The organism is Rhizobium subbaraonis (genome assembly GCF_900220975.1).
GTDB lineage: Bacteria > Pseudomonadota > Alphaproteobacteria > Rhizobiales > Rhizobiaceae > Mycoplana > Mycoplana subbaraonis.
The window spans coordinates 54,410-112,080 of the sequence record NZ_OBQD01000016.1 but is presented as its reverse complement, the minus strand read 5'-3'; the positions used below and the strand labels follow the sequence as shown (position 1 = coordinate 112,080).

Here is a 57,671-nt window from a genome sequence, read left to right as displayed (position 1 = left end):
CGGCAGATCACTCACGGCCGCCCCGTCGTCAGAGACCGCATTGGCACCGAGCAGACTTGCGTCGTCCTGTTGCTCATCGTCGGGAGCCTGCAGGCGCTGTTGCGGCTCTTGGCGCCGTCTTGACGTAAAACGGGCGACGAAATTCCATAAGGATGCCATTGTCATTAACCTCGTGTTCTACCCGCATACACAAAGCGAGCGCGAACCGGGCGGTCGCCGTGACCTCGCCGAGATGACCGTCACGGCTGGCAGAGGATGCCTTCGCCCGTCAAGCGAGATTGAGCCGCTTTCGCAGATCCGCATTTTCGGCCCTCAGCTTTTCGGAAAGCTGCCTGCGCAGGCTGCGGTTTTCGTCTTCGAGCCGCAGGAGCTCCGCCATGTCGTCGATCGCGTCCACCGGGGCGGTCGGTGAAGCAACAGAGGTATTGCTCTCGCTCTTGATAAGCTTGCTCCTTGGAGTTCTTGCAGCCACGATCGTTCCGGCTTTGCGACCGCGCTTGCCCCAGCCCTCTGTCGCATCGGTGCGGCCCGATACGGCCGCCCTTTGCGACTGATCTGCGTCCGCCTTCTTTGTTCGCGGCTTGCGCTGTTTGACCGGCGCAGCAATCGTCACGACGGGCTCCTGCGTATTGGTTTCCGTCGCGGTTTCTATTTCGTCGGGCATATGGATCTCCTCTATCGCCGATGCATTGTTCTGCTGCGGCAGCGCCGGTGTCAACATCGGCTCTATCGATCTGTCCTGCCCGATAGGCTCGTCCACCCGGGAGGCGTCACTATGCTCACGGGCTGAGGAAAATGCCGCTTCGTTTGCCTGCCGAGCCACTGACTTCAAATCGAGGTCTCCCCATATCGAATCCGGTTTGCGCTCCGACCTACGCCGTGCGTTCTTGTACTCGACGGTGAAGCTGCGGTTGATTTTCTTCACAGGATGATGCCTCGATGTCTATCGCTGCTGTACCAGCTATCCATAGGTGATCGCAAGACCGCACGGCGGGCGGGCGTTTACTGGGAAGGCGCGCGCTCCCGTGTTTTTAGCCATTCAAGACTGCGCGACCGGCCCGATGGGATCGGCGCGCGTCAGGTGCCCGATGCGCTTTCGGCCAGATTGATCTGAACCGGAAAACTCCCAATGTTTGGGTGCGGTTCAAAATCCAAACGATGTCCTGCATAGTGAAACGAGAGGGGCGCCCCCTCCCCTACCCTCCATTGGGCAAATGAGCTGTGATCGGTGATGAGATCGACCGAAGCTAATCTTACCTCGTCACTCGGCATCCAACGGCGCCACCCGCGGAAACAGAGATCGGCATGACGCTTGGATATTCTCGCAGCCGCCGCTATGCTCTCTTTTTGTTTCGCTCATCCATGAGAGCACGCCCAAGCGCACGAGGACCGCCTCGCCGATCCGCAAAATCATCTATGTGGATATGGTAGCCTTCTATGCGTCCGTTGAGCAGCGCGATCATCCGTTGCGGTGCGGGCGGCCGCTCCCCGTTGGCGGTTCCGCCGCACGGGGCGTGGTTGCCACGACCAGCAACGAAGCACGTAAATTCGGTATTCATTCTGTGATGGCCTCGATAACTCCCAAGCGAAAATGCCCCGACCTGATTTTTGTGCCCCCACGTTTTGATGTCTACAAATCCGTCTCCAGGCAATTCCACAAGATCTTTGCCGAATACATGCCTCTGATCGAACCGCTCTCTCTCGACGAGACCTATCTCGATGTCACTGAAAACTTGAAGGGGATGAACAGTGCTGCCGACATCGCATTGGAGATCCGGGCCAAGATCAACGCGATGACTGGTTTGAATGCATCAGCCGGCAATTCCTACAACAAACTCCTCAAGCGACTTGAATGAGCCAAATGGCCAGGCTGTCAGTGCCCCAAAACAGGGGCCCGGTTTAATCGAGGGCCTCCCTGACAAGAAGTTCAATGGTGTTCGTCCGGCGACGGGAGAACGCATGAAGAGCCAAGGAATTGATTCGGGAAGTCGGGGCCGAACTTAAACGGCATTGCCCGGGGCATCGACCAACGGCAAGTTCGCCCCGATAGGATTCGGAAATCTGTTGGTGCCGAAAATACGTTCATCGAGGACATAGACGACCTCGGTCTTGCGTCGGCTGAACTGAGGGCCCTCGCCGGAAAAGGTTTGGAGCCATTGCGAGGCAAACCACATTAGCGGCAAGACTGTCATCGTAAATATCAAATATTCGGACTTCACGCAGGCAACTCGCAGTCGCACGGTCGCCCTCCCCATCTTGACGGTAGACGAATTACTCGACGCTTCTTGCGACTGTCCACCCATTCAGGAGACCTTCCCGGCATCTCGAAGTTTCTCTCGCATCGCTGACTGGCGCACGTTCTGGGGAGGTGGACCAATCGCTCCTCGATCTGGACTTGTGAACAGAAGACAGACGAGCGGTCAGCAAGGATTGAGCCATCAGAGTTTTGTGCGTTCGTGTCATTGATTTCGAGACGGGCGGTAACGGATCGACCGATTGCGAGATTGGATGGTAAGACGCGATCTCTCAGCACCGCTTGAATTGGCGCGTCAATGAGGAACGCCGAACCCTCTCTGGAAAGATATTGCACCTGGCGTTCCACGCCCACCCGAAGGCGTCCGATCTGGCAGGCCATCGCGCATTGGATCTGCAGTTGGAATTGCGCTCTCCGAGTATGACCGAACTCCCGAGGTTCTCCAATCAGATGCTTCTGATACCAACGAATGCCGGATGGCCTTGACATGGGTCTGCCAGCCCATCGGGCAATGCCCGATACTATGTCACCGCCGCCACTTGAGTGACCTTTGAACTCCGCGTCGCTTAAGCAACTTCTGGCATGGAGCAGGGGACCATTGTTTCTACCACGCGTGCCGTCGGGCCCCGACAGCGGCAAAAGTTGGAACAGACCCGACGAGAAGCTGCTGGCGGGACCCTTCAGGTTCGAGATGCCGGCGTCCGGTTTAGTGTAACAACACAGCGCACAAGACGCAGTCACCGCCGGCCAAGAAGATCGAGCCGGAGCAGGGCCGCTGATAAGAGCTCCAATTTCTAAGTGCCGCGCGTTGCGGGCACAAAGCGGCATCAAGGCGGCGTATGAGCGGGGAGGGCGTTCAACTGGCGAGGCCTGGTTGATCAAAGCGCCTAGCTCGATGGTTCTAGCCAGCTGTGCCGACGCAATCGGTCCTCCATTGTGACCCGCGCCGAAAAACCTATACAAACCCGTAAGTTATGATTGTTGACCGCGGTCAACGACAATCTTTACCAGGCAAGCCTGCCATCGGAGTTCGCGCCAGATCGGCTTTGTATGACGTTGTAGCTACGGACTGCGTCCGCTGTACCAGGGGTCTGATTTGAACTATCCGATCAAAAGAAAAAGAGACCGAAGGCACAGAGCGAAAACATCGGCACAAAAAAACAATTGATATCAATTAGTTATTGCTGATGACCGCGGTCAACATATCTTCCGCCTCCCCGAACTTATGATATCCGCCACGACCTGGTCTCATGGGCAGGCGCGTGCTCTCAATGCGCCCTGACTGAGGGGCAGCGCGAAACGGCGCAGCATTTCCAGGACAATTCCCCCACTCAACTAGACCCAAAGTGTGGTCAGCTCCTGCATCTTGGCCAAGCTGACTTCGTCATAACAACATTGCAGGGGCGTTCGTCGGTCGGGAAGACCGTCATTTCCTCTTTGGATGAACCTGAGCCCCTTAATGCCAAATTTCTTCTCCACCCAAATTCGAAGCTCTTCCTGGATCACAGGGATACGATTCTTGTTCACAAGCCGCTGCTCCAGCTCCTCAAGAGAAATCCGCAGGCCGCTGTCCGATGCCATCGCAAACTCGAGCGGCGAAAGCCCTTTTCTGGATGCTCTCGTCCCAAGCCATATCGCCGCGATCTCCGTGTCAAATTTCTGTAAAGCTCTCGCACGAAGCTTTTCACCTCGAAGGAGGCCCTTCCCCCTTTCGACGATCTCGGCCCGCGCCGCGTGAGCTGCCATTGCTTCGCTCATCGGAAGACCGAGTGATTCGGAAAGATCGGGCGTGTCCGAATTGAGCGCCTCCTCAATAGTGGCAAGTTGCTGGTTCAACCGCTCCCACCGGTAATTTCCGGTGGCGATAATATCGAGGGGAGTTGAGCGACCCTCCAGGGCGCGCGTCCACCACGCCTCCATGCCGCTTTCAAACTCGTCCCTGTCTGCCGGACAAAGCTTTGCCGCGATCCGCTGAAGACTTGCTTCCAACTTCTCGCGGCGCTTCGCTACGTATTCGCTTCTGGTCGGGCGGGCAGGGACGGGTCCGAACGGGAGCGCTTGCTGGCTGGGAAGTTCCACGAGCAGGCGCCAAATTCCGCCGGGTAGACACACGACAGCTCCGCGCTTTTCAAGGATAGACAAGAAGGTGAACACGCACGCCTCCACCCCGAACGCCGGAAGCCCCGCTTCAGCCGATTCTGACGATGAACAGTCAACACCAGCCAGTTCGGCGTGAAGATGTTCGGCACCTTTGAGCCTCGTGACAATGCGGCTCAACGGAAGGCCGAGACCATTCAGACATTCCAGAAGAACGAAGGCGCGCCAATCATCTGCTGACGTTCGAAAATATCCCTCGAATGATGGGTGTGTGTCGATCAGCCACTGCCAGACGGATGCTTTTTTCGCGGCAAGGGAAGGGGCAGGCACTTTCCGGACTTTGGCCAACCGATCGTAGAGCTCAGCCAGCGCCTTGGATTTCTCCAATGTCAGCTGGCCGCGCGCCCGCACAGCATCAAGGTGGTAGAGAGAGTGAAGTCGATTTTCGAGCCTTTCGTTGTAGATCCAATGTCGAGGGGCTTGGAGCCGGACGTGATTTTCAACGGCTTCAGCGGAAAAATTGCCAGGGACGCAATCCAGCTCAAGGTCGATCTCGAAAGCCTCGATTCTCTGACGCCGGATCAAACCTGCCTTCGCAGCTGGAACCGTATGCGTAACGGCAATCTCCATAAGAAGAGGTTTGCCCGAGGCGGAGAAGATGACGTCAGGCTGGTATCCATCAAATCGCTGCTCGGTTCTGACATCCGTCAATTCGACCTCCATGGGACCGACCACCCGGTGTCCGTCCTGCGATATGGCTGGAAGCTGGACGCGGCCGCCACGGAGAAACAAGTCCCTGGCGAACGTGTGCAAGGCAGTCATCTGGCCGGTTGTTCCGCATCCTTTGGTGCCGCTTCCCACTGCTGTCCGGTGCGCAAAATGCGGTGTCATGTGATTCGTGCGAGCAATAAGGGGCAAGTCACATTCGGGGCAGGTACAGTGGCAATTGTTGCCATTCGCAGCCCGGGAGATATGCAAAAACTCGCCACTCGAATGCTTGCCAAATGCGAGCGTTGGGCCTGGCATGATTTTGATCCTCTTCCTTTAAACCACGTCACGCACATAAGGCAGAAATCAAAACCCCTCCTAAACCCCTCCCGTCGAATTTTAACGACAGTGTCGAACAGGGAAATCACCAACACAGGCGTTGGTGATTTCCCTGGCAATTGCGCCGTTGATGCGACGCGAGAATCGATGTCGGCATTCAATCGCAGAGCGCTACCAAAAGAGGCGATGACCGCCTTGAGATCTTGGTGAAACAGGATCTCTCAGATTTTTAATCAGACCCCAGCGCAAACAGGATCCTGGGTCACGTCGATAGTGTACGTCGGAAGACGGTCTTAGCCGGGATGGACCCCCAAATTATGAGCAAACTGAGTGCCACTCACAGATTGGATGTTTGCTAAGTGTAAGCTCTCAGGAGGTTGTCCATTCGGACTGGACCGGGGAGACTGGAGTTACCAAGCTTCAGTATCCATCGGAGGGTCTGAATGAACATCCATAAGAATGCCCGTCTGACGCCTTTGCGTCGAGAGGAGATGGCGTTGTCGGTGATTGCGGGTCGTCTTTCCCAAGTCCAGGCAGCACGGCTCTTTGGTGTATCGGCGAAGATCGTGGCGCGCTGGGTCGAGCGCTTCAAGGCCCATGGGCGCGCAGGCATGACCGATCCGGTGGTTGCCGCGCGTGTGGTTGCTTTGGGCCGTCAGCGCTGGACCGGCCAGCACATCGCGCTCGAGGTCGGCGTCTCGCCGGCCACCGTCAGCCGGGTGCTCAGGAGTGCCGGGCTGTCGCGCCTGAAGGATATCGCGCCGACCGCGTCGGACACCGCAGCACGGGCGATCCATAAAAGGGCAAGTCGCGTGGCGCCGGCTGGCCCACGTCGCCTTCCTCGGCGCCGCAATCGCCTACTATGCCAGCCTCGGCGTCACCGTCACCCGCGTTATGACCGACAACGGCTCATGCTACCGATCGAAAGCGTTTGGAAAGGCTTGCCGCAAGCTCGGCCTCAGGCATGTCAGAACAAAGCCCTACACGCCCAGGACCATTGGAAAGGCGGAGCGCTTCATCCAGACGGCGCTGCGCGAATGGGCCTACGCTGTCGCCTATCCAACCTCGGAGCGCCGCGCTGCAGAACTGCCAATCTGGCCCCACCGCTACAATTGGCATCGCCCTCACAGCAGCCTAAAGTCCAAAACCCCAATCAGCCGTCTCGGCCTAACCGCGGATAACCTGTTGAGGCTCCACAGCTAAAACAAGCCTCAGGGAAGACGCGTCGCCTTATCCGGCTTTCAGTTGCCCGCCAGCGTTCGACTTCAAAAGCGCCATGATCATCGGACCGAGCGAGAATTCCGACTGCTCGGTGCGTCGTGTAAGGTCGCGCAGATAGCCGCCGGCAGAATTGATCACATTCGACCGTTCGAAGATGCAGGCCATTGCCACCGCTGCATTTTCGGGTCCCATGATTTCACAGGCCTCCTGATAGGCCGAGGGGCTCACGCCGAGCATCGAGCGGATCACCACGGCCGCAGACATGAGATCGCGCCAGTTCCCGATGGCTCCGCCCGGGCCATAATCGGAGATTTGCGGGCAAGCCCTCAGCACAACGGAGAGGGGGAAGACCTTTAGCGGCTCGCTCGGCTTTGCTGGCTTGCTCAACTTTTCGCCCTGCTCTTTTTCAGAGCGAGGTTCAAATACAGTAGTGGAGTTGGAGTTTGAATTCTGTATGTGGCGCTCATTTTGAGCATCATTGGTGCTATTATTTTCTGCTTTTCCGTTTGTTTCCAAGCGATTGAGGATTTCTTCCTTCAGCATTTCCATGCTTTCAAGTACTTTCCTCACCTCAACGAGTGTTGGCGTCCTCGGGAGGTTGCCGATCAGTCCGACGTAGACCTCCTCGATCGCCTGCCAATCACCATCAGCGCCCTCCTCGATGGCAGCCGTTAGGAGCTTGCGGGTGTCTCGTCGGCAAATTGTGAGCTTCTCTTTGGCTTTCCTGAACTCTGCACGCGTCGCGATCACCTGCTGCGCCAGAAGCGCGAGTTCTTCCGCACGGGCGAGCAAAGGAGAGAGATCGAAGCCAAACGCGCTTTCAACATCCCCGTCAGCACCCTTGCGCGCAAAGCGTTTGCCGTTGGCGCTATCCTTGCGGATGATCAGACCGGCATCAACCAGCGCACCCAAATGGCGCCGTAAGGTCGATCCAGGCATGCTGTGCGCTCGCAGTGACAGTTGCATGTTCGACGGGAAAACCACCAACTGCGCATCCCCTCGCAGTTCTTTTTCGGGGAAGAAGCTCAACAGCGCGTCGAGGACAGACAGGCTATTCGACTGCAGCCCCAGCAGTTCCATCGCTGCAGACGCATCGCGGAAGACCCTCCACTTGTCAGCAGATTTGCTTGTCGGTATTTCGCCGGCCGCCTGTTGCCGCCTGACAAGGGCAAGCGTTGCCGGCCGCCGCCCAAAAGGCGTCGTCACACTTTCCGTACGCATCGTTCTTCACCTTCTAACAGGCAAAAGAAATTCGTTCGCCGAAACGGCGCCTAGACTCTTGACGATGAATCCCGGAAATGCGATTCTACTGATGCTTAGACAGATAGGGGCTTCCGAGACGGCGACGTTTTGGGGGCTCTTTTCTTTTGCGGTTATGCTTCCTCTTTTCCAGTGGACTTCGCACGGCGTTCTTCGAAAAGAGCAACCGCGTCATTGAGCAGGAAGGCCGCGAACTCCCCCGCTTCCTTCCTGTCGAGTGTAATTTCGATTTTTGACTTGCTCTGTTTGACGTGGCCCAGTCGCTGACCGGACGACGTCGAGAGAACTTCAGGCAAACCACGAACAACACGGCGGGGCTTTAAGGCGCTAAGAAGCGCCTTAAAGCGATCCTGCGAAGTCATGCTCTGCAACTCGTCCGATCGCGCCAGTTCCAGACGATTCTTGTTTTCGTCCTTATGGATCAAATCCGCCAACTCTTGCCAGCTTCGCCGTCCAACGCCGGGGGCAGGTCCGATAGCATCGATCAGATCGGCGGGAATAGCTTCAACTACGGAAAGCATTCGCGACAACTCGGCCTTGTCGACAGACATCGCCGATGTGATCACTTCGCGGGCAAAACGCTCCTTCAGTCGCTGAGCGAACCGTGCCTTCTCTATGTAGGTGAGGTCCTCGCGTTCGTTGTTTTCTTGCCCTTGGGCGATCACCAGTTCCTCGTCCGTCAAGGCACGGATAACCGCCTTTACCTGCAAGCCGAGTTGTTGGAGCGCGCGCAGACGACGATGACCGAAGGCGACCTGATAATGTCCCGGTTTCTCAGGATGGGGACGTGCCAGGATTGGCACCTGCTGACCCTGCTCGCGAATCGACGAAAGCAGACCATCGATATCGCCAGGCATCCGGTCACGAACGAAAGAGGGCTCGACGAGAGCGGTGTCCAAGTCGATGACAGACTGACCCTCACCAAGCCGCCGCTCGATGTCGTCGGCGCGTGCCTGCCGGGCTTTCTCTTCTCGCATTGTGCTGGCGACTTGCCCGACAAGCTTGTTGTCGGATGTGGCAACCTTTCCGGGCATGTCGGCATCGACCTGGATTAAGTTCAGGAGGTTCTTTCTGCTCATGTCGCTCGTCCCCAAGCTCTCTTGATCAGGGTTTCAATCTCGTCATTGACGCTGTTCATCGACTCAATGGCTCGGTCATAGGTGCTGCGTGTGAACTGGCCGCGTTCGACTTCATAAAGAGTTTGATTCGTAAGCCCCGCATCTGACACGGCGGTCGACTTCAGCATCGGGAAATTCAGCACATGGGCGCCGAAAATAGAACGAAGATAGCCGACCATCTGATTTTGAGGTCCGTCGGACGGCTCAAACCGAGTGATGAGGTAACGCAGCCAGGCAAAATCAACATTGCCGCCGGCGGCGGCGACTTCTCGCAGCAGATCAGCGACCATTGCGAGAAACTGATTCATCGACATGACATCCAGCATTTGCGGATGGACCGTCACGAGAACCGATGTCGCCGCGGTGAGGGCGGAGAGCGTGAGGTAGCCCAACTGAGGAGGGCAATCGATGATGACGACATCGTAGTTATCACTAACATCATCGATTGCACCGCTGAGACGTTGAAAGAACATCACATCGCCCGGCTGCCGCGTCATCAGCGCGCGAGGGGTGTCATGTTCGAACTCCATCAGTTCGAGGTTTCCGGGGACAAGGTCCAGTCCCGGAATGTAGGTTCTCCGGATGATGTCTTTCACCGGCCGACGCCCGTCGTCATACCGTATTGCGCCGTACATCGTGTCGTTCGGGTGCACATCGATTTCGGGCTGATGCCCGAACAAGGCTGACATACTTGCCTGCGGATCAAGATCGATAGCGAGTACGCGATAGCCCTTTAACGCCAGGTATTGGGCGAGGTGAACGGACGTGGTCGTTTTGCCCGAACCACCCTTGAAGTTCATGACGGAAATAACCTGCAGTTCTTCGTCGTCGCGGCGGTGAGGCAAATATCTACGGTCTGCTCTGCCGACCTTGTCGAGATGCCGGCGGATCTTGTCGATATCAACGACGGAATAGGAGCGTCGACCGCCAGGTGTCGTGCTTACCTCTAGATTGTCTATGTCGTTAGAGACCTGACGAAGATAGACTTCCTTCACACCCACGAGTTTCGCAGCTTCTGACGGTTGGAAATGGCGTATTCCCTTTTGCGCCGTCGGCGGGAACGTGCTCACATGATGCGCTTGTAACTGAACAGCAAGAGCCGACGAATGCCGGTCTATAAGGCTTACGAGTGTTTCTCGTGATGATGCCTGCGCGTCAGCTTTGGTTTTCATGCCTAACCCAAAATTCAGTAACAGCGGTTCAACGCGGCAAAACCCTTTTTCAACCGCTGTTGCAATAAGCCTCGATTCTGGCCATTGGGCAAGCTCTTTAAGGTTAACAAACCCTTACCGAAAAACGGAAGCCAAGGGCCTGGCCCCAAAACATACTGGAAATGCAATGGGCTAGCGACTTCCTGTCGAAGGACCTCGTTCGCGCGGTTAGGGAAAATAAGAGTCGAAAACATCCATTAGGGGGTCTAAATTCACGTGCTCGCGATCAATTACGCGAGCCAGACGAATAGAATCGCTCGTTGCTTTTCCCGATTTGAGCAACGGGGGGCAGCTTTCGCGGCGCTTATCGGTTCGACTATGAACCTGATCTTTCGACCCACCTCTCTGGATACGCTTAACTCAACAGCCATCCACCGGCTCGTCCGATGTACGCGTCACGGTCTTTCGCTGGACCGGGGACTTCGATATCCAGTGCACCTAGAAGTGTGCGCATGTTGGATGCAATGAGATCGGCGAGCGGCTTTTGCCCACCCCTACCAAGTCGGTCCAAATGTCCGGCAAGCTTGGCGGCAATCTCTGTGGCGTATCTTTTCGAAAGGCGCTGGCGCGCCGCGGCGCTCGAAATGCCAACAGTCTGGAGGAAGAGATCAAAGTCTTCTCCACTTATCTCGTCCAGGGTCGTGGCATCACCAATTCGGTAAGCGAGTTCATCTGTGAGTGTATCGTCGAGGCGCGTAGGGAGAATGTCGTAACGGGGTGAAGTACGGATCCTCACACCTGGCTCATGGAGAAGCGCGAAGTTCTTTGCGTGGGCATCCACATTGCCGACGAACAAGTCAAAAAGTGTCGCTTGAATGAAGAGTTCTCTTTCTACGGCGGGATCAACTGTTGCATCGAGTATTCGCCGGACCGCATCAACGTCGAAACGCCGGCCGGGAACTCCTCGGCGTTCGTATTTGAGCGCCGACGGCAGGCCAAGGGCCTGCGCGAAATCCTCCTGATGAATTCGCACGATGCGGCCGTCTCTGTCGCGAGCACGATCGAACCGCGTGACCAGAAGGACGTTGACGCCAGCGATTGGGAGGAGCGAGACATCAGCGGTCGAAAACCCTACCTCCTGAGAAAGTCGCATTACCTCATGTTCGAGAGTCCCGTCGTGGATATGGTCCTGGTCAGGAACTTTCAGGATATGCGTCGTCGGCGCGCCAGTACCTGGTATCGGCTCGGCCAGAGAGCCGTCCGGCAGGAGAGTAAGAGCGATTTTGCTCTGCATGCCTGCAAGAGGGGAGGGGTCATCCGTACCCGGAGGCAGCCGCCGTCGCTTGTGGAGCGAGTCAACGATCGCGATCAGTCGGTCGTCGTCGATGCGCTGGTAGTCTTTCTGATAATCGCCGGGCACCTTGGTCGGAGGTGAGCCAGAGGGTAGAACCGAGATGGCACCTGCGCAATCCTTGCCGAGATGAAACAGCAAGCTCGCAATATCGTCACGAGCGATGCCCTCGCGAGCCATAATGTCGGAAAGCGCGCCATCCCGCTCTTGGAGCAGGTTGTCAAAGAAGGGACGGGTCACGGCCTCCTCGAACGGCTCTGGTGTCAAGGGCAGGGACAGCGACAAAGTTATGGCACCAGGTTGCGAGACATAAGATTCGCTATAGGCGAATGCCAGACCGCCGCGTTGATCTCGCACGAGAACTCCCACCGGGTCGGGGGATGTGTCAAGGCGGACATCGAGAGCTAGCACTTCCATTTACAGTGACCGGTCGCGCGCGATAAAGGAAATGCCGGCCGCTCGAGCGACCTGGAGAACTTTTGCAAATTCCAGCGTCGGCTTGCCGTTTTCGAGTTCAGAGATAAACCTGCGTCCCACGCCTGCCAGATCTGCGAATTCCTGCTGCGACTGTTTTCGGCGCTCTCGTAGGCGACGGACCATGCGTCCCAAATCTGCGATGCTGTCGATTTGAAAATCCGCTTGTACAAAAGTCTCTGGACTTGCTTTTGGCATAGCGACCGGGGAAGGCGCAGGCGGGAGAGCTGAAAAATCCGGCAATTGCTTGGGCAAGGACGCCTTTATCGAGGTGGAGATATCAGGAAGGTTTAGATCAATCTTCGGCAACCCTTCCGTCAGCTTGGCCGCCAGATCCGAATGCTGCATCAATCGCCTAGCAATGTCAGAGGCAGACTCGATCGACTTCATAAGATCAGAGTTTACAGTTAATGTCTTGCCGAGATCACGTAAAGTTTTCGCAGGCGCTTCGATCGAAGCCAGAGTCCGAGCCAGATCAATTGCCGGACTAGTTTGTTTGACCAACTTCTGGATGTCGACTAGCGAATCGAGCGGTTTCTTTGGCAATGTCATCATCCTTTGCTCCCGATCGGGAACATATCAATATTAGAGGATCGTTTCAAGCTCTCCTGCACCCTTACGGGAGCAGGGCAGGTGTGATGATCCTGTACAGGATCACCGGGACGACGCCCCCCCTACATTTAGGTCCGCTCGTTACCGTTCGGGAGCAGCGTGCGCCCAGATATTGAGGTGCCGTAACAGGACAGAGGAGGGTGTCTTAAAGACCCGACGCTTTGGTCAGATTCACACGGAACCGATCGCGTCGGCGTTGATATCGCCGGGTCATCTCTGCAGATGCATGACCAAGTTGTTTCTGGACGTACCGCTCATCAACTTCGGCGGACGAGGCCAAGCCAGCACGAAGGGAATGACCGGAGAACTTGAAGGCGCGCTCGATCTCGCTCAGATCGCCCCGGACGCCGGCGGCCATGGCCGTCCGTTTCACAAGCCGAGCGACCTCCTTGTCGTTCAGCCGCTCCGACCCAACAGCTTTCCCTTGCCCGGTCACGCGGCGAAAAAGGGGGCCATGAGCGAGCTTCGCGAACTTCATCCAGGTCTCAATAGCAGCGACGGGGCATGTGGCGTCGGAGGAACCTCGGCCGATTTCCACCTCCCGCCATCCGGTTTTACCGCGCAGGGTAATCAGCATGCCCTTGTCAAGGATCTGGATCCAACCGCGACCGTCTTCCGTCTGGTCCGCCTTGAGGTCGAGGCCAACGACTTCAGATCTGCGCAAGCCGCCGGCATAGCCGATCAGCAGCATGGCGCGGTCACGCATGCCGCGCAGGGTGCCGCGCTCGAGCGTCTCGATCATTGCGATAATGTCTTCCGCCATGACCGCTTCCTTCTGCACCGGGGGGCGGGCGTGGCTGTTGCGGATGCCGGCCATGACGGTGGCGATATGCCTATCCTTGCGATCAAGCGTCAGCCCGCGTTGAGCGTAGTTCCATGAAAGGGAGGAGAGGCGCCGCTCGATCGTCGATACGGAATTCGGCTTGGTGCCGCGCTCGGCCGTGCCGGAAGCGCAGGCGGTGATGTAGAGGCCGACAGTCTGCGGATGCGGCGGAAGGGGGGTAAGACCCGACCGACGGCACCAGGCCCCAAAATGCTTCCAGTCGGAGGCATAGGCTTTTCGCGTATTGGCGGAACTGGCCGCCTCCACGTAGCCCCGGGCACGATCGGCAAGAGTGGCGAGGTGAGCTGATGTCTGGTCCTCGCCGACAAGAGGGGGGAGGGGGCTTCCGTCCGACACCTCCGGCGTGGAAACATCACGCTCCGGCGCCGTGCTGAGAGACGCCGCTGAGTTCTCCTCGACGTGATTTTCGGTGTCAGTTGACCGTTTTTCGCGAGACTGGAGTTCATTTGTTTCCAAGGGATTAGCCGATTCAGATTTCGTGAGACCGTTTCGGTTTCGTTGAGACTGAACTGTCACGCGATTCAGATATGGTGAGATTACCTCGATATGCCAGGCGCGTGAAGGCTATGCGACGTGATCAGCTCAACGAAGTCGAATGGCAGAAAGTGCTGCGGCATGCGGAGGTTCTGCGGCGTCTACCGCAGCGTCCCACGGCCGGGGATGTCGCCGATGCGATGGCAGAGCTTGCAGTCAGCCGTGCGACCCTGTTCCGCTGGCTGAAGCGATTCAGGACTGAGGAGCGTGCCGCGGCGCTCATTCACCGGAAGTCGGGGCGGCGCGGGGGCATCGATGCCTTTGAACCGGCTCTGAAGGCAATTGTTGATCGCAACGTTACGACATTCTATGCCATGCCGGAACGGCCGACGTTAACTCGGCTACGAAAGCACATCGTTGCCGACTGCCGCGCAGAACAGTTGCCGCCACCGTCGATCAGACGCCTGAAGGGCTATCTTGCGACCCTGGATGTGGAAGCCATGACGCGCCGCCGCGAGGGAAAAGCGCGGGCTGATGCGCAGTTCCTGGCGTTACCCGGCGAGTTTTCAGCCCAGCGTCCGTTGCAGGTGGTCCAGATCGATCACACGAAGGTCGACGTAACGGTAGTCGATCCAATTGAACGGCAGCCGATTGGCCGGCCAATTCTGAGCATTGCCATCGATGTTTGCACGCGAATGGTGCTGGGGTTCTATCTTTCCTTAGAGGCGCCGTCGGTGACATCTGTGGCACTTTGCCTGACGCACGCGATCATCGATAAGGCCCGGTGGCTGGAGGATCGCGGGATAGCCCTAGAGTGGCCCACAAGCGGCTTGCCAGAACGCATTCATGTCGACAACGGCGCCGAATTCCATGCGCGCGCGTTCAAGCGGGGCTGCGACGACCATAACATCATCGTCTCCTACCGACCGCCAGGAACGCCCCGGTTTGGCGGACATATCGAACGCCTGATCGGCACGATGATGGGCGCGGTACATCTGCTTCCCGGCACGCATTTCTCCAATGTGCTTGAGCGGGGCGATTACGATCCCGAGGCGCGGGCGGTGATGACAATGCGGGAGCTTGAGGCCTGGCTGGCGTTGGAGATCATCGCCTACCATTCCGACCTGCATCGCGGCATTGGCCGACCGCCAGTCGCGGCCTGGAATGAAGCCATATCCGACTATCCTCGGCGGCAGGTCCTTGACCCGCTCGCTTTCCTGATCGACTTCCTGCCGTTTGAAGCACGTGTGCTGCGGCGAACCGGTATCCACCTCAACAACATCTGCTACTGGTCTGACGGCTTTGCACCTTGGATCGGCCGGTGCGAGGACAAGGTTCTGGTCAAATATGACCCGCGGGATCTCCATCGGGTCTTCGTCAAGCTGGGCGACAACTATCTGATGGTGCCAACGCGTAATCCTGGACGCCCCGCCATCACGCTGTGGGAGCAGAAGGCAGCGATCCGCGTGCAGCGAGCCCGCGGCCGCCACGAGATCGATGAAGAGACGATTTTCCAGACTATCGCTGCGCAACGTGCACTTGTCGATCAGGCGATCCGGGAAACCACCCAAACACGCAGATGGCGTGCGCGGCGTGCTCATCTGCAGGAAAGGCCCGCAATCTCGCCAAGCGTGCCAATGGACGAACCGGTGATTGCCTTACCGCATTTTCCGGTGGAGGTGTGGGAATGACGGCCTGTTCGCACCTTGATCCCGCTGTACAGGCCCATGCCGGCATGCCGGATCGAGAGCGCATCGAGCATATGAGGGTAGACCGGTGGATCGATTATCCGCGTGCCCGACAGGCGCTCGACAAACTTGAGGAACTTCTTTTGTTCCCCAAGCGTGCCCGCATGCCGAACCTGCTGATCTTCGGGGCGTCTGGCATGGGCAAGACAATGATCATTGAGAAGTTCGTCCGCGCGCATCCTCCGAGCTTCGATGAAAGCAGTGGCATCCACCATCGGCCCATCATTGCCGTGCAGATGGTGGCCTCGCCGGACGAGGGTCGCTTCTATCATCGCCTGCTTTCGGTGATCGGCGCCCCGCCGCCGACACGATCCACGATCGGACAGCTTGAAACGCAGGCGCTTCGACTGCTGCAGGAAACCGCGCCGCGCATGCTGGTTATCGACGAGGTCCAGAACCTGATTGCCGGCACCTATCGCGAGCAGCGCCGCATGCTCAATCTGCTGCGCTTCCTCGGCAACGAGTTGCGCATTCCGCTCATCTGCCTCGGCTCTCACGAAGCACGGGATGCGATCCGGGGAGACGCCCATCTCAACAGCCGCTTCGAACCTTATGGCTTGCCACCTTGGCGGCACGACGCCGACTTTCATGGATTGGTAGGAGGCCTTCTGCGGTCGTTGCCACTGCGCTTACCGTCCGAGCTTACGGACAGCGCGCTCAAACGTCTGGCCGAGGTCAATAGCGGCGTCACGGCATCGATATTCCGAATGGTGATTGACCTTGCCGTGCAGGCCGTCCTCACCGGAACCGAGCGGATTACGCCAGCCGCGATCCTCGATCACCGCGTCGCCGTGCCGCCGCCCTTCGTTACGGCCTGAGCCATGAGAGGGGAGGGGAGAACGCCGCTTCCGATCGTACCACCGCCCTTGCCGGAGGAGCGGTTGAGCTCCTGGCTGGAGCGGGTCGCCGACGTCTATCTTGTTTCGTTGGATGAGCTGCAAGCGCATGTCGGCTGGGCACGACCTGCGCTGGAGCTGGAGAGGGAACCCGCGCTTAGTGATGTGGAGTGCATCGCCGCAGCAACAAGCAGCTCGGTAGAACGACTATTCGCGATGACCTTCCATGGTTTGCCATCGCGCTATCGCAATCTCCTCAGGTGGAAAGCAGGGGAGATTTGCCCCGCGTGCTCGCAGGGCATGCAACGACCGCCACGGCTCAAAGCCTGGTCATTTGCATTTTCCTTCTGGTGCGAGCGACATCGTCAACCCCTGTTCAGCCGCGACACCCGCGGGGTCAGTGCCCTCGGCGATTATTGGGCAGCGCGCAGGGGAGGGGCAATACTCAATCGATGGGGAATGGGAAAGGGTGCCGACGGAGTGCCAGTTGAGCCGGCTTTGTCGCTGCTGCTATCGCCGATCCGCAAAGCGGCGCCTCCGGCTCCGTGGGAATTGGCCAGATTGTCGTTGCCGCAACAGCACGAGCCCTCCCTCCAATCGAAACGCTTCCGACGCCCTGCGCTGACAATCGTGGTGCCGGAATTCGTTGTCGCAGTGCCGATCTATGATCAGCAACTGCCTCCGGACATCGCTCAGCTCTCGTCTGCACCATTTGCGGAACGGTATGCGCTTGCCATCGGTGTCGCCCGCTTGCTGAACGATCCGGCGGATATGATCGCCCGCATCGACAAGGCCGCCGATGAGCATTGTCGAAAGAAGATAAAGCGGAACTGCGCGACTGTCGGTTCCCTGGCCATTGGCCAACGCAAGGAACGGCCGGACCGTTCAAAAGATAAGAGGGCGAAATTTTTCGACCCCCACAGTTGGCCGTAGAGCGACTTTTAAGGGTGAGGATGACCACAGAGATGGAAAAATGCCGAAACGCGCCCTGAGTCATTTATGGCCGAAAGCGAGCCGGCCGCATTTTCCCACCGTCGAGGCGTGGCGAGAGGGCGCCAAAAAGGAAGAGGGGCCGCTCTGTTTGGCTGTTTTGATCTGCCCCGGCACGGAATTGCTGAGACTACCACACCTGAGACGGAAATCGTGAGACTACGTGGCAAACCCTTCCGGCCAGTGCATCGAAGAAGGGAACAAGATCAACGGCCTATTGAAGGAGAGGGCGTCTGCAGAAAATGCCGCCTCCAGGAAACCACAGCGGAATCTCATCAATTCCGGTCAGCTGACAATCTACCTTTTCGTCATTATCTACCAAAACTTAAGACGCGCGTCAACAATGTCCGATAATGCAAGATTATCGGACATTCTTTGTTGGCGACAGAGCGTGCGGTTTGTTGCGATTATAGTGGCAAAAAACGCACGCACGATGTAGCTTCACATCCATGGATTCGCTCGCCATCACCCCTGCTCGGACCGCGCTGCCACCGGCCAATTTGCCGGCTTGGGCACTTCCGCGCGGCCGCAAGCTGACGGACACCGACGCCGCCTTTGCCGCCGGTATCGCCCTGAAATCACTGGATGATCTGGTGCGCGCCGAACCCGTCTGGGCCGTCTGCTGGCGCAGCCGGCAGGCCCTGAAATGCGCCGCGGCGGCCGTGCGGCTGATGGGCCGCAACGAGGACGAAAAGGCGCTGCGCGACGCCCTGCTTCTGACCGCAGCGGGCGACGATCCCGGTCCTGCCGGAAAGGTGTTTTCGGCCTACAAAAGGATCGCGACCCGAAAACCTGGCTTTTCCTCGAAGACCGTCGCCGAGCTGGCGGAACTCTTCGGCATTGGCTGGGACGACCAGCTGGCGGCGGCCGTCGATCACGCCGACACGGTCCTCCAGTCCGGCTGCGCGGCGCCCTTTGCCGCGGCGGAGCTGGTGAGCGCAATCCACGCCGGGCGTCCGGATGCCGAGCCGCTGGCGTGGGCGCTCGCCGATGCGCTGATCGCCGCGACGCTGAAATGGAACCACCCCGTGCCGCTGCTGATGGCCGAGCGCTACGGCCCGGCCTTCCGCACGCTCGGGGGCAGGGGGCGCGTCCGTCCCGGCGAGACCGCTTTCCCGCGCGCTGTCTGCCTCGCTCTGGTCGAAGGAGCAGGCAGCGCCCTGCGCTTGGCCAGCGAGATCGCGCGACGGGCCGAGGTCCTTCTGTCCGTGGCGCCGAAGGTGCGGACCAAGGGCGCCGGCTCCGTTATTCAAAGACTGCTCGAGGAGGACGCGGTGCCGGCGTCGGCGCCCGGCAGCCATCTGTCCCGCTGGGCTGCGACGCGGCTGTTCGAACGGCTGGAAGGATTTGGCGCCGTGCGCGAGCTCTCCGGTCGACCTTCGTTCCGGATTTACGGGCTGTGACGATGGCCGGAACGACCACCGCGAAAGCCAGGCGTCGGCAGGACAAGGATCCGCAATACGATGTGTTGTATGACCGGGAACTGGAGGACCTGCCGCCGGAGCTGCGCTGGCGCGAATGGATGCTGCGGGTCGAGGCGGTGATCTTTGCCTCCGCCGAACCGGTGACGCGCGAGACGCTGGCGCGGGTGGTCGGAAAAGACTGCAGCATCGACCTGCTGATCGATGATCTCCAAGAAGAACTGCGCGACCGGCCCTACGAACTGGTGTCGGTCGCCGGCGGCTGGCAGCACCGCACCCGGGTGCGGTTTGCCGACACCATTCGCGCCTCGACCGCGCCGACGCGCGGAGGGGCTGCGGCGCTCTCCGAATTCGAGGCGATGGTGCTGATGGCGGTGGGATATTTCCAGCCGGTCACACGTGGCGAGTTGTCGAAGATTTTTGGCAAGGAGGTGAGTCGGGACGTGATCGCCGCGCTTCGGGGTGCCGGCTTCATTTCATCGGGGCCACGCAGCCCGACGCCCGGCGCGCCCTATACGTATGTGACGACCAAGCACTTCCTTTCCGTCTTCGAGCTGGAGACGCTGCGGGACCTGCCGGACATCGAGGCACTGGAGGATGCGGGATTGCTCAGCTGGAGGGAAATGGTGGTTGAAGTACCTGAGGTTCCGAGCACTGATTTGGACGAAGATGACCTCGTAGATTGAAATTAAACAAAGGGTTGAGGGACAACGCTATTTGCCGTTACCCGTCTGCTGGCTCTAGCTGTTCGGCCGCATTCATGTATCTTTTGCTTCAGCAGCGTTACTTAGGAGAGGAGCGTGTTCTATCTCGCAGAATATCCCGAGGACCCACCAGGCTACGTAAACCTTTCGACGTCCACCGAATGGGAACCGTGGCTCAATGGTGTCATCCCTGCAGCTCTTCATGCCGATGTTAGAGGCCGGCTGAGGTCCAACCTCAAACACATCCTCGTAGGGCTGGAGATGAAGGCCGCCCTGATTGTGCCGCATGCGACGCGGATTTCCGGGCGGTCTGTGCTGTTCGAACCTTATTGTCAGATAATGACGTTCGAGTTCTGTGTCGGGGTATTCTCCGTCTGTGAGGGAATAGGCTCGGCCTTTTGGCTTCGCAACCAGAACGACGACGGCGCGGCCGCGGCACGCATCGCCCCCAACAATTGGATTGGCGCACTGGTGGCGGTGGCTGACCCACACGGAGCGCTCGATCTCGACATCAAAGTGCGGGGTGTCAAAGCCACTCGCGACAAGATTCATCAAGATCAGCTTGGAGCCCGGACGGAAATCGACTGGCACGCGTTCGATTATGGCCAGTCGTTCGTGCCGGCGAAGGATGCGCTTGCCATTCTCCTCCAGGTCAATGCCGGCGACGTACCGGTTGCGACCAACCTGCGGCCGTAGTGGGCGCGCCCATGGGAACGCGATGACTGACGGGAATGGACACACAAATCGCGGAAAGTGGTCGCGGCCGGGTGTGCCGCAAAAGGGATGGCAATGCGTCGGGGTGGACGATCTTGAGGAGCCTTCGCAGGAATGCGAAATGTGCGAGAGCGTCGATATTCGCTACGTCCACTATATGGAACATCCCGCTTATCCCGACACATTGGCCGTAGGCTGTGTATGCGCCGAGCACATGGAAGAAGACTACGTCGGACCGAAGGAGCGCGAGAGCGCCATGCGCCGCGCGGCGCGGCGCCGCAAGGGCTGGGCCGCTAGGGAATGGCGGGTTTCTCGACTCGGCAATCCCTACTTGAATACGGAAGGCTTCAATCTAACGGTTTTCCCAAAAGACGACGGTTATGCGGTCGCGGTCTCTCGCCGTGGCACTGATAGGCGTCAGGTTGGCAAGAAGTGCTATGCCTCGCAACATGCCGCCAAGGCCGCGGCATTGGGGGCCCTGATTTGGGCTAAAGCCCATCTTTGAACAACAGAAACATGAATTTCGTTCGCCACGGGGGCGGCAACAAGTGGGGACATGGCAAATTCCGGATCTCGATGGCTTCGATGGGAACCGCATATTCATGCGCCCGGTACAGTCCTCAACGATCAGTTCAAGGGGACGGACACCAGGGAGGAATATCTATCGAAGATCGAGGCGGCGTCGCCCCAAATCCGCGCCCTGGGCGTCACAGACCATTATCTACTCGACACCTACCAGGAGATCCGCGCGGCGAAATATCGCGACGGCCGCCTACTTGGTGTCGACCTCATCTTCCCGAACGTCGAACTGCGCCTCGCATTCGGAACGGTCAAAGGCAATTGGGTCAATTGCCATCTCCTCGTGAATCCCGAGGATCCCGATCACGTCGATGCGGATGAGATCATTGTCGCTTCCGCAGGGCCGCATAGTCCGGGCGAACTGCCCTCGATAACATATCAATCCGGGGGGGCTGGAGGACGCAGACATGCGAAAGCACGTCTGTGATATTCTGGAGGGCGGCGAAGCGGCATTCAAGGAACGCGCCCGTCGTCTGCGGGTCCGCCTCGAGCGATAGCTCGCTTTTTTTGAACTACGACAGGGCGAGATCGCCACAAGTGCTGAGCGTCAGGTCAGGATGTTTTCTCTCTCAGGGCAGCCGTGAGTCTTCGTGAGAAATCATGGAACTTGAGCACCTGGTCAGCAAAAATTTCTACGAATTCGCCGTTGGGGATAAGGCCCAGATCGGCCTCTTCCGCCGCTTTCATGATCAGTGCAGGCTCGAAATTTTCCCCTGCAGCAAACAGGATTGATGGCACTCTTTCGGCGTGGAATCCCTGCCCGATGGTTCCGCCGTTGCACGAGGAAATCGGTATCGCACCGGCCGCCGAGAGAGCATACACCGCCGTGCCCATTCCTGCATCGAAGCCGGAAAGCTCGCTGTAGTCGGAAAAGTGCCCTTCCAGAATTTCCTCGGCAGCATCTGTCCTCCAGCCGGCATCTGCCAGCTTGGTGAGAAGTTCGAGTTCTTCCTTCTGCACGAGTTCGACGTCTTCCACGTCCCATCCCCGGACATCGAAGTAGGCGAGATTTAGCGCAATTCCGTCTTCCGATCCGGCGCGCTCTTCATCCAAAAGCGGCAGAAGAGACAGGTTGACTGTCCTTCTGATCTCAACATTAACGGTTTCGGGCTGTACGCTCATCTTCATCATGCGGCAGTCCCTTCTCTTGAGGACGGTGGCTTCCGTGACCGGCGCCCCTGCCCCGATCGGCTAGATCGGATTTGGTGAATGTTCCTTCAGCCAGTTCAATATGTCCGACTCGCCCAAAATGGTCAGGTGAGCACGGGCCCGTGACAACGCGACGTAAGCCAGCTCTCGTTCGTCAGCGATTTCCCGAGTGGCGATGAGCAGCGCCGCCTGGCACTCCAAACCTTTGAAATCGCGGATATGTGAGACGGTCAGTCCGTCGAAAGTAGCCAAACGCTTTTGCAGGTGCCCGACAAGTTCCTCGCTTGCGACAAGGACGGTAATGTTGGCAGCAGCAACTTCGCCATCGACCGTAAGACCGCGAAGGACGTCGATAACCTGCTGCTCTCTCGAGCGTGGAGTGCAGGCGACCCAATGGACGGGAAAACCTTCCGGCCCATCGGCGGTGATGGCGCTGCCGCGATAGAATCGTGTCGCTGCGGCGTGGATCGCCTGGGTGTTCCGTAGATTGCGCGAGAGCCTGATCGGGACGATGTTGAACGATGCGAGTTCGCCCGTGAGATCGCCGTAGACGCTCTGGTTTGTGTCGTAGAACGCGTGCAGCGTCGATGTTTTCGAATCGACGAGTATGTCTTCCAGCGCGATCCACCACTGCGTCCGGAAATCCTGCGCCTCGTCGACCACGATGGCATCCAGCCTCAGAGAGGGTTCCGTTTGAACGGCTTTCGCAAGGAGATCCGGTCCGATTTCCAGTGCCTCGCTCAGGCCCAGGTCGCCGCGCAATCCCGCGACAAACGCATAGTGGTGGCAGAGTTCGGGAAACGTCATGACAAGGACTCCGGACGACTTCATACGCTGACGCAAATGCGAGGCAAGCTTGTCGCCGAGACACAGGAGGGCTGTTTTTTGACCGGCTGTGGCCAGCCGGAATGCGTCCTCGCAGGCTACGATCGTCTTTCCCGTCCCGGCGCCACCGCCCGCCGCCACGCGCGTCAGATGCGACACTGCATCGAGCACATAGAATTGTTGGGGCGTCAGCGTCTCGATCGCTTGCTCATCCTCGCCAAGGTAGCTGGCAAGGGGAACACGCAGCGTAAAGGGGAGCGAGAGCAACTCCTCGAAGGCCTTCATGCCGGCCTCGCCCATCGGTCCCTCGTTGCCGCCCGCAAGTCGGCTTCGAACCCATTCGCCGAGTTTCGGAAACTCGTGTCTGCAGCAGAAGATCTCGCGCGGCATGTCAGGGCCGAGATTTTGAGGAGGGCTGGCGGCGTTGGGGAATACGACCCCGTGCCGGGCGCGTATGAACGCTCCCTTTGGCCAACTGGCGAGCTCGCGGACCTTGTCGAGCAGGGTATGCTGCGCTGAAACAGCCTGTTTCACCGGATTCGTGATCTTGTGGAGGACATTGTGGCGGTCGCGGCTGAACCACTGCTCAGTGGCAGGATCTCTCGATATTTCGCCACCCTTGACCTCCAGAGTCAGCATGCCCCGCACGGGGTGAACCACCACGAAATCCGCTTCCCCGTCCAGTTCCGCGCCCGTCGATGTCATCTTGAGATACGGGCGACTGTAATAGACCGTCCATTGCGGGCCAAGCTGTTCTGCAAGCAGATCGTATACCCGCACCTCGGAGGAACGCAGAGGATCCTGCCTGATCTGGCGTGGCAGGGGTGACGGCCACATACGCGCGCCAGTCATACGCGCGCATCCGTGATCATTGTGCCGAAATAGCCCACCGATGCAGCGGACGGAAGTCCGACGAGGGTCGCCCGGTCCAGGAACCGGTTGAACTCCTCGCAGGATGTTTCCGGCGCGAGCACGCAGGAGTGGCACGCCGCCAGCGAAAGGCCGTCTTCCGGCGTCAGCATGTCCTCGATGCACAGGGGATCGGACGAGCACCATGCCTGCGATTGCACAGCTGATATGATCGTGCCTTCGATGCGGTCGGGATCGCCCTGTCTTTGCAGCCCGCCGAGCGTGCCGTCGTCATCCGTCGTCGCCGTATAGATGAGTAGCCCGCGCATTCCGGTGTCTCCGTCGGACACGTACAATCGCTCGCGCAAGGCAGTGGACGAATAACCGCAGTCCAGCGTGAGCTGCCTCATCAGCGCGTGCGCAAAGGTATGAACGAGCAGGAAGCGGGGAGTGATGACGCGTGGCGGTTCAGATCCCGCCCCGTGACGTTCCTGCCATTCGTCTCTGAGGTGCTGATCGATGCGCGCCGCGCGGGATTCCACTTCAGGTCGCTTTTCCCACTCGCCGATCGCCTTATCGTCGAACTCAAGGAAGATGCCCTCACCACGCACCTCGATAGCAGGCAACCAGCCCAGGTTCGAGAGCGAGATCTTCGCCTTTTCCGTCGCACCTTCACCGAGTGGATGGATGCGTGTGAAGCCGGTCATCGCCCTGACCTCCCGCAACCGGCTCACCTTGACGAGGCGCGAGAACCAAGGACGCAAGCCGTCCGGAACCTTCTGGGGGCGGATCTCGAACTCCCGATCGAGCCCCTGAACATAGGCGCTGCCCGTGAACTGGCGGTATTCCTCACCGCGCAGATTATCGACGTCGATAACTTCCTCCTGCTTCACGCGCCGCGCCACCTCTGCGGCGAGCTCTTCGGGGGACATGTTGAGTTCGCTCAGCACCGGCGCCAGGACCGTCGTCGCCAGGCTTGCTATGAAGGTGGCGCGTCCTTCGGCTACGTTGACGATCGGCTCCCAGTACACTCCAAGCGCTTCCTGCAAGCGGTCCGACCATGGCGGGATGCTGAGGGCGGATTCAATGACGGGAAAGTAGAGGTTCGACGCGCCGCGCTGTGTGGCACGCGGATGGTGGGAGCAGTCCTGGTGGCCGCCGGCGAGCCAGGGACGCCGGCCGGAACAGGTCGAGAATTTCTTCCAGGTTTCTTTCGAGAATATACCATCCATGGACTTCGTCGAGCCGCACTCGGCGCAACTGAGGATGAGGCCCGCAAGACCGGCCTGTCGTGATTCCAATTTGAGAAAGCGCTTGTTCCTGCAGCCTTCCTTGTGGCCGACCCACCAGTGCCACGGAAACTCATCGAGATGGCCGGATTCGCACGCAAGAACGAAACGGACCGGCACGACGTAGACCTTTCGCCGGCCGGGCGCCTCACTGGTGCATTTCTGGCAATGGACGCCGGCGCGGCCGGCCTCCTCGCCCCATTCCTCCACCTTTGCAATCCGGTCGCATTTCGGGCACTGGAGCCATTGCGGAAACCGCACGGCCGGCAAGGCTCGTTCGGCATCCTTCTCGCGGGCAGGGTCACGCACCGGAGGAAGTCTGAAACCCTTGACCCCGAGTTTCTTCTGTAGGCGCTCTTCGCGGATCGCCTGCTCATTGAGCATGCCGGCCGGCGGAAAACTCTCGTCCCATTGCTCGAGCCCGGCTGCGACGGCGGAGATGGTGGCTTCGCCGGCACGAAAGTCGACGATCGCGCCCGGACCGAACGTCGCCACGGCCGCGCTTCTGCGGAGTTCCCCAAGGTCATACCGTGCCATCTGTTTTCCTCCGCAGCCCTTCGGCAAGCCTGTAGTTCGTCGAGGGTTCTACCCCTCTCATTGAATTGGGAGTGGGCCAGGCCTGACCGACGACCCTTCCGGCTGCCCGCTTGGCAGCCGCGGCTTCGGCCGACTGCAGCAGCGTGTCTTTCTTATACTCATTCCAGTAGACCTGCGGTGCCCTGCGGCGCCATCTGTTCAGGCGCTCTCTCAGTTCGGTCTCGACGTCGGTTTCCAGGGGATCGACATCCTTCGCCCGCTTGCCGACCTTCAAGATCAGCTCTTCTGCAGCGTCGAGCGCTGAATCATTCAGCACCGGCGAATCCAGCATGCCGGCGGCCAGATGCCGGATAATGGCAACGAGAACTGCATGCAGGGCGCGGTCGCGCGCCCTCGACGCAAACGGTGTGACGCTGGTAGCCTCGACCTCGCGATAGAGTGTCGAGTGCCATGTCCGGAACGTCTCGTAATGAGAACGGTCGCGGGGTTTGGCGTTGTTGAGAACCGGGATGACCAGTCCAGATACCGATCCGCGTCCGACGCGGCTCGTCGCCTGGATGTACTCCGCCATCGTCTTTGGCTGACCGTTGACGAGCATCAGGCCGAGTCGGGAAATGTCCACGCCTACGCTGACCATGTTGGTCGCGAGCAGAACGTCGACAGCTTCCGGATGGCCGGCCTTTCGTTCGAGTTGGCTGAGCATGCCGGTGATTTCCTTCTGGGTCCGGCGTGATGTCAGTTCCTCGACGAACTGCAATGTCCGCCTTTCCTCGTGGCGCGCATCTGCGAACAGTCGGATGCTGTCGTGAACGTCGTCCTGCATGAGAACGAGGGCACCGCCGAGTTCGCGCAGCGAATTGAAATAGGCGACGAGCGTCCAGTAATGATCCTGGTGTTCGGGTGGCAAGCCAGCGAATGCACTCTGCAGCAGGGATGCCGCGGCTGCCTGAAGTGTGAACTTGGCCGACCGGCCTGCCGTAGTGATACCGACATACCGTCGCCCCGGTAAGGAGGGGTCGACGACTGTAAAACCGGAATCGTCGGCCGACAGCCCCGGAGGAGGGAACTGACATGTCTTCCGGTCGAACAGGGCGCGCACCTGTTCGGGTGCGCGGCGAATGGTGGCTGTGGATCCGATGATTTTTGGCCGGGTGCCGTCGGCGGAGAGAATGAGGTCGAGAGCCGATTCGTAGAGACCAGCCAGTGTTCCGAGTGGCCCCGAAATCAGATGCAGTTCGTCCTGCAGGATCAGTTGTGGCTGGGCTTTCGATCCCACCGCAAACAGGACTGCGGTGCGGGAATTGCGAACAATCTGAGCGAACTTGTCGATCGTTCCCACGAGCAAGGTCGGTCGCGCAGCGTAGACGTCCTCGTCGACCGTCCACACCGGAAGCGGCGTGCTGCCGGCGAGCGTGCAGTCAGCAGTGCGGCAGAAAATCTGCACCGGATCGGCAGGCAATGGCTGGTGATAGTTCAGCGCTTTCCTGCAGCAGGGGCACTCGAGCAACTGTTCGGGACTGGACCTTGAATCATCCGTTCTGCTGTTGAACGCGCTCTGGCGCGTGTTCGGTGTTGAATTTTCCCCGACCCACAGGCCAATCGAAAACGGCTCATCGCCAAGACCCGTCACATTCTCGGGACCAAACTTTCCACGTCGGATGACCTCGCAGGCGCAGATCATCGCCGCGGCGCGAATGAATTGCTGGGTCGTGAGCAGACGCAGGGTATAGCGCATGATCACCGAAACACCTGCACCGTTATCGGCATTGGGCCTGCTCAGGCGGCGATGGAATGCGATAAACGCGATGAGGCCGAGATAGGCCTCGGTCTTGCCGCCACCGGTCGGAAACCACAGGAGGTCCATGGTGTCGCGATCGGGATGTTCCGACAGGGCGGCGCTTTCGATCGTCAGGAGAAGGAAGCCGAGCTGGAACGGGCGCCAGATCAGTTCGCCGAGACCGGCCCATTGACGCTGTGTCGTCATAGCAAGGTTGGCCAGCCTGAAGGCGCGGGCGCAGGCAGGATCTGTTTCGAGGAGTCTTACGCCGCCGCGCATGCGATCAAGGATGTGCTCCGCCTCCGCCAGATGTCTTGTCGCAGCGTCGGCCAGTTTGCCTCGCAGGTGTCCCGTTTCGTCCTGCTGGATGAGGATCCAGCGCTCGTATGCATCACAAAGACGGCGGAGTGCTGCTGGCAGGGCGGAGTGATCGCAAGCCGCCAGCCAGTTTGCTGAAAGCGGCTGACAAACGCCATCGTTCAGGTCCGCGAAGACGGCATGTCCATCTGGTGTCACCGCGGCGACTACGGTTTCCGGGATCCATTCAGTGCGGACCAGCGTGGCCCCATCACCATCTGCTGTTTCGACCCAGTCGGCCGAGCAGGTGTGACCGGCGGCGTATTCCCGGGCATGGCGATAGAGAAGCGCTGAGGACCAGTCTTCCTCGTCGACCGGACTGCGGCGGCTGGGGCGAGAGATGAGCCGGCATCCACTGCCGGCCCGGATATCGACGGAAACTTGAAATATCGTCGCCTGCTCCAAAGCTGCCCGTCCCTGCTCAGCAGGCATCGCATCATTCACGAGGGTGAGCGTGGATAGCAGGCCACGCTCGAAAGGTACGGTGCGGGAGTTCAGACGCAATTCCGGGAAGCCGTATTGGTCCAGGGAAATATCCGCGGCCGGCTCGTCCAGTGCGACCTCGATCGGACCTATCGAGTTCTGGCGCCGGCTCCAGTGATTCCTGCCGCCGCTTTCCGAAGGCGAATAGGTTCCGAATTCGAGTTGCACATCGACCGTCGGTCTCTGGTCAAGGGTCGCTGTCACGGCAAAAGAAATTCCTGCTGTCGATGGACGTCGCATGCCGACCGACCGGGCCTGCACCTGCTCGGGCGTGTCATCGCCGTCGTCGTCACCACCACCGACAGCGACGGACAGTCGTTCGTCTTCGTCAGGAGAGATGGCAGTGTTTCTGGGCCAGAGTATTCCCGTCAGATAAACGTCCGACGGTCGCGCAGCCAGCGTTTCATCGACCTCGCGGGGACCCATGAGATCCTCGCGCATGCGCCGGATGAGCGCGTCCCGAGGCATTTCGACTGTCATGAGCGTCCTTTCAGTTTCGACCATCCGAACCCGACCAGCATCGGTGCAAGCATGAAACCGCTCGATCGCCATGGTTCGTGGAGGCGTTCAAGAACGGGGTCACCGGGCCGAACGACAAGGGTGCGCAGCCCTATAGAGCGGATTTTGGCGAGGTAGCCTGGCTGAGGCCATCGGTTAGTTGCTTTGGCGATTTCGCGGAAATCCGTTCTTACCCTGTCGGCCAGAACTGCAATACGCTGCTGCTCCGGAGTGACGAGCTCCATGTTCCATCCGAGATCGCCTTTTGCAGCGGCATAAAGATCCTGCATCGAGGGATTGAGGGCGATGACCAATTGTGCTTTCCGCGCCTCCTCTTCGGAGAACGCGGCCACGCCCACGAGACCTTCGGCGTCGAGATCTCCGGATCGCCCGATTTCGATCAGTAGTTTGTCTTTCGGAAGCCGTTTCCAGACCCTTCCGTCGATGTTGCCGGATTGCCGGCCAGGCGCGTCGCCGACGGAGAGGCGGTGTTTCGCACGCGTCGCTCCGACATACAAGACCCTGATCTCCTCTTCGTCATCGGCATCATCCTCAAGAGGTGGAAGAAAGAGAAATACATTATCCCCCTCCCGGCCCTTGCTGGCGTGGATCGTGCCGACGACGGGCCCTCCATCGCCGTACTCCGGTGAGGTGAAAATGACAGGGGGGCTGGATCTGCCAAGCAGTTCTCTCAGCCGATGGAGATCTACCAGGTGTCCAGTCACACCGGCACCCTCGACCATCAGCTGCCATGCCCGTTCCGCTGTGAGCGGCGCAGCCGATTCATCGATCCTTGTTTGCCAGAGCTCGGTGAAGTCATCATCAGATACCCGGCGCCCGGCGTAGTCCCAGAAAATCTGCGCCAGCCACGGAAGGATGCGTGACGGAAGCCCCGACATACGAAGCCGATGCGGTATCTCGCTGTTTTTTCCCGAGATGGTGAGAGCATCGCAGCGTTGCCTTACCAGGACAAGCGAGTTTGCAGGCACCCCGGTCAGGTCGAGGTCCCATGACTGGCCGAGCTGATTTGCCGCAAGTCGACGGATCTCGCCTCTGACCAGTTCGCCTTTCCTGCTTGCGGGCAGACGCTCGTCGAGGACCCGCTGCCGCACGTCGGTAAATATCTTCAGGAGGGCAGGATCGGATGTGCGATGTACCCGCCGAAGTTCGCGTGGCTCGAACGAACGGCGCTCCAGCTCCTCCACGAAAATCTCGCCGTCGTCATCGCCATGACTGTCCTCGGTGAAGCCGTAGATTGCCTGGGCCCGATCGCAAAAGACGGTGACGCCGCAACCCTCATCAATACCGTCAACCATTGCAAGAAGGAGCCGGGCCCGGTCGCCTATAATATCCTGTGCCTCGTCGATGACCAGGTGTCTGATGCGTCCGAGATATTCCTGGACATCCTCGTCCTCGAGAACACGCTCCAGCGTTGTGCGTATGTTGTCGTTGTGTGACCCCGTGAGTCTCGCCTCGGAGGAAAAGCCCGACTGAATTGCCCAGGCATGGGAATCGAGCGTCGCGATCTTCACGGCGGTCGCGTCCGCCGGATCATCGAGGTAGCTCTCGAGCCGGTTTCTGATTTCCTGAATCGCAGTGCGTGTGAAACTGACAAGCCAGATCCGGCTTGCCGGAACGCCCTCCCCTATGAGCGCTGCCACGCGGGAGCAGGCGACAAAGGTCTTGCCCGTTCCCGGGCCTGCGTTCACCAGTAGCCGTGCTGAACCGCCCGCCGAGATGACCGCATCCTGGAGGACATCGTCTTCTTCGTCATGGCGCACAAGGTTCTCGTTTGCCGGCGAGTTATCGCCGTCTTCCGGGATTGGCCCATTGTCGAGATATACGATGCCATCAGCCACTGGCCAGAACTGGCGTTTGAAGCGAATGACCGGACCTGCGGCGGTTTCGCGCAACGGCCTGACAACGCGGGCTATTTCCCGACCCGCCCGAACTATGCTGACTTCGATATCGCCGGAAAATACCGACTGCATGCGCCCCCCGTTTCCTCCCGGCGCTCCCGAAGCCAGTCGAAATTTTCGTGTTATGGTCGCATAGTAGCAAGTCGGCTATCTCTTGCAATATAAACGTATAATCCCTTGTGCTATGCACTTGTCTGCTGAGAGCCTTGGAAAATGTCGGAACATTTTATGAACATGGCTTGCTATCCGGGAGCATTTTTGCCAGCCTGGCAAAAAATGACCCAGCGATGGCAGGTGATTCGTGCATCAGACACAACCGGAAGAAAACGAATTCAATCAGTTGTGTCAGCGGGCCGGTCTCACCCCCGGTGAAGCTGGTTCAGTCTTGGCAGTGTCGGATCGTACGATCGCACGTTATGTGAACGGTAGCAGCCGCCCATCCGACCTTGCCATGCGCGTGCTTAAGGAAGCGGCTGACAAAAAAAGCGCGGCCACGAGCCCGATCTCCTTCCGTTTCATCGATCTGTTTGCCGGAATTGGCGGGCTGCGGATCGGTTTTCAGGGCATCGGAGGTCACTGCGTCTTCACTTCGGAATGGGACGAGAACGCCCAGAAGACCTATGGTCTCAACTTCCGGGACAACCATCGCCTTGCCGGCGATATCCGGGCGTATTCGGAGAACCCCGATCTCATTCCTGAACACGACCTTCTGCTGGCGGGTTTCCCCTGCCAGCCGTTCTCGATCGCCGGCGTCTCGAAGAAGAATGCTCTTGGCCGGCCGCACGGCTTCCTGTGTGATACGCAAGGCACGCTGTTCTTCGACACCGCCCAGATCATCGCGCACCATCGGCCTGCGGCCTTCGTGCTTGAAAACGTCAAGAACCTCGAGAGCCATGACAAGGGTCGAACCTTCGCCACGATCATGAACGTCCTGCAGAACGAGCTAGGCTATCATGTCCAGACGCGTGTGATCAGTTCGGAGCATTGGGTGCCGCAGCGGCGTGAACGCATCTTCATCGTCGGCTTCCGCGAGCCGACCGGCTTCGACCTGAAGTCACTCAAGCTCCCGGATCGCGGCCCGAAGCTTGGCAGCATTCTTCAGCCCCATGACGAGGTCGATCCGAAATACACCCTTACTCCGCGCCTCTGGGAGTACCTGCAGGCTTACAAGGAAAAGCACACGTCCAAGGGCAACGGCTTCGGATACAGCCTTTTCGGTCCCGATGACGTGACGCGGACATTGTCGGCCCGCTATTACAAGGATGGCTCGGAGATCCTCGTTGCGCAGCCAGGAAAGCGACCGCGTCGCCTGACGCCTCTCGAATGCGCCCGTCTGATGGGCTTCGACCGTGGAGATCGCCGCTGGAAGATACCAGTCTCCGACACGCAGGCGTATCGCCAGTTCGGCAATGCGGTCGTCGTGCCGGTTGTCGAGTTTCTCGCCGACGCCATGAAACCCTGGATCGAGTCCTCTCTCCTGAGAGGGGCAGGCCGGTCGATGGCCGCGCCGGTCACTGTGACCCGGCCTGATCGCGAGCGGGTACGCGCTCATGGCTGATATCGTCACGGCTGAGGTACGCAGCCGGATGATGTCGCGAATTCGTGGCGCCAACACGAAACCGGAGCTTCTGCTACGCAAAGGACTCCATGCTCTGGGTTTTCGTTTCCGGCTGCATGATCGCTCGCTGCCGGGAAAGCCGGATATCGTGCTCCCCCGTTTCAAGGCGGTTATTTTCGCACATGGCTGCTTCTGGCATGGGCACGACTGCCACCTCTTCAAATGGCCTTCGACCCGACCGGAATTCTGGCAGGCAAAGATAGCCCGCAATCGTACCGTCGATGAGCGCGCTGAAGCGGCGCTGGCGGAAGCCGGCTGGAGGCAGGCCGTTGTGTGGGAGTGCGCGCTGAAGGGCAAAACACGGCTGCCGCTCGAGGAGGTCATTACCGCTTGTGCTGAATGGCTAAGATCTGACCGGCCGCGGCTCGAAATCAGGGGAGGGTAGGATGCGCCGTGGGCTGTTATCGGATCTGTTCATCGGGGTCGTCGCCAAACGGCTGACGCTTGTGGAGACCATTACCCCGAAATCGAACCAGCACGAGTTTCAGGGGACAAGGCCGCTGCGACGCTTGCTAGGCGACAATGACCGCAGGGGTATTCCGACACGGTTCATATGGATATCCGGCGAGCAGGAGGCCCTTTCCGAGGAAGGATTTATGAGCTGGTCAAATGTGCGGAAAGGAAAGCCGCGGGCGCCAGAGTATCACCTTTACTATTCAGGCAATGCAGTTACTGAACTCATGCAGCCAAGCGATATGCTGTTCCTCGCATTGCAGAGAGACGGCTCGATCCTTGTCGTCGTCACACCTTCCGCTACGATCCAGAACCAGCTCGTCTGGTTGTTCGCGCTTGAGGAGCAGCCGGAATTCGCCTTTACGTTTCAGGAGATTGATGGGGCGCATAGTGCCGAGCTGGACTTCGCGGCGCGCTACATACTCGACGAGCTGGGCATCGAGCCCGAAGAGCCTGAAGCCGATCGCCTTGATGCGTTGATCGAGCCGTTCGGTCTGGAGTTTCCGAAAACGCGCATCTTCTCGGAACTCGCCCGGGCCTCGATGCCAGAAGTGTCAGCCGCCGATGATCCGGACCTCGCTCTGATCGCATGGATGGATCGTGAGGAGCAGCTGTTCAAGCGGCTCGAAAGGCGCATCGTCGCCGCCCGGATCGGCGACGGGTTCCGTGCACCTGGCGGAGCCGACGTAGACGGCTTTCTCTCATTCTCCCTGAGCGTGCAAAACCGGCGAAAGGCGCGAGCCGGGCAGGCGCTGGAAAATCACCTTGAAGCCGTGTTCGATGCGCAGCGCATTCGTTATGTCCGCGGTGCAGAGACGGAGAACCGCAACAAGCCGGATTTCCTGTTTCCCGGACAGGCAGAATATCGCGATCCGCTATTTCCGGACGCAAGGCTCACGATGCTTGGAGCAAAATCCACGCTGAAGGATCGCTGGCGGCAGGTTTTGTCCGAAGCCGTTCGTATTCCGGAGAAGCATCTGCTGACACTGGAACCGGGTATCTCGGAGAACCAGACGGACGAGATGCAGGCGAAACAGCTTCAACTCGTTGTGCCCCGCCGGCTGCATGGCACCTATCGGCTGACGCAGCAGGCATGGCTGATGGACATGGACGGCTTTATTGAAGTTGTCAGGTCCCGGCAGGACGCCTGATCTGCTCCGCACGGAGGCTTCTGAGCCATTGGTCGGTCACCTGGGGCAGGGTGTCTCCGGCAAGTCGCGTGCAAGGTTTGCTGCGAGGGTGCCGTGCAATTCGGACATCATGCCGATTTTCCGGAACCGGTTCGCTGCTAGCGGACGATATTTGAGTTTGCCCTTTCCGGAGAAGGTTGTGTGCTCCGGGGAAAATCCCTGTCGGCCAGTGAACATGGCCTGCACGACGGGAATGGCCAGCTCCACCCCTATCAGCGCTGCTCTTTCCCTGAGTTGCAGCCTGTTGAGCAGGTAGCCAGATCCGCTCTCCTTCGTCCATGTCGGCTTCGCAAGGATGGCATGAAAGCCGCGTAAGCCGGCTTCGCCCAGAAGCCGGATTGTTGGTTTCCGCGCAGAAGTGAGCCGGTTAGGCGCATAAGGGGGTGCGGACGAAAACTTGGACCACCAAGGAGGTAGTTCATGTATTCCTACGCAGACAGACTTCGAGCGGTTGAGCTCTATATCCGGCTTGGCAAGCGGCTTAACGCGACCATTCGCCAGCTGGGATATCCCACCAAGAATGCGCTGAGAGGCTGATGAGAGCGGCGGTGGAAAAGTCGGCCACGGTAGCGGCGGAATAGTCCGTCCGCGGGCGGAGTAAAATCCGGCCACCTATTTCCTTTCTGCAATGATCGCAGGAGGGACAGGGGATCTACACCGTGGAACTTTATTTGAGGGTTCGCCTGGCTGTTTCCGAAGGGATGACGCAGCGTCAGGCAGCAAAGCATTTCAACGTATCGCGCGACAGCGTGGCCAAGATGCTGTCGTATTCGACACCGCCCGGCTATCAGCGACGTTCGCCGATCCGGCGTCCGAAGCTGGATGCATTCGTTTCGACGATCGAGCAGTGGCTGGAAGCTGACATGGTGATGCCGCGCAAGCAGCGGCATACTGCCAAACGGGTGTTCGACCGGCTTCGTGACGAGTGCGGCTTCACCGGCGGCTACACGATCATCAAGGATTATATGCGCGAGCGGGATCAACGCCGCCAGGAGGTGTTTGTGCCGCTGTCGCATCCACCGGGCCATGCGCAGGCCGATTTCGGCGAGGCGACGGTGGTGATCGGCGGCGTCGAGCAGAAAGCTCGCTTCTTTGTGCTGGATCTTCCTCATAGCGACGGATGTTATGTGCGTGCCTATCCGGCGGCAGTGGCCGAAGCCTGGGTGGATGGTCATGTCCACGCCTTTGCGTTCTTCGGGGCCGTGCCGCAGTCGATCGTCTATGACAACGACCGTTGCCTTGTCGCAAAGATCCTGCCCGACGGCACACGCAAGCGGGCAGCGCTGTTCAGCGGCTTCCTGTCCCACTACCTGATCCGGGATCGCTATGGGCGGCCGGGAAAGGGCAACGACAAGGGGAATGTCGAGGGTCTTGTCGGATATGCCCGACGCAACTTCATGGTGCCGATCCCGCGGTTTGCGACATGGGATGCGTTCAATGCTTTTCTGGAAGAGCAGTGCCGCAAACGCCAGCGCGACAAGCTGCGGGGCGAGAGCGAGACGATTGGCGAACGGCTGCAGCGCGATCTTGCGGCCATGCGTCCCTTGCCGGCGTCGCCGTTTGATGCCTGCGACCAGGCCAGCGCTGTTGTGACAGCCCAGTCGCTGGTGCGCTACAAGACGAACGACTATTCCGTACCGGTCGCCTACGGCCATCAGGACGTCTGGGTCCGGGGCTATGTCGATCAGGTGGTGATCGGCTGCCGCGGCGAGATCATCGCGCGTCATCCGCGATGCTGGGAACGGGAAGACGTCGTCTTCGATCCCGTCCATTACCTGCCGCTGATCGAGCGGAAGATCAATTCTCTGGATCAGGCGGCTCCATTGCAGGGCTGGGATCTGCCAGACGAGTTCGCGACGCTGCGCCGGCTGATGGAAGGCCGCATGGCCAAACATGGGCGGCGAGAATACGTGCAGGTTCTGCGCCTGCTGGAAAGCTTCGACCTTGCCGATCTACATGCAGCGGTGAAGCAGGCGATACAGCTCGGCGCGATCGGCTTCGATGCGGTCAAGCATCTGATCCTGTGCCGGGTCGAGCGCCGGCCGCCGCGGTTGGATCTGGCGATCTATCCCTACCTGCCGACGGCGACTGTCGAGAAGACGTCAGCAAAGGCGTATATGCGCCTCCTGTCATCTGATGCGGGAGAAGCGGCATGAGCAGCGACGCGCCAGAGATCCTGCTTGGCCACTATCTCAAAACCCTCAAGCTGCCGACCTTCCAGCGCGAGCACCAGAAGCTGGCCCGGCTATGCGCCACCGAAGGCGTCGATCATGTCGGCTACCTGTTCCGGCTTGCTGAACGGGAGATGATCGAGCGGGACCGCCGCAAGGTCGAACGTCGGATCAAGGCGGCCAAGTTCCCGGTCGTCAAAAGCCTCGACAGCTTCGACTTCACAGCCATCCCCAAGCTGAACAAGATGCAGGTGCTAGAGCTTTCCCGTTGCGAATGGATCGAGCGCCGCGAGAACGTCATTGCGCTGGGCCCGAGCGGCACGGGAAAGACGCATGTCGCACTCGGTCTCGGCCTGGCCGCCTGCCAGAAGGGCCTGTCCGTCGGCTTCACCACGGCGGCGGCCCTGGTCAGCGAGATGATGGAGGCGCGTGACGAGCGGCGTCTGCTCCGGTTCCAGAAGCAGATGGCCGCCTACAAGCTGCTGATCATCGATGAGCTGGGATTTGTGCCACTATCAAAGACCGGGGCGGAATTGCTGTTCGAGCTGATCTCGCAACGCTACGAGCGTGGTGCCACCCTGATCACCAGCAATCTGCCTTTCGACGAATGGACGGAAACACTGGGGTCCGAACGTCTCACCGGCGCACTGCTCGATCGCATCACCCACCACGTCAACATCCTCGAGATGAACGGCGAAAGCTATCGTCTCGCTCAAAGTCGCGCCCGAAAGGCCTGCTAAAACTCCCCTCAAAAAATCGCCGCGCCGGCCTAAGACCCCCGCTCGGGCTACGCCCTCCCGGCCGTCTCAGGCCGGCGCCATAGTGGCCGACTTTTGCTCCGCCCCATGGCCGGTTTTTACTCCGCCGTTGACAACAGCTGGCGTAGACTTCCATGTTCCGTTCGGCGGTCGCAAGGGATCGTCTTTTGGTCCCCGCGAGCAAGGCCGTCACGCCGCCGAGTTCTACACAACGGTGAAGACCGCCTACACGCTGGCCTGAGGAGAACCCACTATGAAAGTATTGGTCGCAGTTAAACGAGTTGTCGACTACAACGTGAAAATTCGCGTGAAATCCGATGGCACGGGCGTTGAACTTGCCAACGTTAAAATGTCGATGAACCCGTTTGACGAAATCTCCGTCGAAGAGGCTCTTCGCCTGAAGGAAGCTGGCAAGGCCGAAGAAGTGGTCGTTGTGTCGATTGGTCCGGCCAAGGCGGAAGAAACGTTGCGTACGGCGCTCGCCATGGGTGCTGACCGCGCTATCTTGATTGAAACCGATGAAACGGTTGAGCCGCTGGCGGTTGCCAAGCTGTTGAAGGGCGTGGTTGACGCTGAAACGCCGGATCTGGTGATCCTCGGCAAGCAGGCAATCGATGACGACAGCAACCAGACCGGCCAGATGCTGGCAGCATTGCTCGGCTGGGGTCAGGGCACCTTTGCCTCCAAGGTCGAGATCGCGGACGGTTCCGTTGCGGTCACCCGCGAAGTCGATGGCGGTCTGCAGACCGTTTCCCTGAAACTGCCTGCCATCGTCACCACCGACCTTCGTTTGAACGAGCCACGTTACGCGTCGCTGCCAAACATCATGAAGGCCAAGAAGAAGCCGCTGGACAAGAAGACCCCGGCTGATCTCGGTGTTGATATTGCACCGCGCCTCAAGGTTTTGAAGACCGAAGAACCGGCTGGCCGCAAGGCTGGCGTCAAGGTTGGCTCGGTCGCAGAGCTGGTATCGAAACTCAAGGCCGACGGCGTATTGTAAGAGACGGATAAGGGAGATTTTATTATGGCCATTCTTCTTCTGGCAGAACACGACAACGCAACCCTTTCCGACCAGACAGCAAAGACGCTGACCGCAGCTGCCAAGATCGGCGGAGACGTGCATGTGCTGGTGGCTGGTTCCGGTGCCAAGGCTGCAGCCGATGAAGCAGCAAAGCTTTCCGGCGTTGCCAAGGTACTTCTTGCTGATGACGCATCCTACGCAAACCAGCTGGCAGAACCGCTTGCTGCATTGATCGTATCGCTGAGCGGTTCCTACGATGTCATCATCGCACCTGCGACGGCATCGGCCAAGAATGTTGCGCCACGCGTTGCAGCCCTGCTCGACGTTGCACAGGTTTCGGAAATCACCGAAGTGGTGTCCGCTGACACCTTCAAGCGTCCGATCTATGCCGGCAACGCCATCCAGACCGTACAGGCAACTGACGCCAAGAAGGTCGTCACCGTGCGTACGGCCTCGTTCGCTGCGGCTGCTGCCGGTGGTTCTGCTGCCGTTGAAGCGGTTGCTGCTGCTGCCAACCCGGGCGTTTCGTCCTTCGTATCGGATGCGCTGGCATCGTCTGACCGTCCTGAACTGACATCTGCCAAGATCATCATTTCCGGTGGCCGTGCACTCGGTTCGTCGGAAAAGTTCAAGGAAGTTCTTCTGCCGGTTGCTGACAAGCTGGGCGCTGCCGTTGGTGCATCGCGTGCGGCTGTTGACGCCGGTTACGCACCAAACGACTGGCAGGTTGGCCAGACCGGCAAGGTGGTTGCACCGCAGCTTTATATTGCCGCTGGCATTTCCGGTGCCATCCAGCACCTGGCCGGCATGAAGGACAGTAAGGTCATCGTGGCCATCAACAAGGACGAAGAAGCACCGATCTTCCAGGTTGCTGACTACGGCCTGGTCGGGGACTTGTTTGACATTTTGCCCAAGCTAGAACAGGCGGTCACAGCCTCATGACAGATCAAGCTGTCCGCTTTCCTGAACGCGAGTCGATGGAATTCGACGTTGTGATTGTGGGTGCCGGTCCTGCGGGTTTGTCAGCGGCGATCCGGCTGAAGCAGATCAATCCTGAGCTTTCAGTTGTCGTTCTGGAAAAGGGCGGCGAGGTCGGCGCGCATATCCTGTCGGGTGCGGTGGTCGATCCTGTCGGTATCGATCGCCTGCTGCCCGGCTGGCGTGAGGAAGAAGGCCATCCCTTCAAGACTGAAGTCAAGGACGACCAGTTCCTGTTTTTAGGCCCTGCCGGCTCGATCCGCCTGCCGAACTTCGCCATGCCGCCCTTGATGAACAATCACGGCAATTATATCGTCTCGCTCGGCAATGTCTGCCGCTGGCTGGCGGGCCACGCAGAAGCACTTGGCGTCGAGATCTATCCGGGCTTTGCCGCCAGTGAAGTGCTTTATAATGATGAGGGTGCCGTCATCGGTGTCGCCACCGGCGACATGGGCATCGAGAAAAACGGCGAGCCCGGCCCGAACTATACACGCGGCATGGAACTGCTTGGTAAGTACGTGCTGATCGGTGAAGGCGTGCGCGGGTCGCTGGCCAAGCAGCTGATTGCCAAGTTCAACCTGTCGAAAGACTCGGATGTCCAGAAGTTCGGCATTGGCCTGAAGGAACTCTGGCAGGTGAAGCCGGAGAACCACAAGCCGGGTCTGGTGCAGCACTCCTTCGGCTGGCCGCTGGGCATGAAGACCGGTGGCGGCTCGTTCCTCTATCATCTGGAGGACAATCTGGTGGCCGTCGGTTTCGTGGTGCACCTGGACTACAAGAACCCCTATCTGTTTCCGTTCGAGGAATTCCAGCGCTACAAGACGCATCCGGCGATTGCGCCAACCTTCGAAGGCGGCAAGCGCTTGTCCTATGGCGCCCGCGCCATCACCGAAGGCGGGTATCAGTCCGTGCCGAAACTGACCTTCCCGGGCGGTGCGCTGATCGGCTGTTCGGCCGGTCTGGTCAATGTGCCGCGCATCAAGGGCAGCCACAATGCGGTTCTGTCCGGCATGCTGGCGGCAGACAAGATCGCCGAGGCGATTGCCAGCGGCCGCGCCAATGACGAGGTGATCGAGATCGAAAACGAATGGCGCGCCAGCGATATCGGCAAGGATCTGAAGCGCGTTCGCAACGTCAAGCCGCTGTGGTCGCGGTTCGGCACGGCAATCGGCGTCGGGCTTGGTGCTCTGGATATGTGGATCAACCAGATATTCGGCACATCACCCATCACGCTGAAACACGGCAAGACGGATGCTGAGAGCCTTGAGCCTGCGGCAAAACACAAGAAGATCGATTATCCGCGCCCGGATGGTGTTCTGACCTTCGACCGCCTGTCATCGGTGTTCCTGTCGGGCACCAACCATGAGGAAGACCAGCCGGTGCATCTTCATGTCAGGGACATGGATCTGCAGAAGCGCTCCGAGCATGATGTCTATGCCGGCCCGTCGACACGTTACTGTCCGGCCGGGGTTTACGAGTGGGTGGAGAAGGACGGTCAGGACGTCTTCGTCATCAACGCGCAGAACTGCGTGCACTGTAAGACCTGCGACATCAAGGACCCCAACCAGAACATCAACTGGGTGCCGCCACAAGGCGGCGAAGGGCCGGTCTACGCCAATATGTGAACCCTAAAAACGAGATGGTGGCGGTTCTGCGCGCCACCAGCCGAATCAAAAGGAGTGTTCCATAATATATCTTATGCAATTTTTGATTGTAATTTAATGCGACAGTTGGGCCAGTTAGAGATGCGACAGTCTCGCCTCTTTGCGCACTGGTCAAAACCAACATTGGGAGCAAGGATGACGATCTTCAGCCTGGTCGAGACCATGAGCGGTCGGAGTCGTCATGCCCTGTTTAATCACCATGTCGCAGAAAGAATTGCATCGCCTCGAACTTATCCAGAAGATCCGTGACGAACGCCTGACTGTCGTCCAGGCTGCCGAGCAGCTCGACCTCAGTCGCAGTCAGGTGCATCGGCTGCTGCAAGCCTATGACCGGGATGGTCCGGTCGGCCTTGTTTCCAAGAAGCGATCACGGCCAAGCAACCGGCGCCATAGCGAAGAGTTTCGCAATGCGGCGCTGGATCTGATCCGCGAACGCTATCTGGATTTCGGCCCGACGCTGGCGCGCGAGAAACTGATCGAACTGCACCGGATCTCGGTCGCCAAGGAGACGCTTCGGCAATGGATGACCGAGGCCGGCATCTGGGTCTCACGTCGGGAACGCAAGAAGCGGGTTTTCCAGCCACGCGGCCGGCGCGACTGCTTTGGTGAACTGGTAGATCGACGGGTCGCATCATTGGTGGTTCGAGAACTGCGGCCCCAAATGCGCCCTGCTCGTCTATATCGATGACGCCACCGGCAAGCTCCTGCATCTGCGCTTCGCCCGATCGGAGAACACGTTCGACTATCTGCATGCGACGAAGACCTATCTGCTGCAATGGGGCAAGCCGCTAGGGTCAGGACCCATTGATTTGAATTGACGGCTATGATTCAGACGGGCGGATAGGAGCCCGACTGATGAGTAATTTGTTCTGGCTGACGGAGGAGCAAATGGCCCGTCTTCAGCCCTATTTCCCCAAGAGCCATGGCCGCCAGCGTGTCGATGATCGGCGTGTCCTGAGCGGCATCATTTTCGTCAATCGCAACGGCCTCCGGTGGTGTGATGCGCCGAGGGAATATGGTCCGGCGAAGACCTTGTATAACCGCTGGAAACGCTGGAGCGACAAGGGCATCTTTATCCAGATGATGGAGGGCCTGGCTGTGCCTGAAGCTGCAGAGCACAAGACCATCATGATCGATGCGACCTATCTCAAGGCCCACCGCACAGCTTCCAGCCTGCGGGTAAAAAAGGGGGTGCGGGCCGCCTGATTGGACGCACGAAAGGCGGCATGAACACCAAGCTTCATGCCGTCACGGATGCGAATGGTCGCCCGGTCAGCTTCTTCATTACGGCCGGTCAGATCAGCGATTACACCGGTGCTGCCGCCTTGCTTGATGAACTTCCCAAGGCCAAATGGCTACTGGCCGACCGTGGCTATGATGCCGACTGGTATCGTGACGCTTTACAGGCGAAGGGGATCACCCCCTGCATTCCGGGGCGGAAGTCCCGCAACAAAACCATCAAATACGACAAACGCCGCTACAAACGGCGCAACCGGATCGAGATCATGTTCGGGCGTCTCAAAGACTGGCGGCGTGTCGCTACGCGCTACGACAGATGCCCAATGGTCTTCCTCTCCGCCATCGCTCTCGCTGCAACCGTTATCTTCTGGCTCTGATCAATGAGTCCTGACCCTAGATCGAGCACCTCGTTTACGATCACTCCCACTGGGTCAGGCGGCCCCCCCGGGGAGAACCCGCCGTCCGATTCGAGCGCCCTTACCCTCAGATCAGGTCCGCTAACAACTCGCTTGCCGATCATCCGCTTGAGCGGTCGTACGCCATGAGATCTTTCTTCCCGATACTCGGTAAGATAATGTTTCCGTAAGAGGTCAGTTCATCGAAGAACTCGTTCTTGTAGGCTTGGTAGTCCGAGCTGCCCTGTTTGAGGTAATTCGAAACCAGGACATCCTTGAGTTCGGCTTCCATCACGTCGATGCGCATATCTCGCGCCGCGTAAATATGGACTTCGACACTGTCGGTCTTGAAACCTTCCTTCAAACCCGAGTACTGGGGCACGAACGAAATCCACTGCTGCAGCACGGCATCCCAGATCGACCGTGCCTGTCCAGGAAGTACCTGGACGCCAGGATGGCTGAACTTCGCGATGCCGAACATGTTGAGCTTGCCGCCGCACCGCTTGATCATGCGGATGAGGTGCGAAGCGTTGTCGGACACAGCCCATCGCATGAACGAATCCGCTACGAACCGGTTGGTTACCATCTGCTTGAACGACCGGCGTACCTCTTTCACACCTGTCGTGGTGTAGGCGGTAAGGCGCTGCCAGCTGTGCTCGGTCGGAACGACATAGAACCCGCCCGTAAACGGGTTGTTCTCCGCCGCGCCGCATGTTGCGTCGATCTCGTCCAGCGCTTTCGTTTGATCAATGCTGTCGCTGTATTCTCCGTCACCGCTGTGGCTGAGCTGGCCGACGCCAGCGACCCGAACATTGTCCCCAAGGCCAAGTTTCTTCAGTTCACGAGCGATATTCACCACCATCCCGCTTCCGGTTTTCCCGGCAAGGCTGCAGGCGATGAACACGGTCGAAGGATGCTTGGCTTCTTTCACCTTACTTGCGAACAGTTGAAGGCCGGCTGCAAGCTGCTTTCCGACAGCGCCTGCTTCCGGTGTCGAAAGTACGACGTTCTCGTGAAGGTAACGGTCGGTAGGTATGCCACGCGACGCCATTCGCGGCTTGAACGACCTTGCATAATCGTTAGCGACCTGCATGTGATCGTCACCGACATCGACTATCAGGGAAGCGAACGTCGTTCCTTCGTGCATGAGGTTGTCCTCGATCTCCCCGGTCCGAAGCAAGGCTTCGACGTACACCGCTCCTGTCCGACCTATGCCGATCACGTGGACACAGTGTGGTTCCGGTGCGGCGGTGGGTTTGCTCTCTGTCATTTGTTCCTCCGGTTTCTCGTTGATGTAAGGGTTCACAAGTTGTCGCTCACAGGGCAAGGAGCCGTGTCAGCGTCCTGTTGGTGTGGTTCGCGAATGTCGAGGCGCGTTCGGCGATGAGGAAGTTCCGCTGTCCGAAGATACGACGAGCGTAGTGATCGGCGCGGCGGTCGAGTGTGACGCAGAACGTTCTGACCCGCTTAGACAGGGCGCTGACGACCGCCTCGCGGGCGTCTTCGACCAGATAGTCGTCTTCCGCCACGTCGATATCGGAAGGCTCGCCATCGGTTAGGAGAAGGACGACCTTGTGGTCTGCGGCCTCGGCTTCCAGAAGCGCCGTCGCATGTCTGATCGCCGCGCCCATCCGGGTACTGTGGCGGCTTGCAGATGCGGCCAGCCTGGAACGAGCCTCCTCCCCGAACGGCTCGTCGAAATCCTTGATCCTCCGGTAGTTAACCTCGTGACGGCCGTTCGAGGAAAAACCGTGAATGGCTATGCGGTCGTGTTGGGCCTCCATCGCCTCGGCGATGACGAGTGCAGCCTGTTTTTCGACGTCGATGACCTTGGTAAAGCTGCCGGGCACGAAGCGCTCCGTGGATATCGAAAAATCCATCAACAGAACGACTGACGTGGACCTGCGACGACGACCATGGCGACAGAAGATGCGACCGTCCGGGGATAGTCGAGCCCGTTGTTGAACCACGTTCTCAACGACGACATTGAGGTCGATTTCGTCCCCCTCGGTCAAGCGTGTCAGCCTGATCGCCCTGTCCGGAACCCGTGCGGACGCGGAGAGAATGATTTTCGGTTGTGTAAGCCGTTGAAGCGAAGGCCAAGTCTTCCTACGCGGCAACTCCTCCTCCACGACCGTGGCCCACCCCTCGCGTAGTTCCGAAAGTCGATGATCCCATTCGGGGTAACGGTACCTATGGCGGACGTCGATCCCCTCGACATCCCGTTCCGCCTTCTCCCCGTCCTGGAGGGCGTCGACGATCTCGATTTCCGAATGACGCTCGGCGTCTTCCGGAAGTGCGGTATCCGGTCCCCAGAGGATCGCGTTGTCGTCGCGGTATATCGGTTCCGGTTGACGGTCGGCTGAAGGCTCAAGGCGCATCTTGCCGAGGTTGATCGCAAGCGTGCGCGCCAGGCGGTCGAAAGCATTGACATCGTCAAGTCCTTTCGAGGCGGCTTCTTCGAAAAGCTCGCGTCCCTTGCCGACCCATGGGTTCGTGTCGATGTAGGTGTCGTCGTGCAACGCCCGCGCCAGGCGAGCCGACAAGCCTGCAAAATCGAAACCGGATACCTCGCGGGTCGCGGTGTGAAAGCCCCCCCAGAGCGCCTTCAATCCGGGATAGTCCCGGACCATCAGGCGTTCGACGCGGGCGTCTTCGATGAGCGCAGTCATAGCCACCAGACTGGGTCGACGATTGCCAGCGGGACGTCTCAACGGAGAATAGCGCAGGTGAGCGGCGACGTGCGCGATGTTGGCGCGGCGCAGAAGGGCGCGGTCAGTCGTGTCGCCGTGGAAGCGACGTGGGTAGCGAATGACGCCGTCATCGATCGTTACCGCACGAGTTTGGCGTCCGTCGGTATCCGGCTCATGGAGATCGATAGAGAATTCGGCGAACCCGAACCCGGCGAGATAATGGAGCAGGGCACCGCGTTCCCGCAATAATTCCTCGGTATCGTGCAAAGCCTGCTCATCGGAGTACGCCTGCGGGCTGCCCCATTCGAAATGATGGAGCATGCATTCAATATCGTTCCGATGCTTTTGCAGCCCGTGGACCGCCCATCGGCGCAGGCCGGGGTAGTCTCCGGCCAACGAGGGGTCGTTGCCGATGCGATCAGCGAACGCTCGGGCCGCCTCCGGCTTCTCGCTAGCGATCTGCAACAACAGCCCAGCCAGGTCTGCCAGATCGATCTCGTTTTTGAGATAATCGGATATCAGCGGCATCGCGCGGATCAGCGCGTCATATGCACAGTCATCGATGTCGCGAAGCATCCCGAGCTTTCTCGCCGACACCGGACCCTGAATTGCTTCGAAGTGGGCGTTCATGGGCGTGGACCGAACTGAGCCTCCACGAAGCCGCTCATCGCCGCCTGAAGATCCGGATCGTCCGTTAGCGGCGCGGTCATCGCCAGCGCGCAGGCGTCGTGAGGAGAGATGCCCTCACTGATCAAAGAGCCGGAGTGGACGAGCATCCGGGTACTGATACCTTCGTCCAGTCCCCTGCCCCTTAGGGCCCGCGACTGGGTCGCAACGGAGACCAGTCTCGTGGCTATCTCCGGAGTGACGCCGCTCTCGTGCGCTACCACTTCGACTTCGACCGCCTGCGGCAGGAAATCGAAGTCGATCGCTCCGAAGCGCTGCCGGGTCGATTGCTTCATATCCTTCGCCGCGCTCTGGTACCCCGGATTGTAAGAAACAACCAAGCGGAAGTCCGGGTGGGCTTTCACGACCTCTCCTCGTTTGTCGAGAGGGAGGATACGGCGATCGTCCGTCAGTGGATGAATGACGACGGTCGTATCCTGGCGAGCTTCGACGACCTCGTCCAGATAACATAGGCCGCCATAACGCACGGCCGTGGTCAGAGGGCCGTCATGCCATTGCGTACCTTCGGCATCGAGGAGCCAGCGTCCAACGAGATCGGAAGCCGTCATGTCCTCGTTGCAGGCCATCGTGATAAGCGGCAGCTTGAGACGCCAGGCCATGTGCTCGACGAACCGGGTTTTGCCACAACCTGTCGGGCCCTTGAGGATCATAGGGAGCTTGCGCTTCATCGCGGCGCTGAACAGGGCGACCTCGTTCCCGCTGCTGCGGTAGTACGGTTCGTCTTCGATAATCAACGACTGGAGTTTTTCGTGCATCTGCCCTCGCCCTTCTGGTTCGGAGCCGCGCTCGGGCGCGGCTCCGGGCTTCGGTGTAGGTGAAGTCGGATCAGGCGTGAGCCTTCGCGAGCTTCTTGGCTTCGCCGCCCGGCGTCTTGACGACGGTCTTGGTCATCATGGCGATGGCTTCCTCGCGGATGACCTTGCGGTTCGGCGGGGGCAGCTTGTCGCCGCGGAGCTGGTCGTAGGGAACGACGACCCAGCATGCGCAGCCCCAGATGCATTCCCCGGCCATGCCCTCGAAGCGGATCGCGGGCTCCGAGAGCATCGGTCCGATATCCACGAGCCAGGCATGCTCGTGCAGCTTGGTTTCCCAGTCGAGCTTGTCGTACGCCTTCTGGCTTTCCCAGAATGCATGCAGATCGGTCTTCGCGACGCCGGGCATGATGACGTTGGCGTACGAGGTCAGGACATCGAAGAACTCGTGGTTATAAGTCTGGTAGGTCGAGTCGCCTTCGAGAAGGTAGTTCTTGGACACCAGTTCCTTGATACCCTTTTCGATGTTGTCGAAGCCCATGTCGCGGGATGCGTGGATGTGGACCTCGGCATAGTCCGTCTTGAACCCGTCCCGCAGACCGCTGTACTGCGGAATGAAGTCGATCCACTGGGCGATCGTCGCCTGCCACTTCGAGGCCGCCTCGCCCGGGAGCACCTGAACGCCGGGATGGGTCAGCTTCGCGACATCGAACAGGGTCCAGTTGCGCGACTTCGAGGACAGGGTTTCGTGGGGAGCACCCGTGAAACCCGCCGGGCGAAGGGCGCGGAACAGGACGCGGCCGTAGTCCATGACGGCGAACCGCATGAAGCTGTCCGCGACGAAGCGGTTGGTGACCATTTGGCGGAAGCTTTGGCGGACTTCCTTCTCGCCTGTCGTCGTGTAGGCGGTCAGACGATGCCAGCTGTGTTCCGGATTGACGACGAAGAAGCCGCCCGTGAAGGGGTTGCGGTAAGGCTCGCCCCATACGGCGGTAACGCCGGCGTTCTTGTCGTCGTCGAGCATGCAGTCGATTTCGTTGAGCGCTGTGTACTGGCCCGCCCCGTTGTGGACTTCTTCGCCGTCACCGACGTGAGAGAGCTGTCCGACGCCGATGACCGGAATGCGGCGACCGAACTTGAGGTTCGACAGATGGCGCGCCAGATCGACCACGATGCCGCTGCCGGTGCCGCCCGCGATGCTGAACGGAACGAGGACCATCGAAGGTAGCTGCGCCTGCTCGACCGTGTCCACGAAGCTGCGCAGGGCGACGTCCATCGGACGCTCGCCAGCGTAGTAGGCGTTGGCGTAGATGCCCTTCGCGACCAGGCGCGGGAAGTGGTTTCCGGCTTCGGGCAGAACGTACTTGTGCGAGACGTAGGATTCGAAGTTCGGGTTCCAGTAATAGCGAGGATATTCCAGCTTGAGGAACTCGCGGGTCCGGTTAAGACCTTCGAAAAACTCCTGCTTGTCCGGGACGGGCAGCGCGATCGCCTGGAAATTGAACTTGTCGGCCGAAACGCCGCGGGACTGCAGGCGCTGCTTGAACGAGTTGGCGTAGTCGATCGCGACGTTCATGTCCTGCTCGCCGATATCGACGATCATCACGGCGCAGGTGGCGCGGGAGTCGGAAGCCAGAAGGTCTTCGACTTCGCCCGTCCGGAGCAGCGCTTCGATGTAGGCGGCCCCGGTGCGGCCGATCCCGATCGCGTGGATGCAATGGGGCGACTGGGTCCCCGTCGCGCTGTGGTACATTGATGACGATGCCATGTTATGTATCTCCTCTGGATGTGATTGGTTATGCCGACGCGGTTATCGGAGCCAGGTGGCGTGCCTCTTTCATCCGCGCATGTTGGGTTGCGGTTCGCCACCATCAACAACGGATACTGAACGTCTCCGTCTGATCGAGAATTCCGAGGTCTCGGAGAATATGGGCGACCGAACTCGCTCGCTCGTGCGCCACGTAGATCATGTAGTCTTCGACGAAGAGCCCGGGATCACGGGAGATGACGCCCTCCTCGATCAACGCCACCCCCGCTTCGAGGTTCTTTCGTTGCAGTGTCGCGCTCCAGATCGGGCTCTCGATGTAGATCGCCACGTCGTCGACACGGGTGATGTTCACGAACTTGCCGCCACGGATCGTTGGGACCTGGTATCCGTTTCCGTACTTTGCCTTTACCGTTTTCCAATCGAGTGCCATCTCGTCCTCCGTCACTCGTACCGACCGCGCAGCTGATCGCGGGGTACCGCGATCCACTGGCTTCCGCCGCCGAGACTTGCGCCCGCCATTCCCTCGATCGCGGTCGACGGCTCGCAAAGAAGAATTCCCTGGTCGAGCAACAGCGCGTGTTCCGACTGGCGATGGAGCAGGTCGGCTTCGTCGTAGGCATTCCGCGCGGCTTCGAAAACCGACAGGTCCTTGAGTGCCAGACGCGGCAACAGGTATTGAACGATGCCCGGCGAGCCGCCGTCCGTGGCGCACGTAGGTGCCTCCGGGCTGAAAGCTGCATCGAGCGCTTCCGTCCAGGCTTTGCGTTCGCTTTCGTCGATCGTGCCCGACGCCCTCAATTCGAGGAATTCCGGCTGATAGTCCTCCAGCAACCCGAGGTCTTTCCGCAGGTCCCTGTTCGACGAGCCGTTACCATCCGGCGCGGAACCGATCATGTGTATCCACCTTGAACCCCAGGGCGTTCTCGCGGCCGAATGCTGTGTGGAGGGCGCGGCGACCCAGTTAAGGAGCCTCAGCGCCTCCCAGACGTTCGCTCCGCGGCGTTCGAACAGAAGCTTCGCGAGCCGCTTGCTCACCTCTTCCCGGGCTTCCGACACGCTGACGTTCGCAGGCTGGGGAATGATCATGAAACCCGCGGTGAACGGGTTCTTGAACAGGTCGCCGCACGAGAGCGTGATTCCCGCGTTCTTCGTCTCGTCACAGAGCACGTCCAGCTCGGAGAAGACGGCATGCAGCCGCGTCAGTTTGTCGGGGGTCACCTCGTCGGGATGCGGCGCGATCCCGAGGCCTGTCACGAGAACCCGGCGACCGAACTGGACCGAGGAGAGATGGCGGGCCAGATCCATCGCGATCCCGCTTCCGGTCCCCCCGGCCAGACCGAAAACGATACACACGATCGAGTTGCCGCCTGTCTTTTCGACGCTGGCGACGAACCGTTTCAAGGCCTTCTGCATCGGCCTGTCGGCATCGTAATACGCCTGGCCGTATAGCGCCTTCGAACCTGCCCGGGTCATCGACCCGTCTTCGGCCCGTATCGACTTCCCCGAAGGCAACCACGAGGTTGAACCGGGGTTCGGATGGTACATGGGGTATTCGAGCTTGAGGAAATCCGCGTATTTCCCGACGACCTCCTGCAGCTCCTCCGACGACGCCATGTCGAGCGCAACCGTTTCAACCTGGGTGCGCTCCTCTGGGAACCTGGTCGCAGAAGTACGCACCTTGAGGAGGTCATCGTCGCCGACATCGATCGCGAGGGCGGTGAACCTCGAACCGGGCTTGTCGAGTAGGTTTTCCGGAGCCGTGTTCAGGAATTCCTCGATCACCCGGCAGCCCGCGCCGCCGATGCCGACGAGATGGATGCCGAATGGCATTTCGGAGTGGTCCTGGATCCGGTGGACGCCGCGACGTAGGGCGTCCAGTTTTCTTTGTTGAAGCTTTGCTTCGGTGGTGCCGATAGCAGGAAGCGGCCGACCGCGGTCGATGTCGAGGCCTACGTTCGTGGACATTCTCATTACCTCTCAACATTTGACGCATGAATGGAAACGGTCGACGTACTCACGGACGGTCAGGCCGCGTTGATTCCTCGCCTTGGCCACAGCGCTTCGGACAATAGCCGCAGGATGTCGAATGCAACGCCGAGCAGCGTCCAGAATATCACATGACCAGCGATCGACGCGGTCCTGAAATTGTAGAGGGTTTCAGCGGGAAAGTCTTCGGGAACCTCGTTCACCGCAGGAAGGATCTGCATCATGACCGCTACGATGCCGGCATAGATGCATACGGCTGCAAGCGACGCGTACCACCCGCCGATCTTAGGCCACAGCTTCGTGGCAGCCATGATGGATAGCGTCGCCGACAAGACGGAAGCCGCGACCATCAGGAAGTATAGCTGCGTCCGCGCGCCGATAGTGTCGCCGCTTCCGACTGCTGGCGGGTTAGCCGGATATTTCAGAGCAGGCACGACGATCAGAGCCACCAGTCCGACAATGGCGATCAGCATAGCGGTGCTGCGCGGGCTCAGCACGCCGAGACGTTTGTTCGCGAAGGCATAGGCAATGGCAAACAGTCCGCCGATCGCCACGCCGTAGACGAGGACACCGGTAAGAAGGCCCAGTCCCGCCTGGACGGAACGGCTGACGAGTTCGGGTTCGGCGGCCATCCCGGCCGCCGTACTATGTTGCTCCTCGATCGCGATCGCGTGATCGACCCACGGTTCGCCGTAGGACTTGAAAAAGGCAAAGGCAAAGATGGCGGCGATGACACCAGCCAACATTCCTCTTACGAGCAGTTTTCCGACCATCGCCGTATCTCCTTTGTCAGATCAGTGGCAGGGGAAGCCGAGGAGGTGACGAGCGTCGTGGACGTACTCGTGGACGTAGTTGCTCGAAACGAGCGACATCGCACCTTCCTCGACGCCGACGAAGTAGATCGAGAGAAGCATCATCATCCCTCCGAAGACTGCCCAAGGCAGGACCTGTCCGAGCGGGATCGCGTCGTCGGCGGGGGAGTTGTATACGTTCGGATTGGTAATGGCAGACATCTCATTCTCCTTTTTTCGAGACCAAAAACGAAAAACGCCCCACGCAGGTCGTCTCCGAGGGACGAATGCAGTGAGGCGCTTATTGCCAGAAATGTTGTCAGCTATATTGCTGAAGTGGGAGCCTACATCGCTATTGTGGTTTGTCAAGCGACTATTTCGGCATGTTTTGCGAATATTTTACATAGCCGAATTTGTCATCACTGCGCACAAATACTAGACTTATTGCATAAAGTTTAGACGCAGTTCTGCACCGCGTGATATGAACCGCCTACAGCAACCATATTAACCGTGAATTGTATTTGGATCGATCTGAAGCCTGAGCCTTTCTACATGGCGCCCTCCACCGACGTGTGACCGGAGGATTTCCGAGACATCGTCTTCGGTTTCGAAGCGATACCAGACCCCTTCGGGATAAATCACCATCACCGGACCATGTTCGCAGACGTTCATGCATCCGGCGTGGTTTATCCGGATCCGCCTCATCCCCAAGGTCATCGCGAGGCGACACATGTAATCGCACAGCTGTCGTCCCCGTTTGGCTCCGCACGATCCCCTCCAATGAGTAGCTGGCCGCTCGTTCGTGCAACAGAAGACATGAACCTGGTAGACTGGTTCGCCGGTGTCCACGCTGCTGGCATTCGATCCCGATACGAGGGTCATCGCCGCGCCCTATCCCGCCACACAGCGCGCGAAGCCGTCGGCGAATGCCTCGCGATCGAGGTTTTTCCCGATTACAACGAATTGCGACACGCGTGGCTCGTCGTCGGTCCACGGGCGATCCATGCGCATTGTCGTCAGCATCCGGACACTCTGAAAGACGACCCGCTCCTTGAACCCCCTGGCGTGGAAGATGCCCTTTGTCCGGTAGAGGTCCTGTCCACGCGTCTGGGCGACTTCGTTCAGCCAGAGGGAGAAGCGATTGAGATCGATGGGCCGCGTTTCCTCGAGGATGAAGGACCCGACCGCCGGATCGTGTTCGTGCTCGTGGTCGTCGAGGAAGCCCGGATCGACATCGAGCTTCTGCACGAGGTCGAACGCGCCTACGTTGATTACGTGTCCCAGATCGATCTCGGCGTTCGCCGTGAAATGGATACGTGCGAGCGGGTTGATCCTGCGTACCGTCGCTTCCGCGCTTTTCACCTGTTCCGGCGTGGCGACGTCGATCTTGTTCACCAGCACGACGTCGCTGAACGCCACCTGTTCGACGGCCTCGGGGCTTTGTTTGAGATTTGTCTCCAGATTGACCGCATCGACCATCGTCACGAACGCGTCGAGGCGAATGCGGCTTTTCACGTCGTCGGCGACGAAGAAAGTGGAAGCGACTGGAGCGGGATCGGCAAGCCCGGTCGTCTCGATCAGGATACCCTCGAGTTCGCCCGCGCGTTCCTGAAGCCTTTCGAGCGTCTCGATCAAATCCCCCCTGACTGTGCAGCAGAGACAACCGTTGTTGAACTCGACGAGTTCCGCCTGCTCGTCCCTGATGACCAGCTGGCCGTCGATGCTGATCTCGCCGAACTCGTTCACGATGACGGCGATCTTCTTACCGTGGTTCTCGTGAAGAATCCTGTTCACGAGGGTTGTTTTCCCGGACCCGAGGAAACCCGTAATAACGGTTGCCGGGATGCGGTCGTTGGTTTGAGTTGCGGTTGACATGTGAACCTCTCTGGCTTTGGCGACGCCGGCTATGGCAGTCGCTGCGTCTCGATCAATTTCGTCTTTCATTGTCGTCGGCTGGTTAACCATCTCGCCAGCCGTCGTGCCGCCGCGTGTCTTGGCCAACGGGGCGTCGAACTCGTCTTCCCATCCGTGCGCCGGTCGTCCGCCCCTGAGCCAGCGCCGCTGCCGCAGCGCGATCCGGACGCATTCGATTTCCATCCGGGTCGGTGGGCCGGAATGTTCGAGAAGAGACCCGAATACTTCGTTCGACTTGCCGTCTTCGAGCGCTCGCTCCACGCGTCTCTTGAGTTTTACGAGTTCCGGAACGCCATGTTCGTCTAGGATAACTTGAAACGAGAAATGAGCTGCTCCCCACGCTCCCGGTTCGGCCTGCCGAGGATTGGGAGGAAAGGCATAGCCGACCGGTACCAGGCCCTCTGGAATAGGGAGGGTTCGGGAGTGCGTATCCGTGGTGCCGAAGAGCTGCGAAAGGAAGTGGCGACGTCGACGATCCCCGGTCTCAATCCGCCCGACGGCCGTTTCGAAAATCCAGATGCAATCTTCGATCTCGACGAGGTCGGCATCGAGTACGGAGCCGTGCGAACGATCACGCAAATCCGGCAGAGCACCCTTGTCCGCCCTCAGGCGGATATCCGCGTAGGGACTTCCTGCAACGATGTCGAGGACGGTCCGAGTTCGATGGGCGGCAAAGATCGCGTGACGGTCCAGACAGTCCTCCGCGGGACGCCCCGGCGCGGACATCCGCGCTTGTTCTTCCGGCAGGCATATGGCGATGCCGCAGTTCCAGCCCTCGGGGTCGGAACTCAGTGTTTCGAACGCCACGAGGCGCAGGTGATCGTGCCGCCGTAGCGATATGCTGGAGCTCTCCGTCGCCGCGCTGACGCGGTCGTCTGTAACATCGACAAAAATGCGCGCCTCGCGGGGAAACTGGCCGACCGCGCCGAAAGCGCCCAGACTGAGTTCGAAATTCGGATCGACAACCATCCTCGCCAATAACGGAAAGCCCGACTTGATGATTGCGACGTCCGAGGTGGTTTGAATATGGGCCATCGTCACTCTCAACGCGAAACCCGGCGGCGGACCCGGAACAGTGGCAGTGCGCCGACCAACAGGAGGAGACCGAAAGCCCCTCCTGCGGTCGCAAAGGTTTGCCGGGGTACGAGTACCCGATCCGTGTAGAAGAGATCGGCGCTGCTCTTGCACAGCACGAACGACGGCGAGGCCGCCCGCTCGACGTCGATCGCCTGCCTTATCGCTACCGCCTCGGCGCTGGCCAAGGGCATGCTCTCCATATGATCGAGGAGTGCCAAAGCCGACGCTAGGTAGGCGTGTGAACACGCGTTGAAGTCGCTCTCCTCGTCCGTCAGCGCCCCCGGGATCATACCCCACAGGCAGTAGGTGTACTGGATTTTCGAGAAGTTCATGAGCCGTCGCATCCGCTCGTCCGTCTTCACCTGCCGTTCCGCCAGCGAAATGATGTCAGGGCGGAACTTGGAAAGCAGTTCCATGTCCGAATGCGCGATAGAGGCGATCTCGACCCCTCTCGGCGTCCCTGCTCCGTCCGAAAATCTCATCGAATGCGCGTGCGCGTTCGATGAGATCGACACTGAGGAAAGCGCACATATCGCCAGAGACGTGGCGATCGTGAAAACCGAATTCCGACTGTTCAAAGGCATCGCGATCTCCTCGCATTAAAAACGAAAAACGCCTCACGCAATGCGTCCCCGAAGGACGGATGCAGTGAGGCGCTTATTGCCGAAATTTCAGTCAGCTACGTTGCTGAGCAGAAGCTTACGCTCGAAAGCGTTGTTGTCAACGACGTCGTACCGACCTCAGTTCAGGAGATCGAACGACTCCACGACGGCCTTGGCGATTACGCCGATCGTCACTCTCCGTTCCATCGCCTGACTACGCAGGAAATTGTAGGCGTCGTCCTCGCCGAGACTCTTTGTGCGCATCACGATCGACTTCGCTTTCTCGACCACGCGCATTGTCCTCAGGTTTTCGTCGAGCTTCTCGATCCGTCCCCGCAGACGTTGTTCGTAGAGGAAGTGCTCCCTGGCCATCGCCAACGCTCCGATCGTCGAACGTGCGGTCGGCGGGTAGTGGATCATGCCGTGGGCGGCGCAGTTGTTGATAAGCTTGAGATTGAGCGTGTCCTGGCCGCGATCGACCAGGATCAACGTTGTCGACGGTTCGCCCGGAAGCCATGGAATGCGGCGTGGAAGGTCTTCCATCAGGGTGCAGTAGACGACGTCGTAGTTCTCGGGCAGTTGGACGGGCACGGGCCAGATATGACGAACCGTGCAGCGCAGGCGCTGCAGCTCGCGCATGAGCCGCTCTCCCTCGCTGTCCAGCTCGACGATAAGGGCGACGTTCAGGTTCTGCACGGCCTTGTACTGGTTGTTGGGTGCCGACTGCTCGTTTCGAACCGCTCCCTGAGGCGGAGACGCGAGACGTCGCTCTTGAAGTACTTCTATTCTCGACATTCAACCCCTCCCACTAAACTGCCGCGGCCGCGACGGTGCAACGCCCGCTTCCTATGAGGAAGGGGTCTGCTTTCACTGTCGTCCTCGATTCGAACAGGATATCGAACTGGCCGTTTCGGTTGGCGCGGCCCACCCGCGACCACAGGTCGGCATGCGCCCAGTTCGGATTGATCGACACGGCCCCCTGAGGCGCTTCGAACTCCGATCCCATCACCATCGCCCTTAGAACGGGGGTTTCGAGGGAGTTCGCGCGCTCGAGGGTCTTGGCGAAGACGTTCACCTGGAAATAGGAGGATTCGAGGCACATGTTCGTCGGGGCGTCGTCGCCGTACCGCTTCTGGTAACTCTTGACGAACTCGCTGTTCTGGTTGTTGCCGATACCCTGGAAATACGGAGCGGCGGTCAGATGGCCCTCGCCGACGTCGTGACCCATCGCGGCGATTTCCGCCTCGCATGTCGTGAGACTGGCGATCGGCATTTTCTTGGGATCGAAACCCTTGTCTGAGTACGCCTGATAGAGGAAGACCGTCCCGTCTCCCACGACCGTCGAGAAGATCACGTCGGGTTTTGCGAGCTTGATCTCCTGCATGATCGGCTCGAACTCCAGCCGCGACGCCCCGAGGCGCACGTAACGCTCGCCGACAACGCTTCCTCCGCTCCGCGCCACCATTTCACGCATGATACGGTTGGATTCCCGCGGATAGATGTAGTCGGAACCGATGAAGAAGAACCGGTCGCCATACAGCTTCATAAGCAGACTACAGAGTTGCATGCTGTTCTGGTTGGGGGTCGCACCGGTATAGATCACGTTGGGGGAAAACTCGAACCCCTCGTAAAGCGTCGGATACCACAGCAACCCGTTCAGCCGTTCGACGACCGGAAGCACCGACTTCCGGCTCGCTGACGTGTAGCAGCCGAAAATCGTGCTGACCTCGTCTACCACCATCAGCCGCTTCGCGAGCTGTCCGTAAGAACGCGTGTCCGAGCCCGGATCGTAGATTACGGGCTCGAGCGGACGACCGTTTATGCCGCCGCTGTCGTTGATCTGGTCTATAGCCAGCAATGTTCCCCGGAGCTGCGTTTCCTCAATAACGGACATGAAACCCGTTCGGGAAAACAGCACTCCAACACGCCATGGCTCCGAAGTATCGGTCGGTTTAATCAATGCAGTTGCTCCCGGTTTGAAGCATTCCCCAGTGCGGCTTTTCGCCTGCTAATTGCACCACGAACGAACTTTTCATAACTCCAAAAACACAAAAACCTCCAGCTTCCCTCGTGATCAAGGATGCATGGAGGCCATCTTGCCATCATATTTTGGCACGGCTACGCTGCCGTGATTTCACAAATCCGTCATGAAGAATACGCCTAATAAACGCCGTCCGTCAATAGCGCCTCTTGATTGGCATTTCCAGACCGACCATCTTCCCCGCACGGGGCATTACGCGTGGATAAAAATTGTTGACGTAACCGTTAGCCGCGTCCACTTTACCGCCAGGCAAATGACATGAATTGCAATTCATCGCGGCGCCGACATTTTCTGGCAAAACCATGCAGTCTCCAAGCAGGCGTTTGCTGTAAAATATCTCACCGGCATTGTGCTGAGCAAGGATCACCTGGACTCGGGGAAACATATAGTATCTGACCTCTTGGCTTTCGGTGGCCAACACAGCAGAGCTCTGCTGTTCTGGAAGGCCCTAGGGTCAGGACCCATTGATTTGAATTGACGGCTATGATTCAGACGGGCGGATAGGAGCCCGACTGATGAGTAATTTGTTCTGGCTGACGGAGGAGCAAATGGCCCGTCTTCAGCCCTATTTCCCCAAGAGCCATGGCCGCCAGCGTGTCGATGATCGGCGTGTCCTGAGCGGCATCATTTTCGTCAATCGCAACGGCCTCCGGTGGTGTGATGCGCCGAGGGAATATGGTCCGGCGAAGACCTTGTATAACCGCTGGAAACGCTGGAGCGACAAGGGCATCTTTATCCAGATGATGGAGGGCCTGGCTGTGCCTGAAGCTGCAGAGCACAAGACCATCATGATCGATGCGACCTATCTCAAGGCCCACCGCACAGCTTCCAGCCTGCGGGTAAAAAAGGGGGTGCGGGCCGCCTGATTGGACGCACGAAAGGCGGCATGAACACCAAGCTTCATGCCGTCACGGATGCGAATGGTCGCCCGGTCAGCTTCTTCATTACGGCCGGTCAGATCAGCGATTACACCGGTGCTGCCGCCTTGCTTGATGAACTTCCCAAGGCCAAATGGCTACTGGCCGACCGTGGCTATGATGCCGACTGGTATCGTGACGCTTTACAGGCGAAGGGGATCACCCCCTGCATTCCGGGGCGGAAGTCCCGCAACAAAACCATCAAATACGACAAACGCCGCTACAAACGGCGCAACCGGATCGAGATCATGTTCGGGCGTCTCAAAGACTGGCGGCGTGTCGCTACGCGCTACGACAGATGCCCAATGGTCTTCCTCTCCGCCATCGCTCTCGCTGCAACCGTTATCTTCTGGCTCTGATCAATGAGTCCTGACCCTA

Annotated in this window: 44 protein-coding genes and 6 pseudogenes (1 of these 50 cut by a window edge); 22 read left to right on the top strand and 28 right to left on the bottom strand. The window is 59.3% G+C overall.

The window, feature by feature from the left end; genetic code table 11:
- Together CRO48_RS32995 and CRO48_RS22630 are read right to left on the bottom strand one after the other, a co-directional pair.
- On the bottom strand, nt 1–159 hold the beginning of the coding sequence (locus tag CRO48_RS32995) for a hypothetical protein (RefSeq protein WP_245423627.1). It extends 321 nt beyond the left edge of the window; the window shows 159 of its 480 coding nt (coding positions 1–159); its start codon is at nt 157–159; its stop codon lies off the left edge, out of view.
- A gap of 109 nt (nt 160–268) precedes the next feature.
- Nucleotides 269–664: a transcriptional regulator gene (locus tag CRO48_RS22630; RefSeq protein ID WP_141402102.1), complete on the bottom strand. Its 396-nt coding sequence runs from the start codon at nt 662–664 to the stop codon at nt 269–271.
- A 760-nt stretch (nt 665–1,424) separates the two neighbouring features.
- On the opposite strand from CRO48_RS22630, the pseudogene dinB reads away from it, so the two are divergent.
- A pseudogene (dinB, locus tag CRO48_RS22625) lies at nt 1,425–2,401 on the top strand (DNA polymerase IV).
- 1,188 nt (nt 2,402–3,589) lie between these two features.
- Here the strand turns inward: dinB and CRO48_RS22620 are convergent.
- Nucleotides 3,590–5,074 carry a hypothetical protein gene (locus tag CRO48_RS22620; RefSeq protein ID WP_137088037.1) on the bottom strand — a complete coding sequence of 495 codons (1,485 nt, stop codon included), beginning with the start codon at nt 5,072–5,074 and terminating at the stop codon, nt 3,590–3,592.
- 767 nt (nt 5,075–5,841) lie between these two features.
- Between CRO48_RS22620 and CRO48_RS22615 the strand changes: the two are divergent.
- Nucleotides 5,842–6,601 (top strand): annotated as a pseudogene (locus CRO48_RS22615) (integrase core domain-containing protein).
- Nucleotides 6,602–6,628: 27 nt separating this feature from the next.
- Here the strand turns inward: CRO48_RS22615 and repC are convergent.
- The 6 genes from repC to CRO48_RS22585 form a co-directional block, all read right to left on the bottom strand.
- Nucleotides 6,629–7,840 (bottom strand): plasmid replication protein RepC, encoded by a 1,212-nt coding sequence (gene repC, locus CRO48_RS22610; protein WP_046802259.1) that lies wholly within the window; start codon nt 7,838–7,840, stop codon nt 6,629–6,631.
- A gap of 152 nt (nt 7,841–7,992) precedes the next feature.
- Nucleotides 7,993–8,958 (bottom strand): plasmid partitioning protein RepB, encoded by a 966-nt coding sequence (gene repB / locus CRO48_RS22605; protein WP_046802260.1) that lies wholly within the window; start codon nt 8,956–8,958, stop codon nt 7,993–7,995.
- Entirely contained in the window at nt 8,955–10,169 is a 1,215-nt protein-coding gene (gene repA, locus CRO48_RS22600) for a plasmid partitioning protein RepA (RefSeq protein WP_046802261.1), read from the bottom strand. Before repA ends, repB begins: the two co-directional genes overlap by 4 nt.
- Nucleotides 10,170–10,563: 394 nt before the next feature.
- On the bottom strand, nt 10,564–11,916 hold the full coding sequence (locus CRO48_RS22595; RefSeq protein WP_046802262.1) for a HipA domain-containing protein: 1,353 nt from the start codon (nt 11,914–11,916) through the stop codon (nt 10,564–10,566).
- Nucleotides 11,917–12,528 (bottom strand): helix-turn-helix domain-containing protein, encoded by a 612-nt coding sequence (locus CRO48_RS32990; protein WP_082129065.1) that lies wholly within the window; start codon nt 12,526–12,528, stop codon nt 11,917–11,919.
- Between the two features lie 202 nt (nt 12,529–12,730).
- On the bottom strand, nt 12,731–13,885 hold the full coding sequence (locus CRO48_RS22585) for a tyrosine-type recombinase/integrase (protein WP_082129066.1): 1,155 nt from the start codon (nt 13,883–13,885) through the stop codon (nt 12,731–12,733).
- Between the two features lie 110 nt (nt 13,886–13,995).
- Between CRO48_RS22585 and CRO48_RS22580 the strand changes: the two genes are divergently transcribed.
- The 8 genes and pseudogenes from CRO48_RS22580 to CRO48_RS33530 form a co-directional block, all read left to right on the top strand.
- A complete protein-coding gene (locus CRO48_RS22580) occupies nt 13,996–15,594 on the top strand; it encodes a Mu transposase C-terminal domain-containing protein (protein WP_097142059.1) in 1,599 nt (532 codons plus the stop codon).
- The gene (locus tag CRO48_RS22575) at nt 15,591–16,469 is read left to right on the top strand and encodes a TniB family NTP-binding protein (RefSeq protein ID WP_052760293.1); all 879 of its coding nucleotides are present in this window, start codon (nt 15,591–15,593) and stop codon (nt 16,467–16,469) included. The genes CRO48_RS22580 and CRO48_RS22575 overlap by 4 nt, the downstream gene beginning before the upstream one ends.
- A 3-nt stretch (nt 16,470–16,472) precedes the next feature.
- A complete protein-coding gene (locus CRO48_RS22570) occupies nt 16,473–17,420 on the top strand; it encodes a TniQ family protein (protein ID WP_082129090.1) in 948 nt (315 codons plus the stop codon).
- A 506-nt stretch (nt 17,421–17,926) separates the two neighbouring features.
- Nucleotides 17,927–18,880, top strand: coding sequence for a DUF1403 family protein (locus CRO48_RS22565; RefSeq protein ID WP_097142058.1), 954 nt, complete (start codon nt 17,927–17,929; stop codon nt 18,878–18,880).
- Nucleotides 18,881–18,882: 2 nt separating this feature from the next.
- Nucleotides 18,883–19,584, top strand: a complete 702-nt coding sequence (gene scpB / locus CRO48_RS22560; protein WP_097142057.1) for an SMC-Scp complex subunit ScpB — start codon at nt 18,883–18,885, stop codon at nt 19,582–19,584.
- Between the two features lie 114 nt (nt 19,585–19,698).
- Nucleotides 19,699–20,298 (top strand): hypothetical protein, encoded by a 600-nt coding sequence (locus CRO48_RS22555; RefSeq protein ID WP_097142056.1) that lies wholly within the window; start codon nt 19,699–19,701, stop codon nt 20,296–20,298.
- 139 nt (nt 20,299–20,437) lie between these two features.
- Nucleotides 20,438–20,821, top strand: a complete 384-nt coding sequence (locus CRO48_RS22550) for a hypothetical protein (RefSeq protein WP_245423626.1) — start codon at nt 20,438–20,440, stop codon at nt 20,819–20,821.
- 381 nt (nt 20,822–21,202) lie between these two features.
- Nucleotides 21,203–21,392 (top strand): annotated as a pseudogene (locus tag CRO48_RS33530) (AAA family ATPase); the annotation flags it as partial.
- Between the two features lie 55 nt (nt 21,393–21,447).
- Here the strand turns inward: CRO48_RS33530 and CRO48_RS22535 are convergent.
- Genes CRO48_RS22535 through CRO48_RS22515 form a run of 5 tightly spaced genes read right to left on the bottom strand, consistent with a single transcriptional unit; the run spans nt 21,448 to nt 30,650 of the window.
- Nucleotides 21,448–22,026 carry a hypothetical protein gene (locus CRO48_RS22535; RefSeq protein WP_097142054.1) on the bottom strand — a complete coding sequence of 193 codons (579 nt, stop codon included), beginning with the start codon at nt 22,024–22,026 and terminating at the stop codon, nt 21,448–21,450.
- Between the two features lie 60 nt (nt 22,027–22,086).
- Complete coding sequence (locus CRO48_RS22530) at nt 22,087–23,721, bottom strand: AAA family ATPase (RefSeq protein ID WP_097142053.1); 1,635 nt, start codon at nt 23,719–23,721, stop codon at nt 22,087–22,089.
- On the bottom strand, nt 23,718–25,544 hold the full coding sequence (gene drmB / locus CRO48_RS22525) for a DUF1998 domain-containing protein (protein WP_141402101.1): 1,827 nt from the start codon (nt 25,542–25,544) through the stop codon (nt 23,718–23,720). Before drmB ends, CRO48_RS22530 begins: the two co-directional genes overlap by 4 nt.
- Nucleotides 25,531–28,641: a helicase-related protein gene (locus CRO48_RS22520; RefSeq protein WP_245423624.1), complete on the bottom strand. Its 3,111-nt coding sequence runs from the start codon at nt 28,639–28,641 to the stop codon at nt 25,531–25,533. Before CRO48_RS22520 ends, drmB begins: the two co-directional genes overlap by 14 nt.
- The gene (locus CRO48_RS22515) at nt 28,638–30,650 is read right to left on the bottom strand and encodes a UvrD-helicase domain-containing protein (protein WP_097142052.1); all 2,013 of its coding nucleotides are present in this window, start codon (nt 30,648–30,650) and stop codon (nt 28,638–28,640) included. Before CRO48_RS22515 ends, CRO48_RS22520 begins: the two co-directional genes overlap by 4 nt.
- Nucleotides 30,651–31,029: 379 nt before the next feature.
- Here CRO48_RS22515 and dcm point away from each other — a divergent pair, with 379 nt between their 5' ends.
- The 11 genes and pseudogenes from dcm (at nt 31,030) to CRO48_RS22460 (ending at nt 42,047) form a co-directional block, all read left to right on the top strand.
- On the top strand, nt 31,030–32,136 hold the full coding sequence (dcm, locus tag CRO48_RS22510) for a DNA (cytosine-5-)-methyltransferase (RefSeq protein WP_245423623.1): 1,107 nt from the start codon (nt 31,030–31,032) through the stop codon (nt 32,134–32,136).
- Nucleotides 32,129–32,581 (top strand): very short patch repair endonuclease, encoded by a 453-nt coding sequence (locus tag CRO48_RS22505; protein ID WP_097142050.1) that lies wholly within the window; start codon nt 32,129–32,131, stop codon nt 32,579–32,581. The genes dcm and CRO48_RS22505 overlap by 8 nt, the downstream gene beginning before the upstream one ends.
- A 211-nt stretch (nt 32,582–32,792) precedes the next feature.
- A complete protein-coding gene (locus CRO48_RS22500) occupies nt 32,793–33,800 on the top strand; it encodes a type II restriction endonuclease (protein ID WP_210202019.1) in 1,008 nt (335 codons plus the stop codon).
- A 698-nt stretch (nt 33,801–34,498) separates the two neighbouring features.
- Nucleotides 34,499–35,995, top strand: coding sequence for an IS21 family transposase (gene istA, locus CRO48_RS22490; RefSeq protein ID WP_035226019.1), 1,497 nt, complete (start codon nt 34,499–34,501; stop codon nt 35,993–35,995).
- Nucleotides 35,992–36,750, top strand: coding sequence for an IS21-like element helper ATPase IstB (gene istB / locus CRO48_RS22485; protein WP_035226016.1), 759 nt, complete (start codon nt 35,992–35,994; stop codon nt 36,748–36,750). The genes istA and istB overlap by 4 nt, the downstream gene beginning before the upstream one ends.
- 127 nt (nt 36,751–36,877) lie before the next feature.
- Nucleotides 36,878–37,009 (top strand): annotated as a pseudogene (locus tag CRO48_RS31865) (aldehyde dehydrogenase family protein); the annotation flags it as partial.
- Between the two features lie 12 nt (nt 37,010–37,021).
- The gene (locus CRO48_RS22480; RefSeq protein WP_046802313.1) at nt 37,022–37,768 is read left to right on the top strand and encodes an electron transfer flavoprotein subunit beta/FixA family protein; all 747 of its coding nucleotides are present in this window, start codon (nt 37,022–37,024) and stop codon (nt 37,766–37,768) included.
- 24 nt (nt 37,769–37,792) lie between these two features.
- On the top strand, nt 37,793–38,731 hold the full coding sequence (locus tag CRO48_RS22475; protein WP_062654024.1) for an electron transfer flavoprotein subunit alpha/FixB family protein: 939 nt from the start codon (nt 37,793–37,795) through the stop codon (nt 38,729–38,731).
- On the top strand, nt 38,728–40,392 hold the full coding sequence (locus CRO48_RS22470) for an electron transfer flavoprotein-ubiquinone oxidoreductase (RefSeq protein ID WP_097142047.1): 1,665 nt from the start codon (nt 38,728–38,730) through the stop codon (nt 40,390–40,392). Before CRO48_RS22475 ends, CRO48_RS22470 begins: the two co-directional genes overlap by 4 nt.
- A 220-nt stretch (nt 40,393–40,612) precedes the next feature.
- Nucleotides 40,613–41,222: pseudogene (locus CRO48_RS22465) on the top strand (helix-turn-helix domain-containing protein); the annotation flags it as partial.
- Between the two features lie 64 nt (nt 41,223–41,286).
- Nucleotides 41,287–42,047 (top strand): IS5 family transposase gene (locus tag CRO48_RS22460; protein WP_097142046.1). Its coding sequence is split into 2 segments (ribosomal slippage): nt 41,287–41,611 and nt 41,611–42,047, totalling 762 coding nucleotides; the frame shifts between segments, so codons are not numbered across the junction.
- A 139-nt stretch (nt 42,048–42,186) separates the two neighbouring features.
- Here the strand turns inward: CRO48_RS22460 and CRO48_RS22455 are convergent.
- The 14 genes and pseudogenes from CRO48_RS22455 to CRO48_RS31860 all read right to left on the bottom strand — a co-directional run bounded on the left by CRO48_RS22455 (nt 42,187) and on the right by CRO48_RS31860 (nt 56,794).
- Nucleotides 42,187–43,335: a hypothetical protein gene (locus tag CRO48_RS22455; RefSeq protein WP_141402099.1), complete on the bottom strand. Its 1,149-nt coding sequence runs from the start codon at nt 43,333–43,335 to the stop codon at nt 42,187–42,189.
- Between the two features lie 46 nt (nt 43,336–43,381).
- Nucleotides 43,382–45,334: a nitric oxide reductase activation protein NorD gene (locus tag CRO48_RS22450; RefSeq protein WP_176526849.1), complete on the bottom strand. Its 1,953-nt coding sequence runs from the start codon at nt 45,332–45,334 to the stop codon at nt 43,382–43,384.
- A gap of 50 nt (nt 45,335–45,384) precedes the next feature.
- Nucleotides 45,385–46,200 (bottom strand): CbbQ/NirQ/NorQ/GpvN family protein, encoded by an 816-nt coding sequence (locus tag CRO48_RS22445; RefSeq protein WP_052821337.1) that lies wholly within the window; start codon nt 46,198–46,200, stop codon nt 45,385–45,387.
- A 70-nt stretch (nt 46,201–46,270) separates the two neighbouring features.
- Nucleotides 46,271–47,965 carry a hypothetical protein gene (locus tag CRO48_RS22440; RefSeq protein WP_052821336.1) on the bottom strand — a complete coding sequence of 565 codons (1,695 nt, stop codon included), beginning with the start codon at nt 47,963–47,965 and terminating at the stop codon, nt 46,271–46,273.
- A 103-nt stretch (nt 47,966–48,068) separates the two neighbouring features.
- Nucleotides 48,069–48,395: a hypothetical protein gene (locus CRO48_RS22435; protein WP_052821335.1), complete on the bottom strand. Its 327-nt coding sequence runs from the start codon at nt 48,393–48,395 to the stop codon at nt 48,069–48,071.
- Between the two features lie 11 nt (nt 48,396–48,406).
- Nucleotides 48,407–49,930, bottom strand: a complete 1,524-nt coding sequence (locus CRO48_RS22430) for a tubulin-like doman-containing protein (protein ID WP_052821334.1) — start codon at nt 49,928–49,930, stop codon at nt 48,407–48,409.
- A gap of 59 nt (nt 49,931–49,989) precedes the next feature.
- Complete coding sequence (locus CRO48_RS22425; protein WP_052821333.1) at nt 49,990–50,724, bottom strand: CbtA family protein; 735 nt, start codon at nt 50,722–50,724, stop codon at nt 49,990–49,992.
- Nucleotides 50,725–50,745: 21 nt separating this feature from the next.
- Entirely contained in the window at nt 50,746–50,964 is a 219-nt protein-coding gene (locus tag CRO48_RS22420) for a CbtB domain-containing protein (protein WP_052821332.1), read from the bottom strand.
- A gap of 669 nt (nt 50,965–51,633) precedes the next feature.
- Nucleotides 51,634–52,617 (bottom strand): CobW family GTP-binding protein, encoded by a 984-nt coding sequence (locus CRO48_RS22410; RefSeq protein ID WP_052821341.1) that lies wholly within the window; start codon nt 52,615–52,617, stop codon nt 51,634–51,636.
- 198 nt (nt 52,618–52,815) lie between these two features.
- Nucleotides 52,816–53,691, bottom strand: a pseudogene (locus tag CRO48_RS33525) (DUF6925 family protein); the annotation flags it as partial.
- Between the two features lie 8 nt (nt 53,692–53,699).
- Nucleotides 53,700–54,215: a hypothetical protein gene (locus CRO48_RS22405; protein WP_141402098.1), complete on the bottom strand. Its 516-nt coding sequence runs from the start codon at nt 54,213–54,215 to the stop codon at nt 53,700–53,702.
- Nucleotides 54,216–54,473: 258 nt separating this feature from the next.
- On the bottom strand, nt 54,474–55,130 hold the full coding sequence (locus CRO48_RS22395; protein ID WP_052821328.1) for an ANTAR domain-containing response regulator: 657 nt from the start codon (nt 55,128–55,130) through the stop codon (nt 54,474–54,476).
- A 13-nt stretch (nt 55,131–55,143) separates the two neighbouring features.
- Nucleotides 55,144–56,295 (bottom strand): transporter substrate-binding domain-containing protein, encoded by a 1,152-nt coding sequence (locus tag CRO48_RS22390; RefSeq protein ID WP_263135642.1) that lies wholly within the window; start codon nt 56,293–56,295, stop codon nt 55,144–55,146.
- Nucleotides 56,296–56,512: 217 nt separating this feature from the next.
- Nucleotides 56,513–56,794: a hypothetical protein gene (locus tag CRO48_RS31860; protein WP_141402097.1), complete on the bottom strand. Its 282-nt coding sequence runs from the start codon at nt 56,792–56,794 to the stop codon at nt 56,513–56,515.
- A 97-nt stretch (nt 56,795–56,891) separates the two neighbouring features.
- Here CRO48_RS31860 and CRO48_RS22385 point away from each other — a divergent pair.
- Nucleotides 56,892–57,652 (top strand): IS5 family transposase gene (locus CRO48_RS22385; protein WP_097142046.1). Its coding sequence is split into 2 segments (ribosomal slippage): nt 56,892–57,216 and nt 57,216–57,652, totalling 762 coding nucleotides; the frame shifts between segments, so codons are not numbered across the junction.
- Nucleotides 57,653–57,671 lie beyond the last annotated feature (19 nt).

What these genes read in the sequence shown, in the direction of transcription:
- CRO48_RS22630 (WP_141402102.1), bottom strand. Translation starts at nt 664, where the DNA reads ATGCCCGACGAAATAGAAACCGCGACGGAAACCAATACGCAGGAGCCC.
- CRO48_RS22620 (WP_137088037.1), bottom strand. Translation starts at nt 5,074, where the DNA reads ATGGAGGTCGAATTGACGGATGTCAGAACCGAGCAGCGATTTGATGGA.
- repC (WP_046802259.1), bottom strand. Translation starts at nt 7,840, where the DNA reads ATGCGTACGGAAAGTGTGACGACGCCTTTTGGGCGGCGGCCGGCAACG.
- repB (WP_046802260.1), bottom strand. Translation starts at nt 8,958, where the DNA reads ATGAGCAGAAAGAACCTCCTGAACTTAATCCAGGTCGATGCCGACATG.
- repA (WP_046802261.1), bottom strand. Translation starts at nt 10,169, where the DNA reads ATGAAAACCAAAGCTGACGCGCAGGCATCATCACGAGAAACACTCGTA.
- CRO48_RS22595 (WP_046802262.1), bottom strand. Translation starts at nt 11,916, where the DNA reads ATGGAAGTGCTAGCTCTCGATGTCCGCCTTGACACATCCCCCGACCCG.
- CRO48_RS32990 (WP_082129065.1), bottom strand. Translation starts at nt 12,528, where the DNA reads ATGATGACATTGCCAAAGAAACCGCTCGATTCGCTAGTCGACATCCAG.
- CRO48_RS22580 (WP_097142059.1), top strand. Translation starts at nt 13,996, where the DNA reads ATGCGACGTGATCAGCTCAACGAAGTCGAATGGCAGAAAGTGCTGCGG.
- CRO48_RS22575 (WP_052760293.1), top strand. Translation starts at nt 15,591, where the DNA reads ATGACGGCCTGTTCGCACCTTGATCCCGCTGTACAGGCCCATGCCGGC.
- CRO48_RS22570 (WP_082129090.1), top strand. Translation starts at nt 16,473, where the DNA reads ATGAGAGGGGAGGGGAGAACGCCGCTTCCGATCGTACCACCGCCCTTG.
- CRO48_RS22565 (WP_097142058.1), top strand. Translation starts at nt 17,927, where the DNA reads ATGGATTCGCTCGCCATCACCCCTGCTCGGACCGCGCTGCCACCGGCC.
- scpB (WP_097142057.1), top strand. Translation starts at nt 18,883, where the DNA reads ATGGCCGGAACGACCACCGCGAAAGCCAGGCGTCGGCAGGACAAGGAT.
- CRO48_RS22550 (WP_245423626.1), top strand. Translation starts at nt 20,438, where the DNA reads ATGTGCGAGAGCGTCGATATTCGCTACGTCCACTATATGGAACATCCC.
- CRO48_RS22535 (WP_097142054.1), bottom strand. Translation starts at nt 22,026, where the DNA reads ATGATGAAGATGAGCGTACAGCCCGAAACCGTTAATGTTGAGATCAGA.
- CRO48_RS22530 (WP_097142053.1), bottom strand. Translation starts at nt 23,721, where the DNA reads ATGACTGGCGCGCGTATGTGGCCGTCACCCCTGCCACGCCAGATCAGG.
- drmB (WP_141402101.1), bottom strand. Translation starts at nt 25,544, where the DNA reads ATGGCACGGTATGACCTTGGGGAACTCCGCAGAAGCGCGGCCGTGGCG.
- CRO48_RS22520 (WP_245423624.1), bottom strand. Translation starts at nt 28,641, where the DNA reads ATGACAGTCGAAATGCCTCGGGACGCGCTCATCCGGCGCATGCGCGAG.
- CRO48_RS22515 (WP_097142052.1), bottom strand. Translation starts at nt 30,650, where the DNA reads ATGCAGTCGGTATTTTCCGGCGATATCGAAGTCAGCATAGTTCGGGCG.
- dcm (WP_245423623.1), top strand. Translation starts at nt 31,030, where the DNA reads ATGCGCGTGCTTAAGGAAGCGGCTGACAAAAAAAGCGCGGCCACGAGC.
- CRO48_RS22505 (WP_097142050.1), top strand. Translation starts at nt 32,129, where the DNA reads ATGGCTGATATCGTCACGGCTGAGGTACGCAGCCGGATGATGTCGCGA.
- CRO48_RS22500 (WP_210202019.1), top strand. Translation starts at nt 32,793, where the DNA reads ATGAGCTGGTCAAATGTGCGGAAAGGAAAGCCGCGGGCGCCAGAGTAT.
- istB (WP_035226016.1), top strand. Translation starts at nt 35,992, where the DNA reads ATGAGCAGCGACGCGCCAGAGATCCTGCTTGGCCACTATCTCAAAACC.
- CRO48_RS22480 (WP_046802313.1), top strand. Translation starts at nt 37,022, where the DNA reads ATGAAAGTATTGGTCGCAGTTAAACGAGTTGTCGACTACAACGTGAAA.
- CRO48_RS22475 (WP_062654024.1), top strand. Translation starts at nt 37,793, where the DNA reads ATGGCCATTCTTCTTCTGGCAGAACACGACAACGCAACCCTTTCCGAC.
- CRO48_RS22470 (WP_097142047.1), top strand. Translation starts at nt 38,728, where the DNA reads ATGACAGATCAAGCTGTCCGCTTTCCTGAACGCGAGTCGATGGAATTC.
- CRO48_RS22455 (WP_141402099.1), bottom strand. Translation starts at nt 43,335, where the DNA reads ATGACAGAGAGCAAACCCACCGCCGCACCGGAACCACACTGTGTCCAC.
- CRO48_RS22450 (WP_176526849.1), bottom strand. Translation starts at nt 45,334, where the DNA reads ATGCTTCGCGACATCGATGACTGTGCATATGACGCGCTGATCCGCGCG.
- CRO48_RS22445 (WP_052821337.1), bottom strand. Translation starts at nt 46,200, where the DNA reads ATGCACGAAAAACTCCAGTCGTTGATTATCGAAGACGAACCGTACTAC.
- CRO48_RS22440 (WP_052821336.1), bottom strand. Translation starts at nt 47,965, where the DNA reads ATGGCATCGTCATCAATGTACCACAGCGCGACGGGGACCCAGTCGCCC.
- CRO48_RS22435 (WP_052821335.1), bottom strand. Translation starts at nt 48,395, where the DNA reads ATGGCACTCGATTGGAAAACGGTAAAGGCAAAGTACGGAAACGGATAC.
- CRO48_RS22430 (WP_052821334.1), bottom strand. Translation starts at nt 49,930, where the DNA reads ATGTCCACGAACGTAGGCCTCGACATCGACCGCGGTCGGCCGCTTCCT.
- CRO48_RS22425 (WP_052821333.1), bottom strand. Translation starts at nt 50,724, where the DNA reads ATGGTCGGAAAACTGCTCGTAAGAGGAATGTTGGCTGGTGTCATCGCC.
- CRO48_RS22420 (WP_052821332.1), bottom strand. Translation starts at nt 50,964, where the DNA reads ATGTCTGCCATTACCAATCCGAACGTATACAACTCCCCCGCCGACGAC.
- CRO48_RS22410 (WP_052821341.1), bottom strand. Translation starts at nt 52,617, where the DNA reads ATGTCAACCGCAACTCAAACCAACGACCGCATCCCGGCAACCGTTATT.
- CRO48_RS22405 (WP_141402098.1), bottom strand. Translation starts at nt 54,215, where the DNA reads ATGAGATTTTCGGACGGAGCAGGGACGCCGAGAGGGGTCGAGATCGCC.
- CRO48_RS22395 (WP_052821328.1), bottom strand. Translation starts at nt 55,130, where the DNA reads ATGTCGAGAATAGAAGTACTTCAAGAGCGACGTCTCGCGTCTCCGCCT.